The organism is Proteiniborus sp. DW1, from assembly GCF_900095305.1.
Lineage (GTDB): Bacteria > Bacillota > Clostridia > Tissierellales > Proteiniboraceae > Proteiniborus.
In genome coordinates this window covers 1-57,671 of record NZ_FMDO01000017.1, presented here as the reverse complement: position 1 = coordinate 57,671, position 57,671 = coordinate 1, and the positions used below count along the sequence as shown (strand labels likewise).

The window sequence follows — 57,671 nt, the reverse complement described above, 5'->3', positions numbered from 1 at the left end:
ATGAATTCTAATATAACAGCTTCTGAGTATCTCATATCATCAGTTGTAAGTAAAAGATCTATAAAATCTTTAGCTGTATCAAAGCTCATGATGTTGTCAGACTTCTTATGAGTTATGTAACAGTACTTACATCTTAAGTTACAGTCATCTGTTACTACAAAAGTAACTGTCTGGGCTCTGTCTGCATGCCAACTGCCAACTTGCTTTCCAAAGGTATAGTTGTTTTTGATCATTTTGCTCCCCCTTGTTTATTTCGTTATATAAATAAATCGTATGCATTTATTACTATATTTCATATATTTAACTCTGTTTCATCTATGAAATTATTTGTTCAGCATTGTTTGTTTGTGATATACAGTATGCAAATATTTTATAGTTCTCTATTATTGCATACTATGCATTCTTCTTAAATATTAATTGAGAATAATCTATCTAGATTTTCGTATGAACACGTAAAGTGAATTAGTAGGCTAGCTCAACTTTAAAAACACATAAAAAACTAATTGGACAAGTGTAGCCCATAGTTGTTATACACTTTACATTCTTATTGAGAATTTTATCAATATCTTCATTTAAAATATTGAATAAATTATTCTCTACTTTGCTACTATACATATTGATCTAATTCAACTTGCTGTAACCCAAAAATATCATGTCTAAATTTCTTAAACAACCTCTTTGGCATAAACGGTCATTTAAAAGGCATAAACGACATGAAATAATCAAAACTAAACCTGAGCTGCTTAACTTATCTCTAAAAAAAACATAGATATGCTTCATTTTCTATTCTTAAGATTGGCGTTGTTCAATTAAGACTTACTATTAGTGAACATATGGAGTCTTTTAAAAAGTGATTGTATGTTCTAAAAATCTAGGGGAATCAAGTACATTATGATCATATGATTGAAATTATTAGGAGCAGGTATTCTCTTGATTTTTCTGAGATTTAAATCAAAACTTAATTTACATAAGAATTAATGCAGATAAAATTGTTGAAATAATATCAAGTCATATCTAATAGGATTTCAATATCCGAAATTCTTAAGTTTGTATAATAATAGAAGCAGTTTTTTTGATTTCATAAATCAAAAAAACTGCCCAAGACCACTGAAAAACTATAGTTTTTTGAATGCTATTTTGAAACGAAGTTGAAATATCTTATTTATCAAAGGATAGCTAACTCATGAAATAAGAGCCATGCTACTTTTATTTATTTGCTCTTTTTGTAGCTCATTGACTAAATCTATAGCAGGATCAAGTTCCTCATAGAAAAATGTTATGAAATCTCCATTCTTTGCTTCAGAAATTGCAGTTCTTAGTGCATCTACCTCTGATAAAATAATCTTAATGTTATCAGGGTTATAGTTGGCACTTACTAGTCCATTATACAGTATATTGGCTACTTCTCCTGGTGCTCTTCCTCTCAAATCACTATCTTCCTTTATATATACCTTTGAAAAAATTTCAGCACACTTTACTCCAATATTATAAATCTGTTCATCAGTCCTATCACCAGGTACTCCTATGACGCCCACCGCTCTTAGAACACTTAGTTTACTTATAAACTTACCAACCTCTTCATATCCTCCAATATTATGCCCATAGTCTATCATTACTTTTATATTTTCTAAGTCAAAAATATTAAATCTACCTGGATTCATACTTAAATCAGACTTAAATGTATTCAATCCTTTTCTAATAGCAGAGAGAGACTCACCTAAACCATATAGTACACTTGAAGCTGCTAACACATTCTCAATATTACACTCTAGTATACCATTGAATGTTATTGGAATACTATTTAAATCAATAAGCTTCGTTTTTTCAAAGTTATCAAATATATATATATTGCCATTTTCTATAAATAGTCCTATCTTGCCTTCATTTATATGTTTAACAAGAATTGCATTCTCATGTGTTTTAGAAAATAGAATTATATTACCACTTGCCCTATCAATTAAATACTCAGCCATTTTATCATCAGCATTTATTATAGAATATCCATCAGACTTTACTGCTTCTAGAACCAGAGACTTTGCAAAGGCCAAATCCTCAATACTTTCTATGCCATCAAGTCCAATATGATCATCCCCAATATTAGTAACGAGTCCAACATCCGCTAAATCATAACCTAATCCTTTTCTAACTATCCCTCCTCTTGCTACCTCAAGTACTGCAACATCTATCTCTTTAGAGCTTAAAATATTTCTTGTGCTTAATGGTCCTGTATTATCTCCTTCTAATATACATTTATTATTGATATAAATTCCACTTGAAGTTGTCATTCCAACTTTGTTTCCAGATAGTGAAAGAGAATGACTAATTAATCTTGTAGTTGTAGTCTTGCCATTAGTTCCTGTGATAGCAACAATAGGTACAGAATAAGGAGTTCCCTTCGGATAAAAAAAATCTAATATATCAGAAGCAACATTTATACTATTACCTATTGTTGGATATAAGTGCATACGTAGTCCTGGAACAGCATTAACTTCTATTATCGCACCGCCACACTGGGTGATAGGCTTTGATATGTCTTCAGTGGCCATGTCAATTCCTGCAATATCTAGTCCAATCACTTTTGCAGCAGCTACAGCAAGCTTTGCATTATCGGGATGTATAAGCTTAGTACATTCTATGGCACTTCCACCTGTGCTTATATTTCCATTTTCCCTTAGCCTGACTACTTGCCCTGCTTGAGGAATTGAAAACTCTGTTAGATTATTTTTTCCCAAATAATTTAAAGCTACATTGTCAAGCTTTATTTTAGTTTGAGGCTTCTCATGACCATAACCTCTTAAATCACTTTTATTTTCTATATCAACTAGTTCTCTAATAGTATGTATCCCATCTCCAACAACCTCTGGGGCTCTCCTTTCTGCAACCGCACATACCTTATCATTAACTACTAATACTCTATAGTCTCTGCCCTTTATATATCTTTCTACTAGTACACTTCTACTATGTTTTGCAGATATATGATAGTTATCTTCTAGCTCTTCTGGTGAATTGATATTCAGAACAACACCTTTACCCTGATTCCCATCTAGAGGCTTTAATACAACTGGATATCCAATAAACCTAGCTATATCTAGTGCTTCATCTACTGTATTAGCCACATCTCCATGAGGTATTGGAATATTATTTTCCATGAGAAGCTGTTTAGTTATCTGTTTATTACATGCAATATCTATAGATATTCCACTTGTAGAGTCAGTTAGAGCAGCTTGAACTAGCCTTGAATATTTTCCGTATCCAAGTTCTAAAATGCTATCATTTCCTAATCTTCTTACTGGTATTCCTCTTTTTCTAGCTTCTAAAAAAATAGCTTTTGAGCTTGGACCTAGCTCAAATCGGTCTTTAATTCTATTTATATGATCAATTATTTTATCCAGTTCAACATTCTCATCATTTATGATACTCTCAACAATATTAACCGCTTGTTTAGAACATTCAATAGCTACCTGTTCATTTTCATATTCAGCTACTATATTATATATATAAGGAGCTTCTTTAACCCTTGTCTTACCGAAAAACACCTCATATCCTGCTATGACTTGGAGTTCTAATATTAAGTGCTCAACAACATGACCAAAATATGTTCCTTCTTTAATCCTTTCAACAAATCCGCCAAATTTTCCTATTCCACAATGATGTTCTATTAAATTAGGAAAAAGACTTAACAGTCTATTATTAAAGTCAATAAAATCTAATGTAGTTTTACCGCTTAACTCCTCAAGATCTAGTAACATGTGAATTACAGGCTTGTGACTATATATGTTTCTTCCATTAAATGTTTTTATGCTTATGATTTTCAATTGCTCTGCCTCCTAACTTTAACTTGATGAACATAAGATTAGCCTATCTAAAAACTTCTCTATTTTTCAAATCATAGCTATAGCCATCTGGCAGCACATGTAATCTTATATTTGTAATTGCCAGTATTTCATCTGGTTTTGATTCAGATACATTTGACTCCTCTATAGACCTGCCATCAACTATAGTTACTGCATTTGTTCCATATACTTCAAAGGTATCATCGGGATATACAATTATTGAGGTATCTTCATCTATCCCAATACCTAAAATATCTGGGTTCTCTGCCACACCACAAAGTAATCGACCAATTCTACCTCTCTGAGCAAAATGCTGGTCTATTATGGAATTGCTTAGTAGGTTTAGACCAGGAGCAACTTTTAGAGTACACTTTCGTGCTGGCTCATTGCCATCTCCCTCAATTATCATAACACTACTCATAGCAGAAGCCCCGGCACTTGTTCCTGCTATGATTCCACCATTTTGATAACATTCAAATAGTGCCTCACATGCTTTTGTTCCACCAATTATGCTGGTAATTCTTAATTGGTCTCCACCTGTGAAAAAAATTCCCTCCGAACTTCTTATTTTCTCGACATAATCTTCATCATTAGCATCTTCTCTGCTATCTATATTCAATATATCTATATTAGTCATGCCTAGCTTTTCGAATACTCTTCGATAATTGTCTCCAACTATATCTGGCTCTTTTGTAGCTGTAGTCAATACTAAAAGCGATGAATCATCGTGTTCCATAAGTCTAACGAATTTCTTAAGTATCTCCATTTTATCTTCCTTATCCTCTGCTCCCCCTATTATTAGGAGAACACCTCTTTTGCCTTCTTTCATACATATCCTCCGTAATCAAAGTTAGTTAATATATCTTTTTAAAACTTTTTTATCAGATACAAATATGGTATTTTATTTATACTCTTGAAATAAACTTACTCAATCAAGACGAGGTGACGAGATAAATATATAAATTTCTAGTTTTTTGTTAAACACTTATTAGTATTAGCAATAATGATTAAAAAATTAGCAAATTAAAATTTTTTGTTTTAAAATGTAGCACTTCCTAATACTAAATCGTCTAAATATATGAAAATAAAAAAAGAATAAGGGGGAATTTTTTATGAGCTTACTTAAATGTAAGTGGGTTTTTAAAAACTTTTCTTTAATTCTTATTACAATCATATTATTAAGCTTTTCGTCAGCTTCAGTGTTAGCAGATAGGGGTTTAGTCATTAGTACATCCTATCCTGGTATTGAAGGAAAAGCAGGAGAAACAATTGACTTCCCTTTAAAAATTGAAAATAATACTTCAGACACACAAGAAGTAGAATTAAAAATCAGTTCTATACCTGATAAATGGGAGTGGAATTTACAAGGAAATGGACGAACTGTTAATAAGGTCATTGTTGACAATGATTCATCTGTAAATGTATCACTAGGTGTTTCCATACCTTCGGATGCTAAAGAAGGGAATTATAAAATAATCGTACAAGCTAAAGGAGCAAGTATATCTGACAGCTTGACACTTGATATAAGCCTTAAGGAGCTTACAAAGCAAGACAGTAAACTTACAGCTGAGTATCCTGATTTAGAAGGAACACCTTCAACCAATTTTAAGTATAGAGTGAATCTAACGAACAATAGTAGTACTACTCAGTCTTATAGTTTGGAAGCAAATCTACCAAGAGGATGGCAGGCTACATTTTCTCCAGCATCTTCAAGTGAAAAAATAGCAAGTATTAGTGTAGACCCTAATAGAAATCAAGGAATTGATATAAATATTGATCCACCTGATCAAGTAACCGCAGGAGAATATACTGTACCTATAGTAGCAAAGTCTGCAGAAGAAACTTTAAAATTAGATTTAAAAGTAATTATCAAAGGCACTTATGATATAGAGTTAAGTACTCCTACAGGAAAGCTAAGTGATACTGTTTATGCTGGTAAGGAAAAAGGAATAAAACTTGCTATAAGCAATACTGGTAGTACAGATTTAGAAAATGTCACTCTTAGCTCCTGGGAACCTAATAATTGGGAGGTTACATTTGAACCTAAGGAAATCGATGTATTAAAAGCTGGCGAAACTAAGGAAGTAATTGCAAAGATAAAGTCAGACAGTAAGGCCTTAGTTGGTGACTATGTAGTTAGATTAACAGCACGGACTCCTGAAGACAGTAGTACCCAAGAATTTCGAATTACAGTAAAAACCTCAACTACTTGGGGTATCATAGGAATCTTAATAATAGTTGGGTTAGTCGTAGGCCTTTACTATATATTCAAAAAGTACGGGAGACGATAGCCATGACTGTTAAGTACATTATTGAGACTGAAAATTTAACTAAAAAATATGGTGACTTGACTGCAGTAGACAGCTTAAATCTTAAAATTAAAGAAGGAGAAATATATGGACTGTTGGGCCCAAATGGAGCTGGCAAAACAACTACGATTTTAATGATGCTAGGTTTATCCGAGCCTACTAGTGGTAGGGTTTTAATAGATGGGTACAATTCAACTACTGACCCAATAAAGGTTAAGAAAATAGTAGGTTATCTACCTGATAATATGGGTTTTTATGAAGATTTGACTGGAAAAGAAAACATACGGTTTATTGCAGAGTTAAATAAGGTAGATATAAAGAATTTAAGTAATAAAATTGACTCAATATTAGAAAGAGTAGGCCTATCAAATGCAGGAGATAAGAAAGTAGGCACTTATTCTAAGGGTATGCGTCAAAGACTAGGCATTGCAGATATTCTCATTAGAGACCCAAAGGTAGTAATATTAGATGAACCTACGCTAGGGTTAGACCCTGAGGGAATTGAATACATGCTAAATCTAATATATGAGCTATCCAGAAAAGATAAAAGGACAGTTTTGATTTCTTCTCATCTTCTACATCAAATACAAAAAATATGTGATAGAGTAGGTATTTTTGTAAAAGGCAAACTTCTTGCCTCTGGACCTATCGATTCACTTAGTGAACAAGTATTTGGAAATGAGTATTTTAATCTAGAAATTAAGTCTGATAATGCAGATGAAAAGCTTTTTGATCTAATTAAAAATATTGCTGAAGTTGAAGAGGTCCATAATGAAAACAATAAGATTATTATTAAGTCGAAAGCAGACATAAGAAAAAAAATGGTTAAGATATTGTATGAAAATAATTATAGCCTCCTACACCTAAAACTACTGGAAAGAGATCTTGATGATATCTATAAGAAATATTTTGAGAAAAAGGAGGTATTAGATGCTAGCAATTAGGTTTGATGGATTAGGTCCCTTATATAGAAAGGAAATCTCTGACCATTTAAGGAGCAAGAGATTTACTTTAATTCTTATACTTGTATTTATAATAGGTTTGTCTAGTATTTACAGTGCAGGCCTTGGAATTAGAGAAGCAATAAATAAAGAGACTGATGATTTTGCTTTCCTAAAACTATATACCAGCAGCGGAGATTATATCCCATCTTTTGTCTCTTTTATCTCTTTTTTAGGACCATTAATAGGTCTAGCCTTAGGATTTGACTCTATAAATGGAGAAAGAGCAAGAGGAACATTAAATAGGTTATTATCTCAACCTATTAACAGAGATACGGTTATAATTGGCAAATTTCTTGCTGGTATGAGCATTTTATCTATAACGGTACTAACTCTTGGAATAGGAATTGCAGGATTAGGGATTTTGCTAATAGGTATACCTCCTACTCTTGAAGAATTCGCAAGACTTATAGTATATTTATTTATAACAATACTATATATAGGAATATGGTATGCAATTTCTTTAATGTTTTCTTTGGTATTTAAACAAACTGCTACATCGGCTTTAGCTGGAATAGCGTTGTGGATTTTTATGTCAATTTTCATAAGTCTTTTTGCTGGTTTAATTGCAAATGGGCTTTATCCAGTAGATAACCAAGCTACTGTTGATACAATGCTTAAGCACGAATCCCTTAAGCAAAATATAAATAGAGTATCTCCATCAACCCTTTATAATGAAGCCATGACTACAATCTTAAATCCTGGTGTAAGGTCTATTGGATTAGTTTTAATCACTCAGCTAGAAGGTGCTATAGCTAGCCCACTTCCTTTTGGTCAAAGCCTGATGCTAATATGGGCACATATAGTCACAATGGTAGCCATACCTCTCATTTGCTTTGCCATTTCCTATATAATGTTTATGAAACAAGAAATTAGAGCTATATAGGACTAGGCATATTAGTCTGTATTAGACTAATATGCCTAAATGATATAATTTTGATGTATTTGTCAAAAGTTTTGATAGTATTACTGGAGTTGGTATTATGTTATCAGAACCCCAAAAAATAAATAGCAAGAAAGAAACCCTAGAATATTTGATGAAAAGATTTGGACATAAGGTTTTAAAATTAGCCTATTATTATGTCAGGGATAGATACCAGGCAGAAGACATAGCCCAAGAGGTATTTTGCAAAGTATATGAAGGACTTGATAACTTTAGAGGCGAAAGCTCTTATTATACATGGATTTACAGAATTACAGTTAATAAGTGTAGGGACTACTTGACTTCTTCATCATTTAAACGATTATTCTTCTGGGACAATATCAAAAAACTAGACTCTATTAAAAGACAAAACTATACCACTAGACTTTTTGAAGAAATAGAAGGTGGAGAAATTTTTAAAAAAGTAATGGACTTGCCTACAAAATATAGAATAGTCATTGTTCTATACTACCTAGAAGGCTTAAATACTAAGGAAATCGCTCAAGTATTAAATCTAAAAGAAAGCACAGTTAGAACCAGACTTTGTAGAGCAAGAGATAAACTAAAAGAAATTCTGGCTGAGGAGGTCTTAGAATGAACGACAAAGATTTAGATAAAAAACTACATATAGCTCGGCATCAGTCAGAGAAGTTTTTTGAACAGTTTAATTTCGACCAAAGTAGAAAAATAGTACTCAAAAAAATATTAGATAAAGAAAATATTAAATCTAAAACATCAGAGAAATTTTTATCAATATTTAGTGCTAAGGTGTTTATAAAATATATGGCAGCTGCCTTTAGCGTAATTTTCATTGCCCTTTTTGTAAAGCAAGCTGGTAATAGAAAACTTGAAAATGTAGGTTCTCCAGTATTACAACAGACTATTGAATTAGACGATGTAGAAAACAATCATTTAATCAATTATTTTCGATTAGATAATCCTAACAAAAACAATAATTTATTAGCAGTACTGTGGCAAAAAGATCTTAAGGGCGATTATGAAATTATATATAGTAGTATTATGGAAAATACTGACATTCCCAATCCAGTAACAGTTATGAATATTCCATTCAGTGACAGTAAATTTGCTCTTGTATCCTCTAGTAATAATGATAAAAACTTCATTCATTATAGACTTATTAAATATAACAATAATTCTACAGAAACATATTTGGAGAGAAACTACGTACCTGAAGGAAAGGTAAGCTTTTATAATGGAATGTTAATAGAAGAAAGAACTGTTTCTAATGATTATCATATAAAGGACGATAAAATTCCTGTATTAAAATCAAGAAAAATTTATAGGTATTTTTTACCTCTAGAGTTAAACAATAATGGAAGGTTTTCCATATCCGCTAATGAAATTAAGCTCAAAAAGGGTGCCATACTCACATTTTTATTAGATAAGGATGCTTTACCTCTAGAATTTGAATATAATGATAGAATTATAAATGAATCAAATAAAAATCTGGACAATAACGAATTTAGTAATACTTCTATAAATTTTGAAGCTGTTGAGAAAGGTTTTGTAAACCTGATTATCAAACAAAAGGAATATACAAACCAAGTAAACGAAATTTTAATAGAAGTAGTAGATTAAAATCAGCATAAGCATAGCACAAACTGCATAAAAACTGTCACCCTGAGCGTAGCGAATTTCTCTCTGCCTTTTTAAAGGCAGGTTCTTCACTACGTTCAGAATGACGAAAATCACCATGAGAATGATTTTTTACACAGCCTGAAAATCTCTTTACGGCATTACTTTAGTCTCTTTAGAAGCTCAGTTAAGTACTCATAAACCCTCTTAGTAGATGAAATGCTAAGTCTCTCTTTTGGTGTATGAACATCATACATATTGGGTCCAATGGATATTATATCTAATTTTGGATACTTCTTTGCAAATACTCCACATTCTAAGCCTGCATGAATAACTGTAGATACCATTTCTTTTCCATACATATCCTTATAAAGCTCTAATGCTATATCTCTTAATTCTGATTTAGGATTGTATTCCCATTCTGGATAACTTCCGCTAATACTGTACTCTGCTTTAGCCTGTCTGATTTTATCAACAATCTTATTACGTAGCTCTAATAACATATCTTCAGATGAGCTTCTTATAGACACTTGGATAACAATCTTATCTTTTTCTGTTCTTACTATAGCTAAGTTACTAGAGCTTTCTACTATTTCCTTGCTTTGAGGCATCCAGGTAAATACTCCTGTTGGAATAGTATCTAAAAGTAGGACTACAGAATCAAAGGTTCTCTTATCAAAGGTTTTTGATGCTATATCCCCTTCTGCAACAACTATATCTATATCTGGTTCCTCTGACTTATATATATTTATAGTCTTATTCTTTATTTCCTCAATCAAGCTTTTAAACCTAAATATGTCCTCTGTTTTCACTGCAATTTTAGCTGTTGTCTGTCTAGGAATTGCATTATCCTTAGTTCCACCTGTTATAGACACTAGCCTTATATCTATAGTTTCTAATATTTCTTTTAATATACCATTTAAAATCTTATTGGAATTACCCCTAGGCTTGTGAATTTCTCCGCCAGAATGTCCACCCATTAATCCTCTTACCGTTAAATCCACTTCCACATAATCATTCACTTCTTCATAATCTACTGGAACTCTTGCTTCTATCAACTCTCCGCCAGCAGAACCAGCTATAAGCACACCTTCTTCCTCAGTGTCTATATTAAGCAGTCTAGTTCCCTTCAAGACATTTTCAGATAGTCCAAGGGCCCCATCCATTTCAGTCTCCTCGGATGATGTAATCAGAAGTTCAATACTAGGGTGCTCTAGAGTATTATCCTCAAGTATGGCTAACCCCATAGCCAACGCTATTCCATTATCTGCTCCTAGAGTTGTCTTATCTGCATGAATATAGTCACCATCAACTATTAATTTTATGGGGTCTTTGCTAAAGTCATGATTACAGTCATCTTCCTTTTCACAAACCATGTCCATATGACCTTGTATGATAACTCCTTCTGAATTTTCATATCCTGGTGTAGCAGGCTTTCTGATGATAACATTTAATACTTCGTCTTGAATTGTCTCAAGCCCCAATTTTTCTCCTATATTTTTAATGTAATCACTTATTTGTTGCTCATTATAGGAACACCTTGGAATTTTAGATAATTCTTCAAAATAATAAAAGACTCTCTTTGGTTCTAATCCTTCTAGCTTATTCACTGTATTCCTCCCCTCTTGAATTCAATTGCTAATACCAATTATACCTTATTGCAAGCAATTCTTGAATCCTATTTTCTCTAGATGTGGCTAAAGAAACTTATTTGTCAGCATGAGCATAGGCCCTGTGATAATTCACATTCTATACAGGTCCATTTATATCACTAAGAATGACAACTTCACACAGTCTAACTCAGATAAAGATTTTCTCTACACCAATGTTTGCAGGATTAGCATTATGATTGAGAAAACTCCTATTACCCCCATCAACGGAAGTATAAATCTTAACCACTTATTATATGTTACATCTACCATCTCAAGTGTTGCTAAGATTAGTCCTGTTGGAGTAATAAAGGACATCCATCCTTGTCCCCAGTTATATGCAGTAACCACAACAGCTCTTGATATACCAACTGTATCAGCCAAAGGTGCCATTATGGGCATAGACAGTGTAGCAAGCCCAGATGATGATGGAACGAAAAAACCTAGGAAACTAAACAGTATCATTTGAACTGCTGCAAAAATACCTCTATTCATATTTCCAACTACTGACGATGTATAATTAAGTAAAGTATCAGAAATCATTCCATTATCCATTACTATATTAATAGCTCTTGCCACTCCAATTATAAGCACAACTCCTATTAAATCTGCTGCACCTTCTAAAAATGTATTAACAGCTTCTTTTTCTGAAAAACCTGTCAGGAAAATAATTATTATTGCTACTGCTAAAAACAAACCTGACATTTCTGGAAACCACCAAATACCTGTAGATACTCCCCATATCAATATAGGAAATGCACCTAAGAATACGAGTAGCATCAGAATTCGTCTCCAGTTAAATGGCGCTACATTTTCCGGGTCATAGTATTCTAGGAATCTCTTTTCTATTCTTTCCTTGTCTTCGTAAATCAGAGAATTCTTCGGGTTCTCTTGCACTCTTTTTGCATAACGATAAATATAAATAAGTGTAATAACCATAGCCAATACTAAGCTTATTGCACGAAATACAAGCCCTTCGCTAAAGGAAATTCCTGCTGCATCTGAAGCAATAACTACTGAAAATGGATTTACAGTTGAAAACATACTTCCAATAGAAGAACCCATATATATGGCTGCAATACAAACTATTGCATCATATCCACTTGCTAGGAATATCGGCATTAGAATAGGATATAGTGCGATGGTCTCTTCAGCTAAGCCAAATGTAGTCCCACCGAGGGCTATTAGTAATGAAACAAATACTACTAATAAGAATTCCTTTCCTTTAGTTCTCTTAGATAACGCTGCAATTCCTGCATCAAAGGCTCCTGATTTATTAACCAGTCCAATAATCCCTCCAAGTATCAACACGAAAACCATAATATCCACTGTATCCATAATTCCTTGGATAGGTGACATGATAACTGATAATAATCCTTGAGGTGATTGTTCTATTCTCTCATAAGTACCTGGAATAGCAATAGGTTTTTTAATACTTCCATCTAAAAACTTATTGATATTCATTCTAATGTTTAAGCTTTCTAAAGTTTCTTGTGTCGCTGGATAGCTACTGACTTCTCCTTCATGGTTTTCTACTAAAAATAAATTTTTATCTGGGTCATATGATAGTTTTGAGTATAGTCCTGCTGGCACTATATAGGTTAATATAGCTGCTAGTATTAGTATGATAAATAGCACCGTAAAGGCTGTAGGAAATTGAAATTTTTTCTTCTTTTTCTCTTGCTCTTTCATGTTTTCATCTCCCAATAATTAGTTATTAAAATAATGTTAGTTATCATTAGCAATTTATAAATCTAGTTTCAATTATTATATGTAAAAGCGGTTTAGTTATTATAAATATATATGGAAGAAATAATAAATGCCGCAAAATTTGCTAGAAATCAATATAGTATTACGGGGATTTTTTGCCAACATAATGCCAGTGTGGAAAAACTTGAAATATATCTAACTAGTGACAAAACAAAAAAATTGCAATCACAATGCCTATTTTGAAAAAATCATCAATTATTATTCTAGATGAAGCTATAGAGCTTCGATAGATTCGGAAAAATGCAGATATGATTCTATCACTAGAGGAAGCTATAATTGTTCAAAGAGATATTCATAAGGAATTAATGGACCAAAAATATTTACATAAATGCTTTAATTTAGCTCAGAACAAGCAGGATTAAAATAACAACCACCTATTACTTACCTAAAGGTAAATAATAGGTGGTTTCTCATTACTTATTGTAAAACCTCAACCTTATATCCTTTTTCAATTAGTTGGTCTAGTACTGTGCCATCTTGTGTTAAATGTCCTGCTCCTACTACAACAAAATATGTACCCTTGTTCTCTGATTCTAACATAGTGATTATTTTCTCTGCCATGTCCTTATCTCTTTTACCAAATAGCATATTAGTAAATTCATATTCTTCAGCTTCCTTAGTGCTATGACCATAGCTAGCGGTAAATCCTTCTATATCTCCATTTATCCATAGAGCAAGCCATTCTTCTAATAGCTTAGCCGAATCAACAGTCTCATCAGTTTTTGGTTCTAAGACACTATCTATTATACTTCTTAAATACTCTTCTTGAGTTTCAGCTGATAATCCATCAAATAAGTCAGCCTGATATCTTATTCCTTCTAATTCAATAATTGGCTTTTGAAATAATAATGCATTTGAAAGAAAATACATATCTATTCCGAGATTAGCTGACTGAGCTCCCTGTTGAAGATTGTCCGAATTTGTCATAGAAATAACAGTTAAGTCATTAGCTATACTCCAAGGTTTAAATTGATTATAAACATCTTCTGGTAATCCATATTTTTTAAACACTTCTACTAGCTTTTCATAAGTTTCTTCGCTTATATGATCCTTAAGTGTAGTACCATCTTGATATGTAGCTTTTCCTAGGAAATACTCCATCCCACCTTGTTGGTCGAATAAATTGGCTTCTACAATAAGGGCATCAGATTCATTAAAAGCTTGCTTTAATCTTTGATTCAAAGGATAGACTTCACTACTGCCTACATGAATTGATCCTAAGAAATAAACGGTATTACCGTTATGTTCTACTTTCCAAGCTAATCCTTTTGAACCTGCTTGTAACTGATTATATGTATCTAGAACTAATCTAGTTGCTAATATAACTGCCTGTTCTGTAGTACATGGCTTATCTAAGTCAAGTCCATTATGTGTACCTACAAGTATGCCTCTTTCTTGCATATATTCTACTGATGACTCACCTACTGGTAATTCATATTGAGCTAAAATATTATATAGCCTCTTTACAACCTCGCCTCTTGTACTAGTTGCTTCATGAGAAACTGCCTCAAAATCTGTCTTCTTAGTTAAGTCCAAAGCTTCTATTTTACTGGCTGTATTTGCTAATAGTTCTTCTAGTCTTTCCTGTGAGATTTCAGTTCTGAAACCGTCATAATACCATTCAATAGGATATATTCCATATCTTTCTCCTTCATTTAACTCACCTATAGCCCATTGACTAATATCAGGAGTTGGAATTTCCTCAGCCCAAACAGGTACAATTGTAGTTAGTATCATTACTAGTACCAATAATAATGAAACTATACCCTTTCTTGATGATTGCTTCAATTTTTTGTCCATATTATCTCTCCTTATACAAAAGTTAATAACTCTAACTTAGAGCCTTTTACCAGGGGACTAATAGGAAGAAATTTAATCGATAAAAAAATATCAATACCTAAGTCCATAGTTCTATTATTCTACTATTCAGTTCAAAAGTCAAACCTATATTTTCCAGATATGTTAACTTAACTTAGTTTGCAGAAAAAATAACAGGCTAGCAGTAAAGAAAGCTCCTATCACCTTGATTAGAGCTTATTTAAAGTAAGCTATAACTTTATTTATTGTCTCTGGCTCTAATTCAACAACTACAGGACCATTTAAAAACACCTGATTGTTTGTATTAGTATCTTTCAGTAGAATAAAATGATTACAATAAATTTTATTATCTAACTTTATCATGTTCATTGGATCATAGCCAACTATTTGAAATTTGCCCTCTACATGCTCCCTATTTTCTTTGAAAAAAACATCAAATTTATTCCTCTTTCTATCAATATACTGAATAGCCATTTCCTCTATAATTTTATAATCCTCTATTTCTATAGTACCATCTATCTTTAAATAAGAACTTATAATTTCAAATACAGGAATATCACAGTTACCTATTTCATGAAAAAATGGTATACCTGCCTCTATAGAAGCAACTAGAAAAACTGCCCCACTAAAGTACGATATTCTCCTTGTGTCAAAGAGTAGTTCGCTTGGTGTTGATAGATAGCCTATGTATTTCTTCATACGAGTATTATACTTATTAATAGATATTTGCTTTAGTGCCATTATACCTACGTATTCTGCCATTCCCTCTGCTGTTTCTGATAGATATTCACATCTAATAATATCTCCTATATTTTTCTCTCTCATATTACGAATAGATGCAAATTGAGATATGAGCCTTTTCTTTTTTTCTATATTTTTTTCTAGATATGCAGCAGCGAGAATTTTATTTTCAGCATATTTAAATTTAAAATTCTCAATATCTGATGGATAGTCAAGTGTTCGTAAATCCTGTGGCCATCTGCTTTCTTTCATTTCATATTGGTAAGCATGAAACATCTCATGTACAAGGTTAGCTGCCAAGACTTCGATATCTTCTAGGTCTGGATTTTCTACATTCCATATGGCTATATACTGTCCTTCATAATTAATCGCAGTATTGCCCATGAAACGATTATCATAAGGAATCACAGAGTCTTTTAAATACACCTCTCTATCATTATATAGCGCAAAATCATAGAAATGGAAGCCTTCCCATAGCTCATTAAAATTAATTGCATTAAGTAAATTACTAAGCTGTGTATATAATTTTCTCACTTATTCCTTCCCCCTTTCGCTAATTCTACTATCACTTGATTTTATTAAGTAATTCAATTACCTTCTCAGGTATACCAATTACAATAAATCTTGCCTTTCCTTCCTCTTTTAAATATTGATAGGAAAATTTAATCTCATCCTTATTTTTATAAGAGTTAACTTGCTCAATCATCTCTTGACAAATGTTTTCTACTACTTTCCTGTCTCTACATGGGTAATCAACTATAGAGCAAATGGAAACTTTGGACTGTTCTTTTGCTTCAAGAAAATCAATTACCATTTTATTTTTTGATACAGTTACTTCATTCTCAAAGCTCTTATCTGTAAATAAAGCACTAATATCTTCTTCTGTAAATCTCCATTGTGCTCCAATTTTTTTTCCTTTTAGCTTTCCATCCTTTAAATAATTTCGAATTGTTCTACTAGTAAGCCCTGTCATCATAGCAATATCATCTACAGTGTATAGCTTTTGAAATTTCAATCTACCTCTCTCCTTTACTCGACATTTATTTAATTTCATTTGATGGTACTTTTATTTTATATCTTTTTACGCATTTTCATATATTTTCATATTTTTTCACATATTTCATTATATTTCATATATTTTCACATGTCAACTGTTCAAAAAAATTTTAATTTTATAAAATTCATGTTGCAATTGTAAAATATATATTGTATTATTGTATTAAGTACTTAATACAATAATACAATATAAGTAGTAAGGAGTGGTGAAATGCAATGGAATATTGACTCTGAACGACCGGTTTATATTCAGCTAATTGAACAGATTCAGGCAGGAATTATTTCAGGTTACTATAATCTTGGAGATAAGCTTCCCTCAGTACGAGAGTTAGCTGCTGAAGCTGGGGTCAATCCTAACACCATGCAGAGAGCATTAGCTGAACTGGAGCAAACTGGATTAGTTTACACTAACCGAACCAGTGGCAGATATATAACTTCAGATATAGAAATCATCAAAAAACTAAAGAAACAGTCTGCTAAGAATATTATTATAGAGTTTATAGAAAAAATGAAACAACTTGGGTACGAAGAAGATGAAATCTTAGAATGTGTTACTAAAATATTAGAGGAGATGAGAAAATGAATCCTATTCTAGAGTGCAAATCATTAACGAAAATATATTCAGGCTTTACTGCACTTTCTGATGTAAATTTAACATTAGAAAGAGGTCGCATAATAGGACTATTAGGGTCAAATGGCAGTGGTAAAACTACTTTACTAAAATTGATAAATGGACTATTACTACCTGATAGTGGAAACATACAAATTGCAGGTAAGACACCAGGAATAGAAACTAAGAAAATAGTATCATATTTACCTGAAAAAACTTATTTGGCTGATTGGATGAAAATTTCTCAAGTTGTTAAATTTTTTCAGGACTTTTATGAAAATTTTAACCCCAAAAAAGCCTATGATATGTTGGCAGATTTAAAAATTGACCCAGAAAGACAATTAAAGACTTTGTCAAAGGGAACTAAAGAAAAGGTTCAATTAATATTAGTTATGAGCCGTGAAGCAGACTTATACTGTCTTGATGAACCAATAGGCGGAGTAGATCCAGCAGCAAGGGATTATATCCTAAATACTATTATCAATAATTATAGAAAAAACTCAACTATATTGATATCTACACATCTTATTGCGGATATAGAAAAAGTATTAGATGAAGTCATATTTCTAAAAGAGGGTTCTATTATCCTCCACTCGTCTGTAGATGATGTAAGAGCAGCAGAAAATAAATCAATAGACTCATTATTCAGGGAGGTGTTCAAATGCTAGGTAAATTGATGAAACATGAATTAATGGCAACATCAAGATTACTAGTGCCTTTATATATAGCTCTGTTATTTATATCTTTAGTAAATCGTTTCGTATTCCGATTAGATATTGGAGAAGGAATATTAATGTTTTTTATTGGATTTCTGATATTTACTCAAGTTATTCTTATCTTAGCCATTTTAGTGACTACAGTATTACTAATGATAGTTCGGTTTTATAAAAACCTTTTAAGCGATGAAGGATATTTAATGTTTACATTGCCAGTAAATTCTCATCAGTTAATTATATCAAAATTAACAGTTACACTATTCTGGTTACTTATTAGCACAATATTCGTAGTATCATCATTTTCTGCAGCCTTCATTACGTCAACCGATGCAAGCTCTATAATAAATGAAATAAGAAAAATTCCAGAAGAATTAAGCGCAACCTTCGGTGGTAATTCTGTGATTTTAGTTATTGAATTGATTCTTATGATATTTGTAAGTGCTGTAACGAACATTCTAGTAGTTTATGCTTCTATTGCTATAGGCCAGTTGTTTAGTAAGCATAAGATTATAGCATCCCTTATATCTTATGTTGTTATTTATAATGGCTTGCAGCTAATCATGCTATTAGTTCTAGTTCTTGCGAGTTTTATCACAACTAATAGCTTAAACTTCACAAACATGTTCCCGAGAACGATTTTCCCTATTAGCATTATAATGATTTCATTAATAGGTGCAGTATTCTATATAATAACTAATCGTATTTTTGAAAAGAAATTAAACTTAGACTAATAATAGGTGTTCCCTCTGTCATATTTTGTGGCAGAGGTTATTTTATGTCCCCACCTAAATTTTTGATAATAATTTTTTATTTTCTAATCTTTGTTGTATAATAAACTTGGGAGGGATATGAATGGAATTCTTTAAAACAATAAAAACAAGAAAATCAACTAGAAGCTATAAGCCTGAGCAAATTACTAATGAAGAACTAAATAAAGTGTTACTTGCAGCTAATGCTGCACCTGTTGGGAATGGATTATATGAAGATGTTCATCTTACTGTTGTACAAAACACTGAACTATTAAGCAAAATGGTAAAATCCACAGCTGAGATTTCTAATAAACCTGATGCTAATCCATTCTATGGTGCACCAACAGTTGTTATAGTATCTTGTAGATTAAGGGACCCTGCTAAAGTAAGCAGTACATATGCAAATGCAGCTTGTATAATAGAAAATATGCACCTAGCTGCTACTGATATTGGACTTGGTAGTGTATATTTACTTGGATTTATAAGAGCAGGTGCTATTAATGAGAGCTTAAAGAAAGAATTAGAAATACCTGAAGATTTTAATCCAGTCTCTGCCATAACGCTTGGCTATCCAACAGAAGAGCTTGTAGAGAGAGAAATTCCTGCAGATAGAATTTCAATAAATTACATTAAATAACATTAACTCCTTCCTAATAGGAGACTTTTAATCCTTATGTGGAAGGAGTTCTTTCTTTTAAGTTCCTAGATGTACGAAAGGAGAACATTATAAACATGGAGTTTGTTAATGATTTTCTATCAAATTACGGATTAGATGATAATATATCTAAAACACTTTCAATTGTGATTCTAGTACTATCAATTATATTAATATGTATAGTTGTAAATTTTATAGTTAAAAAAATTATACTTAAAATTCTTTCAAAATATATAGAAAAAAATAAATTTAAATGGGACGACTATCTATTACAAAGAAAAGTGTTTGAGAAGCTATCCATGATTATTCCTGGTATCATTGTATATTCATTTGCTCATTTTTTTGGAAGCTTTTCAGAAATAATTCAAAGATTTTCTAGGGTATATATTTTAATAATTACTATGACTGTTGTAAATTCAGTAGTTGATGCTCTACACGACATTTACAAAACCCACCCAGTTTCTAAACAAAGACCTATAAAAGGCATTATACAAGTATTTAAAATTGGTTTTTATATAATAATGGGTATTGTAATCATTGCTTCTCTAATAGGAGAAAGCCCAATAATCCTGCTAAGCGGTATTGGAGCTCTTACAGCAGTTTTCACATTAGTATTTAAGGATTCAATTCTTGGTTTGGTAGCAGGTATACAATTATCTGCAAATGATATGTTGCAAATTGGAGATTGGATTGAAATGCCAAAGTATGGAGCAGATGGAGATGTTATTGATATATCCTTAAATACTGTTAAAGTCCAAAATTTCGATAAAACCATAGTTACTATTCCATCATATGCCCTTATTTCAGATTCTTTTAGAAACTGGAGAGGAATGAGAGAGGCTGGAGGACGTCGTGTAAAACGGTCTATCTATATAGATGTGAATACTATTAAGTTTTGTTCTAAAGAAATGATAGAAAAGTTTAAAAAAGTACATTTCTTAACTGAATATATTCTTAACAAGGAAAAAGAAATTGAACAATATAATAAAGCAAATAATATTAATGATGAGCTTTTAATAAACGGAAGACATCTCACAAATATAGGTACATTTAGAATATATATAGAAAATTACTTAAAAAATCACCCCATGGTTCATAAACACATGATACACATGGTAAGGCATTTGCCTCCTGGCGAGCACGGGTTGCCCTTAGAGCTTTACCTGTTCATAAATGATACTAATTGGGTCAATTATGAAAAGGCACAGGCTGATATTTTTGATCATATTTTAGCAGTGACAGATTTATTTGAACTTAAGCTATTTCAAAGCCCATCTGGCCATGATCTTAAAAATATTAGAGAACAGGCTTAAACCATTTGCCTGTTCTCTTTCTTTTTAACTATAGATTATAAAGTTGGCACATAATCATGATCAACAGTTATGGATGTATGATAATTTGGATTCAGCTCATAAATTCTATCAGAAATAAGCTTAACTAGCTCATCATCACTCCATTTAAAATCATAAGGAACTACCACATCAAATATTAGATTAGAATGACTTTTACTCCATACAACACGAAAATCATGCATACCTATTTCTGGAGATAAATTTTCAAGTATATATTCTATTTCTGCTCTAAGCTTATTAGTTCTAGCATCGTTAGTAACAACAGGATCAAGGTGAATAACTAAATTGATGCCTTCTTCTTTTAGAAAGTCCCGCTCAATATTATCTATAACATCGTGGCTTGCCATAATATCATTTTCAGCTGACATCTCGCAATGCACAGATGCAAAGCATTTCCCTTCCCCATAGCTATGTACTGTCAGATCATGAAGCCCAATAATACCATCATAGCTTAAAATTTTTTCATAGATACTATCTACTAGCTCTTTTGTAGGTGCGGTTCCTAGCAGTGGATTTATGGTTTCTTTAATAAGTCCAACTCCAGAAAATATAATGAACAATGCAACTGCAACACCTATATAGCCATCTAAATTAAAGCCAGTTACTTGAGTAATAAAAACACCAGTTAAGACAGCAGTTGTTGAAAGGATATCATTTCGGCTATCTATTGATGTTGCAATAAGGGTTGTTGAATTTATCTTTTTTCCAATTTTTCTATAGAACAAGCTTTGCCAAAGCTTTATCAATATTGAAATCACCAGTATAACTACTGAGACCATACTAAATATAGTGACCTCAGGTTTGATTATTTTGCCTAAAGAACTGAAAACAAGCTGTACTCCTAAAACCAAAATAATTATAGATACAATTAGACCCGATACATATTCCATCCGCTTATGCCCATATGGGTGATTCTTATCAGCAGGCATTCCAGAAATTTTAAATCCTATTAAAGTAATAATTGAGGAACCTGAATCTGATAAATTGTTTATAGCATCAGCTATGATTGATATACTATTAAAAACCAATCCTGCAACTATCTTAATTAAGAAAAGCAAAAAATTCGAAATAATGCCTGTAATACTAGCAAACTTACCGTAGCGCTCCCGCACTCTATAATTAGAAGTATTTTGATAATCTTTAACGAATAATCTAATTAATAAATTTGTCAAAACTACACCCCAATTCAGAAAATATGATAAAAACAAATGCTCCTTTTTTAGTATAACATTATTATATTACCCATTTTCAATTTTATCTACCTAAAAAGAAAAGCTTCTATCAAAGTAAAAAAATCATCCCTGTTGAAGATAATTTTAGAGATGATTTAAGAGAATGGTATTTTTTGCTTCTAGAAGTTTAATGTTTCATGCTTACCTGTAATTATATATATTACCCATTCTGCAAGGTTTGTAGCATGGTCACTGATTCTTTCTATATATTTGGCTACTTGAATAAGTATTATCCCTTGTTCTATGTTATCAGGATTCTTTTTCATAAGATTTTTCAAATCCATTAAAATTGTTTCATAATATTCATCAACTATTTCATCTTTCTTACATACCTTTTTAGCCAATTCAACATCCTTGTTAACATAAGCATCTATAGCTTCTTTAACCATTTCACGTGCTACCTCTGCTGCCTTAGGGACGTCTATTAAAGGCTTTATATAGTCCTCTTCTCTTATATTTAACATAAGCTCGCTAATATCTGCTGATTGATCTGCTATTCTTTCTAAGTCTGTAATCATTTTTAGTATTGAAGTAATCAGCCTCAAATCCTTTGCTAGTGGCTGCTGTGTTGCTATTAGCCTGATACATTTTGCTTCTATTTCAGCATTCATGTCATCTATAATATCATCTTCTTCAACAACCTTTTTAGCTAATTCTATATCCTTATTTTTTAAAGCTAGTATAGATTGATCAATTGATTTTTCTACTGCACTTGCCATTCTTACAAGATCTAAGTTTAAATTTTCTAAGCTAACATCAAAAGCATGTCTAACCATACTATCCCTCCTATTAACCGAATCTGCCTGTAATATAATCCTCAGTGCGTTTATCGTCTGGATTACTGAAAATCTTTATAGTAGATGAATACTCAATTACCTCACCATGTAAAAAGAATGCAGTATTATCTGATATACGTCCTGCTTGCTGCATATTATGAGTTACTATAACAATAGTATATTTTTCTTTTAGCTGTGTAGCTAAGTCTTCTATTTTCAATGTAGAAATCGGGTCTAATGCTGACGTAGGCTCATCCATAAGCAACACTTCTGGCTCTACTGCCAATGCTCTTGCAATACAAAGTCTTTGCTGTTGCCCACCAGATAATCCTAGAGCGTTTTTCTTTAGTCTATCCTTTAGCTCATCCCATATAGCAGCAGCTCGTAAACTCATCTCCACAATCTCATCCAATTTAGCCTTATTACGGATTCCATGAGTTCTTGGCCCATAGGCTACATTATCATAAATACTCATTGGAAAAGGGTTAGGCTTTTGGAATACCATCCCAACCTTTTTTCTTAATTCTATGACATCAACGTTCTTATATATATCTTGTCCATCTAGCATAATTTCACCAGTTATTTTGCAGTTTTCTACTAGATCATTCATACGATTTAATGTTTTCAAAAATGTGGATTTGCCACATCCTGAAGGTCCTATTAATGCAGTAATTTGCTTTTCAGGTATTTGCATATTAACGGATTTAAGCGCTTGCATATCTCCGTAAAACAGGTTTAGATCTTTTACTGAAAACTTATCTTTGCTCATATCCTCAACTCCTCTATCTATCTTTGACTAAAATACATCTAGTTTATACCCTCTTCATTCTAGCTCCTATTTTATTAGCTATAAAATTTATTAATGCCACAACTATAATCAATACTAGTGCAGTAGCATCAGCTTGTTCAAAGGATATACCTTCTTTAGCTAAAATATATAAATGAACCGATAATGTCCTTCCTGAATCCATAATGCTTGTTGGCAGTCTAGGAACCATTCCTGCTGTTAAATATACAGCTGCTGTTTCACCTACAACTCTACCAATGCTCAATATTATAGCTGTAATAATTCCTGGTGCTGCACTTGGCAATATTACTTTAAAAATAGTTCTAAGCTTTGATGCTCCTAAGGCTAAGCTTCCTTCTCTAAAGCTTCTAGGTACTGCTTTAAGTGCTTCTTCTGTAGTTCTAATGATTGTAGGTAGTACCATCATACTTAGTGTAATTGCACCTGATATTAGTGAGAACTTTAGTCCAAGTACAATAACGAAAAAAATCATCCCAAACAAACCATATATAATGGATGGAATTCCTGCCAAGCTTTCAGTTGCAAATCTTATTATTCTGACTACCTTACCTGGTTTTGCATATTCGACTAAGTATATTGCAGAGCATACGCCGATAGGCGTAGAAATAGCAATAGACAATAATACAATATAAAGAGTACTTATAATCATAGGAAATATTCCCGCTTCATCATCAGAAGGGTTGTTTGTTAAAAAGCTCCAATTTATTTCTGATAATCCGTTTGAAATTACATGTATTAAAATCCACGCAAGAGCTCCAACTGTAATTAAGGCAGATAGCCAAATTAGTATCTTAGCAGTATTATCTATCAGTTTTCTTCTACTCACCTTAATCACCCACCTTACTTGTCAATTTACTGAATATAATATTTAAAAACATTATAAAAGCAAATAAAACTACTCCCGTTGCAAATAGTGCATCCTGATGTAGTCCAAAGGCATATGACATCTCCATAGCAATATTTGCTGTTAAAGTACGAATAGGTGCTAAAATTGAGTCTGGAACAGCAGGAGTATTCCCTGCTACTAAAATAACTGCCATTGTTTCACCTATTGCCCTGCCTATTCCTAGTACTATTCCTGTTAAAATACCTGAACGAGCAGCCGGCAGTACTACTTTAAAAATCGTCTGTATATGCGATGCTCCCATACCTAGTGATGCTTCCTTATATTCAGAGGGCACAGCACGTATTGATGTTAGAGATATGTTAACAATAGTCGGCAGAATCATTATACCAAGTATTATGTTAACAGCTAAAAGGCTATTCCCTGGACCGCCTAAATAATTACTTATCATCGGGACAATAACTACTAATCCAAAAAATCCATATACTACAGACGGAATACCTGCTAATAACTCAACTGCTGGCTGAACTATCCTAGCAACTCTTTTTGGAGCAATTTCAGCTAAAAATACTGCTGTTAATACTCCTATAGGAACTCCAATTATAATAGCACCTATTGTAGCTAAAACTGAACCTATTATCATAGGAAATATCCCGAAAATATCCTGCATTGGCTTCCACACTTTCCCTAGGACAAAATCACCTAATCCTATCGTAACTATTGCAGGTATTCCTTTAGCAAAAATGTATATAGTAATTATTGCAACAGATAATACTGCAAATAAGGCACATATGAAGAAAAAGATTTCAATTAGCCTTTCACTTATATCTCTTGATTTATTTAGTGTTATAAGACCACTGGCTTGTGGTAAAGTCTGACCTTTTTTTCTGTTAATTATGTTTGAATTACCATTCAAATTCATCTAATCACCTCGTAATTTTTCAAGTAAAAACAGAAGACAGACTCCATGTATACTACTATGGAGTCTAGTCAGCAACAATAAGGGGGGAATTTGACAACTTGTTATATTCTTTTGGCTATTTTACAGGTATATATCCTTCCCCAACTATTTTCTGTCCTTCACTACTCATAATGAAATCTATAAAAGCTTTGACTTCTGGACTAAGTTCACCTTTTGTTAACATTAAAAATGGTCTTGCAACTGGATACTCATTTGCTTGTATAGTTTCAACTGTTGGTTCTACACCATCAATTTTAAGTGCTTTTATAGAATCATCTATATATCCAAGTGAAACATATCCTATAGCAGCTTGTTTAGTAGCTATGTTTTGCTTTACAGCACCATTTCCTTCTGCCACTAAAGCCTTTTCACTAAGTGTTTCTTTAATACCTAATATCTCATCAAAAGCTCCTCTAGTACCTGAACCAGCTTCACGACTTATTACAATAATTTCTCTGTCTTCTCCTCCGACTTCCTTCCAATTTGTGATTTCACCCTTAAATATTTTAGCAGCTTGCTCTGTAGTCAAATCAGATACAGAATTACTTGGATTCACTGCAATTGCAATACCATCTCTTGCTATAACATGTTCAGTTAATCCCCATTCTTTTTCTTCTGATTTAAGCTCACGAGAAGCAGTTCCTATATCTGCTGTTCCATCATTAGCAGCTTTTACACCTGCAGTTGAGCCCACACCTTGTATATCAATTTGAATTCCCGGTTCAACACTTGCAAAGACATCAGCTAATTTTTGAGTTAAAGGTTGCACAGAAGTAGATCCAATAATATTTATAGTTCCCTTTAATAAACTCTTACTTTCATTTTGATTCTCCTCTTGAACATTACTTGGAGTATCATTAGCATCAGAACTTGTGCATCCTACAAATGCTAATGAAGCCAGTACAGCAACTAAAATTAGGCTAAGTAATTTAACTTTCTTCACAATAAACACGCTCCTATATTTCAAATTTTTATCTTACAGTTATAATTTACAACTAGTATGTTAAATCCATATGATATGTATGTAAAATCTAAGTAAAATGTTCTTTGGATTTATTTGATTACCAGCTTAAATGCTAAAAGCAAAAAAGAGCTCTTTCTTCTGAGTCATTTAATTGACACAGAGGAAAGACCTCTTAGATTTAGTATTGATAATTAGATATCATCTATGTGAGAGTTCTTATCCACCTATTATTTTAATAAATTTTCTAATCTATAGTAATTAGTAGCCTTTATTAAATTCGACTACATTAAGCAATTTTTCTCCTGACTTAAATCTCCTAAGATTCTCATAAATTATATTGAATCTTCTAACATTCCCCATCTCAGACATCCATGAATTATGTGGTGTCACTATAACATTTTCCATTTCCCAAAGTGGGTTATCTTCATCCATCGGTTCCTTTTCAAATACATCTAGTGCGGCACCTTTAACCTTACCATTTTTTAGGTTTTCTATCATTGACTTTTCGTCTATGATACTCCCCCTTGCTATATTGACTAGAAAAACTCCGTCCTTCATTTCTTGGAACACTTCATGATTTATTAAGTGATGCGTTTTCTTTGTATATGGTATAGACACAACTATAGCATCACAGCTCTTAATCATCTCTTTTAAATTGTCTACACTATAGCATTTGTCAAAGTGTTCAGTATCTGTACCATTAGTATTAACTCCTAAAATATTCACTTCAAATCCTTTTAACCTCTTAGCAGCTTCTGTTGCAATGCTCCCTGTTCCGATAAAACCAATTGTCTTTCCATATAACTCGAGTAATGATGTGTCTACTTTCCACCTCTTTTCTAATTGTTTTTGATAAAATGACTTGCTGTTCTTAAGCATTTCTAACAATTTAAGTACAATCCATTCGCCAATAGGTATACTGTAACCTCCCTTATTATTTGTTAATTTAATATTTTTTTCTCTTAGGATTTCCATAGGCACTTGGTCAATTCCAACACTTGATAGCTGTATGAGTTTTAAATTTGAAAGTTTAGATATATCTAATGTTTTAAATGGGTTATAACATATTAATACATCAATATCAGCTAATTCTTCAGAAAAACAAAGCTCTTTTTCTCCTATTAGTATAACTTCATAGCCAAGTTCCTTTATTCTATTTATATTTTCTATACCAAAATCAAATGTCATTAATACCTTCACTAAAACCTCCCCTTTCCTCATCTATACTTTCTTATTTTCATTATATAATTAACTCAATTTGAATCTCGACTTCTCCTCAAATAACTAGCCATTATCTAGCAAACTTTTCTCCTAAATTCTAATCAACAAAGTAATTTATATAAAAAATTGATGTTTTGCTGGTGCTTGCCAATATGCCCAGCTACAGTTTCCAACTACAAAACACAATAGATAAATAAACAACCTTTTATTAAATCCTTCGTTTAAATACAAATGTCTTTCATATCCTCTGAAAAAAGCTTTCTTATAATCTTCATTTTCTAAGAAGTATCTAAAATAAAGCCCACTAAAATTTGTTTCTGAATTTCCTGGATAACTTCCTTCAAAATCTATAACACCATTTATCAGGTACAATATCGAAATCATTTCTATGTAAAATAGTTACTAAAATCTCTTTTATTTGTTCATCAGAATAATTTAGCAATATACCCCTCCCGACATTAAATCTTTGTCCGCACCTATTAATATTAATATCAAAACTTTATGCCATTACTATTTCAGCATAACATTTTACACAACTAATTCCTATAATTTCTTGTTAACATAACATAAAGGGATGCTTCTTATGTTTCATCTTGCAAAATATAGAATCATCCCTTTGTGTGTAGCTTTTTATTTACAAATATTTCTCAAACCATTCAATAGCCGCTTCAAGCATACCAGTACTTATATAATGATCCATTCTCGGAATTTCTATAAGCTTTAGTTTTTCTGGATTCTCACTATATAGTGGAAACATCTCTTTAAAGAATTCTCTCTGGCAATCTATAGGTACACTTGAATCCCTATCTCCATGAAGCATAAGTATAGGTCTATTTTTTATTTTTTCTTTATTATATATTGGGTCATATTGGGAAAGCAGCTTTACTCTTTCATCAGTAATAGGAGACATATTACCTATTCTTCTAAATATTTCTTCTGCCTTTACCCAAGAACATGAGCCATTTAAGTTTACCATGCATCTTAAATGAGTATTCTTTACGAATACTCCAGAAGCACTAAAGCCTCCCATTGAGTGTCCCATAACTCCTATCCTGTTTGGATCTGCTTGGTAATTTTCTATTATATTTTCAATTATAAGTTGTGATTCTTCAGTGTTTTGAAAAACCACATCCCAAAAATACTTTTCAAATACATTTGGTTCATTATGATCAATTGGATTTCTCTCACCATGGTACATTGCATCAGGAATGATAACTTGATATCCATAGGCAGCTAGCACAGTACCCTTAAATCTCTGATATTCCTTACTAGAATGCCAACCATGATAGTAAATCACAGTAGGTAATAATCCCTTGCTCCCCTTAGGTCTATACCTTAAACAAGGAATATCTCCTATTACTATTCTCTCTAATGACACTAACTGACTTTCGGGTTCAAAAGTTTTCCAAACCATAAGTATTTCTCCTTTTTATTGTTTTAATGGGTCCATAAAGGTTAAATGAAATTATCATGGACAAGAATGATAAATCTCTTTATATCAATTATATTATTCTGTAATATACTATAAATTATCTTTTTGTCAATTTTCAGGTATTCATGAGACAATATATTTCTAAGACCAACCATTTTTTTATAATTTTTTGCTTCATCAGCCGTGAAATATTTATGTTTATATAAAAGCTCAAATGCTTCTCCAAAAGTTTCCGGATTACCTATGTTATTATCTACTACAATATGTGTAGCAATGTCTATCATCATGTTTATAGCAATGAATAAATTATATTCTACTACATCTTGTATGATATCATCTTCTAAAAAATCTTCTAAGGATAATTCCTTATATCTTTCAATCTTTTTAAGAGAATTTGATAATTGGTTTAATCTCTGTTTAATTACTTCAATATTAACCATTGGTTTTCACCTCTTTTCTTAGTCTTTCAATAGTTTGAGCATAAGATAAATCTAGGTACCGCTTAAAATCACTATATTCAAATAAAGTTTTCACTTTGTATCTAGTCTCTTTAGACTTATCCCTACAAAACAAAGATAAATTGTTTTTATAAATTTCATATTTTAGAAGAGGTTTAGCATCGTTTAGTATGATTAAATCTACCTCTCTTTTACAAGCTTCCGTTAAACGTATCTTTATTTCTAGATAGGTGTCTATATCTAAATTTTCTTCTAAATATATGGCAATATCTATGTCACTATCTGCCCTGTCCTTCCCTTGTACATAAGACCCAAAGATATAGGCAAAGATTATACTTTTATATCCAATCAAAATATCTCTACATTTTTCTATAATGCTCATTTTATTCATCTCCTAAATGGTAACATCTTGCTATGAACCATCTTAACTTACTCATCTTCTCCAAGTAAATAATCTTGTTTTTCCTCTTCTGCTACCCTATCATACTGGATATCTTGTGTGCTCATATTACCGCACATTTTCTCTGCTTGTCTCATGACTACCATAAGAGCATTCTTAGCTTGTTCTGGTGGGTAGTCATATTTTTTGAGTAGTCTTTTTATGATTCTTCTCATACCTGCTTGAGCACTTTTTCTTACACTCCAGTCAATAGTAATGTTATTCTTAATAGCAAGGGTCAATTCTTGAGCAATTTTCTTTAAGGTTTCATCAGTCATGAATTCTCTTACAATTCCATCTGCTGTTAATGCATCATAAAATGCAATTTCATCTTCATTAAGTCCTAAATCCTTCTCTTCTTCCTTTGCTTTTTTCATATCATGTGCCATTTTAATGAGTTCTTCTATAACCTCTGCATTGGTAATAGCTTGATTTCTATACTTAATTAGAGCTTTTTTCAGCTTCTCTGAGAATCTTTCAGATTTTACTAGATTTCTCTTTTCCATTGCTTTTATATTGCCTTCTAATAGCTTCTTCAACATTTCTACCGCTAAATTCTTATGCTTCATTTCTCTAACTTCATTCAAAAAATCTTCTGATAAAATAGATACATCCGGTCTTTGAAGCCCCATTACATCGAAGACATCAATAACATCTTCAGAAATGATGGAACGCTCAAGCATTTGATTTAGTCTTGCTTCAATTTCCTTTTTTGAATATTTGACAGGTTCCTTTTCTCTTAGCTTAACTAAGCTCGCTTTTACAGCTTTAAAGTAGCCTACTTCTAATGCTTTTGCTTTCCCTTCTTCTGTAGCTGCACATAATGAATGTGCCTTAGCTAATTCTACTGAAATCTGCTTAAATTCTTTTTGCTCTTTCTCTGACTTCCCTAAAATGAAATCCATTCCACCAGTAATCGCTCTAATTCTCTCTACTTGAGATGTACTCATATAGTTAGAATAATCAAAGCCATGCATCATTCCTTGTAGTATTTCTAACTTTTCTAGCATAATAGAAACAGCTACAGAGGTATCAATTGCAGTATTTTTCTTATCTACATCTGTATACTCCTTTAAAGCATGTTTTAAGCTTTCAAGGATTCCAAGATAATCAACTACTACACCACCAGACTTATCCTTAAATACTCTATTAACTCTAGCAATTGCCTGCATTAGAGTATGTCCCTTCATAGGTTTGTCGATGTACATAGTATGCATAGATGGTACATCAAATCCTGTGAGCCACATATCTCTTACTATTACAATCTTTAATTCATCATCATTGTCCTTCATTCTTTTAGCTAATATATCTCTTCGTTGCTTACCTCCAACATGTTTTTGTAATCTTTCACTATCTGCTGCACTCCCTGTCATAACTACTTTTATCTTGCCTTTATTTACATCATCACTATGCCAATCAGGTCTTAGCTTAATTATTTCATCATATAGGTCTACGCAGATTCTCCTGCTCATGCAAACTATCATTGCTTTACCTTCTATGGTTTTAGACTTTTCTTCATAGTGATTAACTATATCCTCAGCTAGCTTTTTAACTCTATTAGGTGATCCTACTACAGCTTCTAATCTTGACCACTTTGATTTGTTCTTTTCTTTTTCTAGCTCTTCCTGTCCCTCAGTTACTTCATCAAACTCTTCGTCTATTTTCTTTAACTCTTCATCATCTGTTTCTAATTTAATAATCCTGTTTTCATAATATATCTTAACTGTAGCTTCATCCTCTACTGCTCTTGTCATATCATAGGTATCTATACAATGACCAAATACAGCAGTTGTAGAGCGATCATCTAAATCAATCGGTGTCCCTGTAAAGCCTATAAATGATGCATTAGGAAGGGCATCTCTCAGATACTTAGCATAACCGTATTTTACTTCACCTTTTTTAGAATCCATTTTAGCCTCTAGTCCGTATTGACTCCTATGTGCTTCATCAGCTATGATAATAACATTTCTACGATCTGTAAGAACAGGCATTTCATCTTCATCAGGCATGAACTTCTGAATAGTTGTAAATATAATTCCCCCGGATTGTCTGTCGTTTAGTAAATCAAAAAGCCCATTTAACTCTTTTGAATTTTCTTTTGCTTGTTGCTTCTTTTGCTCCTCAGTTAACTTACGAACATCTGCTTGCTTTGGAGTTTGCCTTAATATATCTTCTGACTTTAAGAAGGTATTAAATAATTGGTCATCTAAATCGTTTCTATCAGTAATAACTACAATAGTTGGGTTATTTAATTCTCTTACTAATCCTGATGTATAGAATACCATAGTAAAGCTTTTACCAGAGCCTTGGGTATGCCATATAACTCCTATTTTTCTATCCCCATCTTCCTTTGTAGCTTCCTTTGTTTTCTCAATAGCCTTCTTTACTGCAAAATATTGATGATAGGCTGCAAGTATTTTAATTATTGTTTTCTTGTCCCCTAGTTTATTTCCATCTGAGTCTTTTTCTTCTTCCTTTGATTCTTGGAATAGTATGAAATTTTTAATTATATCTAATAGTCGCTCCTTTGCAAGCATACCATAAAATAAAACTTCATATTGTGGTTTAGATAATGGTTCAACAGTTATTCCATCTATACTTCTCCAATTCATGAAGCGTTCTTCATTAGATGAAATGGTTCCTGCCTTTGCATTAATACCATCTGATAAGATACAGAATGCATTATAATTAAATAATGAAGGGATATCCCTTTTATAGGTTTGAATTTGGTTATATGCATTTTCTATTCCTACATTTTCATCGCTGGCTGATTTAAGCTCAACTACTACTAATGGGATTCCATTGACAAATATAATTAAATCCGGTCTTCTCTCTTCGTTTTCAATTATTGTGAATTGATTCGCTACTAAAAAATCGTTATTCTTAATATTGTCAAAATCAACAATATAAGCTTTCTTAGTTCTAATATTGTTCTTGTCCTTAAAGGTAACTTCTATGCCTTCTACTAATAACCTATGAAAGTATCTGTTGTTTTCCTCTAACATGGGACTATTGAAGGTAATTATTTGTCTGTAAGCATCCTCAATAGCTATAGCAGGTAAATCCTTGTTTATTCTATATAAGGCATCTCTTACTCTTTGCTCCAATATAACCTCATGATAATCCTTTCTCTCAGGATAATCTCCATCACAGGATATATCTGGGCCAAATACATAGTCATATCCCAAGTCTTGTAAAATCTCTATACAAGCTTGCTCTAAAAGCTCTTCAGTAAAATTCATTAAATCACCCCTTTTGGAGATAATGGTTTACTTTTATAATTCTTGAACAGCAAGAATATCCGATTATTTTTAAACTAATACTTTCATTAATAATTCTTAATTTTTATTCCTTAATTCTTAATTATCAACAGGTACTCTTATTTCTCCTGACATTAGTTTTGGTAGGAGAGTATCACGTAATGAAACTAAAATTCTATTTTCTTTAACATTATATAAATATTTTTGATCTAAATCATTTACTAGTTTTTCGTACATCTCTATTATAGAACTATGTGGTTTAATTATAGGCAAGCTTTTTAGCGTTTCTTTATTAATTGACCCGAACACAGTCCCTTCGCTATTATATATCTCTAATGTCTCTCTAATACTCATCATTAAATAATACATATAAGAACTATGACCTTCTCTATTTCTTATTAAACATAACCCTCTACCTATGCAACAATCTTCATAAGCAATATTTATATCTCCAACAGGTGCTCTGACACTCATTAAAATGTCTCCTGCTTTCGCCATTTTCTTGGGTTCAGTGGTATATAATCTTTTAGTTGGGAATCTGTTTCCAAAGTCAGTTCTCCCTTGGTAAAAAACTTCACCAATACCAGATTCATTATAGCTAGTTCCCTTAGGAGACTGTCCCATTTCAATATCTGCAACTGTATTTAAGTTTGATACTTCCCACCCCTTAGGTATCATCCCAAGTTCGCTTTCAACCATCTCTTCACCACTAGATTTATATGGTTCTCCATTTTCATTTGGAAATTCGAAGTCTATAAACCAATGTTTAAAAATAGCTTGTGCCATTTCTTCTAATTTTTTGTTGATTTGCTTATTGATTTCAATTTTTTCGTCTAACTTTGAAAGAATTTCAACTAAAAAATCTTGTTGTTTCCTAGGTGGTAATTTTATTTTCATGCTTCCATATGTTTGAGCATTAATGTTTCCACGAGTACTTCCAGTAGAAAATGAAGACACCCAATTCCTATAATCTGTTGAAATTGTATAATATCTCATAAACTTAGGATTAACCTTTTCTGGATCCAAACTAAACTTTATTAAAAAGCCAGCATATACAAACTTCCCATCTCTACCATCATAAAAATAACTTCTACCAGTACTATTACCTGTTCTTGCAAAGACAATATCATTAGGCTCTAATAAATACTTTTCAGCATTTTTATCATCAACAGACATCAAGCTATCTTTTATAATAATTCCATCATCACTTATATCTGTTATTCTTAAATAAGTGAATAAGCCCTCTGAGTATTCTACTGCAGAAGCAGATATACCATAACTACCTTTACCTCCAATCGAAATATCTGCTAATGTTACTTCTTTCCACTCACTACAACTCATACCCAATCCCCCCTAGATTCTTCCTAATTTCCTCCTCTAGTTGATGGGACTTCTTAAACAGCTCTGCTAACTCACTTGTCAGGTTTTCCATCTTTTCTTCGAATGGTATACCATCATCTTCTACTTCCTCTATGCCAACATACCTACCTGGGGTTAGGACATAGTCATTTTCTCTTATTTCTTCTATAGTGGCTGATTTGCAGAAACCTTGTATGTCTTCATAAACATTTAATTTATATTCTTCACTTTCTTCAGCTACAAGTGGAAGTTTAGGTTCATCATTAGTTCTAAATTGAGATCCTTCACTTCGCTCAGGATGACTGGTTGCGTTTCTCCATCTATGATAAGTATCTGCTATCAATCTGATATCTTCATCTGTTAACTCTCTGTGTCTTCTATCTATCATTACACCTAATTTTCTTGCATCTATAAACAGAACTTCGTGCTCTCTACTTCTATACTTTGGATTGTCTTTTTTGTTTCTGTTTAGTATCCATAGTGAAACAGGTATTCCTGTAGAATAAAATAATTTATCTGGAAGTGCTACAATAGCATCTACTAAGTCATCTTCTAATATATTTTTTCTTATTTCTCCTTCGTTAGAAGTATTAGAGCTCAATGCCCCATTAGCAAGTACAACCCCTGCTACTCCATTTGGTGATAGATGATATATCATGTGCTGGAGCCATGCATAGTTTGCATTTCCCTCTGGTGGTACTCCATACTTCCACCTCACATCATCTGTCAATTTGTCTCCGCCCCAGTCACTGACATTAAAAGGTGGATTGGCTAAAATATAATCTGCTTTAAGAGTTTTGTGTAGGTCATTATGGAAGGTGTCATCATGATGAGGACCTAGGTTACAATCTAATCCTCTTATAGCAAGATTCATTTTACATAGCTTCCAAGTTGTAGAATTTAGCTCTTGACCGTATATTGAAAGATCTTCTATCCTTCCTTGATGCTCCTCAATAAATTTTTCACTTTGAACAAACATACCTCCACTGCCACAACAAGGGTCATAGATTCTACCTTTGTATGGCTCTATCATCTCAACTAGCGTCTTAACTACACTTGTAGGCGTATAGAATTCTCCTCCGCCTTTGCCTTCTGCACTAGCAAATTTTCCTAGGAAATATTCATAAACTCTACCAAGCAAATCCTTTTCTCCATTGTCATGAAGTTTGATTGTAGATATTAAATCTATAAGTTCTCCAAGTCTTCTTTTGTCAAGCTCTGGTCTTGCATATCTTTTATCTAAAACACCTTTTAAGGTTGGATTCTCCTTTTCAATAAGAATCATAGCATCATCTATTAGCTGACCTATTTTTGGGTCTTTAGCATTGTCTTTAATGTAGCCCCATCTAGCTTCCTTGGGAACCCAGAAAATATTTTCATATGTATATTCGTCCCTATCCTCTTCAAAGCCTTCTCCTTCTTCTAAAAGCTGGTTGTACTTAGTCTCAAATTTATCAGAGATATATTTGAGAAATATTAATCCTAGCACAACGTGCTTATATTCACTTGCATCCATACTACCTCTTAATTTGTCTGCTGACTTCCATAAGGTTTCTTCAAATCCAATGTTAGCTGTTGACATATATGTTACCTCCTAAATTCCTGTTAAAATACTATGAGATTCTTCACTGTCGTTCAGAATGACAAGTTAAATACTTTAGATGCTTCACTGCGTTCAGAATGACTGGGATCATAATTTAATAGTTATAGTCATCAAATACTTCAAATATTTCTCCTTCAAACTCTTCTTGTTCTGGCTCACTTTCTACCCAATCAGGTAAAAGCTCATAATAATGGGCTAGTGCTTCTATGGTTTTACGAAAAACTGGTTCATGTTGGACTTTTTCTAATAGCTCAATTATTAGCTTATATGTATCTATATAAGGGTTGTTATCTACGACATTTAATGCTTCTTTAAATCTAGATACTAGCTTTGCCTTTTCAATATTTCGCTCTATAGTATTTATTTCTTCTTTGTCATAGATAGGTACTTCTACAAAATTACTATTTTCTCCTGCCATAAATTGTTGTTCATGACTTTTAATAACTGGTTTTAATTCCTGCTTTAGTTTTTCTTTCTGAATCTCTAGTTTTTCTATCTCTGTTAACTCTTTTGTAAAATACTCCTTTTTTATTCCAAACAACTCTTCTAGCAGAGGGAGATATTTTTTGGGGATATTTTGCTTTCTTTTAATCCAAAGGTTTATATTCTGCTTTTTTATTCCCAGGTTTTCTGCTAAATCTGTGTGCTGCATATTATATAGATTTAAGATGTATTCTAGTCCTATCAATTGTCCACCTCCCTAAATATTGTCTAAGACAATATAGTTATATTATATTAGAAAATATTGTCTGAGTCAATAAAGACAAAGAAAATCCAGCTTTTATAAATACAAAAATCACCCTTAGTTATGTCTAAAGGTGATTGTCTATACGTTCTTTATACTATTTCATTTATAAATCTATTCATTTTATCAACTAATCCTTCCCAGGAGAATGACTTAATTTTGTCTTCCATTTCTTTAGGGAATGTTCTCTTCTCTCTTACTTTTTCAATTTGACATAGTATAGCCTTCTTTAGCTTTCCTTTAAATTCTGGTAGATCTTCCTTAACTGGTTTGTCAGTGCCGTATATTCTAGGAAGTGGTACATATTTTATTATACCAGATTCTTTTATATCTTCTCCTAAAAGTGTCATTAGTGCCTCTATTTCTGTAGTTACTACATAGAGCCCACAAGCTAAACTCTCTATGGCCATAAGTCCTAGACCTTCATAGTAGGAAGGCATAAGGAATATATCTTTTTCTCTTAATTCATCTCCTAAAGCTACTTGGTCTCTTACATTATATACTCTTATGCTATTATCGCCTTGAATATATTCTTCGAGTTTCTTTTTACTTTCTTCATTAGGGCTTCCTATAATATCTAAAGTCACATCATCTAGCCCTAGTGACTTGTAAACCTCTATAAGTTCATAGATTCCTTTAGAAGGATCTATTTTTGCACAGAATACAAGTCTGATTTTGTCTGAATAAGTCTTTTCTTTAGGAGGATAGAAAATATTTTGATTATATCCTCCTCCTACTGCAATTATCTTGTTTCTATCCATTCCATATATTTCTACTATTTCATCTTTTTGCTGCTCAGAAATTGAGAACACATAGTCTAGCTCATGTATTTTATCTACATGTTTCTCTTTTATATGGGGATTCATTCTAGCCTGCCTCAAGTCTGTATTGTGACACAGTCCAATAATTTTTGTATCTGGAAAGACTTCTCTAACTAAGCTAGTCAAAATCCATAGATGATGAGCAAATATAATATCTGGATTAAACTCTCTCTTTGCTTGTTCTAGTCTCTTTCTAAAGGCTTCCTTCCAAATATCCATCATTTCCTCAGTCATTGATGAATACAGAGTGTTTTCATAAGGCATTACATCACTCATACCTACTATAGGAAATGGTAATTCTTCAGTCTTAAAAACTACAGGGTATTGGTCTTCATCAGGTAAAATGTCCCAAACATGGTCATCTTGATATCCAAAAATAGCTTTTTGTTCATGTTTATATTTTTTAAAGCCTTCTATCATATTGGAGTAATACACTCCTGAACCTGTTTTTGATGGTAATTGTGCTAAAACATGTAATATCTTCATATTTCCCTCATTTCCATTTCTATATATATTTTGTTACCTATCTCAAGTTCTTCTTCATTATTAAGTCTAAGCATTCTATACTTTTTGTTTTTATATTCTATAATATATTCAATATAAGAACCTTTAAAGGTCTTTCCTATAACTGTGGCTTCTTCTCCATTTGGAGATATCTTAATAGCTTCTGGTCTTACAAAAAAACCATTATCTATATTAGCTGACCCTATAAACTTAAGAGCATACTCAGATTTTGGATTTGCATAAATATTTCTTGCTGTATCTATTTGTTCTATTTTTCCTTTATTCATTAAGATTATTCTATCAGCTATTGAAAAAGCATCTTCTTGGTCATGGGTTACAAATAACATAGTAATATTAAAATGATCTCTTATTCTAAGAAGCTCGTCCCGCATGGTAACCCTTAGTCTTGTATCTAGGTTTGAAAAGGGTTCGTCTAATAATAATAATTTGGGTTTTACTATTAAAGCACGACCTAAGGCAACTCTTTGCTGCTCTCCACCTGATAATTCTGTTACTTTCTTGTTTTCATAACCCTTCAGGTTTAGAACTTCCAGCATCTTCTTGCCTTCTATTAGAGCATCTCTTTTCTTATAATTTCTAAATTTAAGACCGTATGTTATATTCTCAATTACAGTCTTATGAGGAAATAATCCATAGGATTGAAATACTGTAGCTATTGATCTTTCTTCTGGCTCTAAGTTTCCTATGTTTTTACCGTCTAATATGATTTCTCCACCATCTGTTTTAATAAATCCACCTATAGATTGAAGTATTGTAGTTTTTCCACAGCCTGAAGGTCCGAGAATACAGATTATTTCCTTTTCCTTGGCAGAAAAAGAAATATCTTTTATAGCTTCTATATTATTGTATTTTTTAGTTAAGTTCTTTATTTGTAAAAACATTTTTATTGCTCCTATCAAATAATCTATAAGATAATAAGCTAACAGATAAGCATACTATAATTATAATACAAGAAAGTACAGAAGCTATTTTATATTTTCCACTAGATACTAAATCAAATAATACGAAGGTAGCAAGTTTTCTACTTGGATATACTAAAAATACTATGGATCCTATGGTGGTCATTGAGGATATAAATGCATTTGTAAAAGAAAGAAACAATCCTGAAAAACTCATGGGAAATACCATATCCTTCAAAATATATAAATTGTGAGCTCCTAAATCCTTTGCTGAGTTTAAAGTTGACTTTTCTATCTGAGTCATACTATTTTGAATTGTCCTAATGGACATAGGTAATTGCCTAAAAATCAAATTCAATATAACTATAGCAACAGTTCCTGTTAGTTTTAATGGGCTTTTATTAAAGGCAAAAACATAGCCTAGTCCAAAAAAAGTTCCTGGAACTATATAGGGCATATTTGAAATGAAGTCGATTATCTTCATGAATTTACTTTTCATAATATAAGAATAAAAAGATAATATTAGCCCTATTAAACTTGCAAACACTCCTGCAATTATGGAGTATATTATACTTCTTACAAAACTATCTTTAATATGAGGAATACTATCTATAATATTGTCTAGAGTAAAATAAATCTCTCCCTTATATTTGTCTGTAACAGCTGATGTAAAAATGGCTGCATATTGAATTGCTAACCACAATACAAAAAATATTGCCAGGATTTTTATTAAATGATATAAGCCTGTCCTTTTCATCCTCACTGTTGTTTCTCTTAAGTTTTTAGAAGCACTTTGCTGTTGCTTTAAAAAATGGCTATATACGACAAATACTATTATTGATGGGATAAAAAGCATTATAGATAATGCAGAAGCCCTTGGTGAATTTCCTTTAGCAATAATAGATAAGTAGGATTCTGTTGCTAAGGTATTAAAAGCCCCTCCTATTATCATAGGAGTTGAAAAATCCGCCATAGATCTAATAAAGCTCAATAAGAAGCAAACAGCTATGGCTGGTTTCATAAGAGGAATTATAATATCTAACAAAATACTAGTAGTATTAGCCTTTAAAGATTTTGCAGACTCTATCATAGTATTATCGAAGGAGTTTAAATATCCTATTAATAGTACTGCATTTAAAGATGTATATCCTAAAGTTTGAACAGATACTATTCCCCATATCCCATAAGGATTTATGGATAAATTCAATATCTCTTTAGTTATGAATCCATTCCTACCAAATAACTCTATATAGGTTAAAGACCCTATAAATGGCGGTGAAACCATAGTAAGAAGCAAAATGAACATAATGAGCTTCTTCTGTCTTTCTGTAACAAAAAATGTCATAAGTCCTAAAGCCAATGCAAATATAGTTGAAAACAAAGCGGTTATAGTTGCAGATAATATAGAGTTTTTTACTAAATAAGATTCACTCTTTAAAAATGCAAATTCTGAAAAGTTAATTTTCCCATCACTATATAGTGCTTTGCCAAATACCGATAAAAATGGGTACAAGACAAAGACTAAAATCAATAAAATCATAAACATTTTAAGTAGTGAATTCATTATATCTAGAGTCTTTTTATTTTTGCTCATTGTTAGTACTGAATCCATTATATCTAAAGTCTTCATCTTTATACCCATTTATTATCACCTATTATTTACCTTTAGTTAGTTCTTCCCATCTTGATAATATGCTTTCTCTCATAGTACCAAAAGTAGAAATATCTTGATCTATTAGTTTATCTTCTGGTAAACCTAAGTCATATCCTTCTATTCCCTCTTTTATCATTTGAGCACTATCTTTTCCATCTAACTCTGAAAGTTTCTTTTGATTTTCATCTCTTAACATAAAATCTATGAATGCTTTCGCTATGTCTACTCCATCTCCGCCTTTGAAAATAGCTACTCCCTCTGGTACCCATGGAATTCCATCTTCTGGATAGACTACTGTTAAGTTGTTTTTCTCTGCTACATCAAATGATGCCTTGTCTGCTGGAACGATGCCAATGGCAAATTCTCCTGCTACTACTTTTTCTTCAGGATCCTTTCCTCTCTTACCATAGAAAGGAATATTTTCATTTAGCTTTTCAAGGTACTCCCAGCCTTTTTCTTCACCCATCATATCTAGTATACCTTTTACTGCACCATAGTTGGTTCCTGATATCGCTGGGTTTGACATTATTATTTCATCCTTATATTTAGGGTCTGCAAGGTCAGTCCAAGTTGTAGGAACTTCTAGATTCTTTTCTTGTAAATATTCTTCATTTACTAAAAATCCAACAACTGTTAGACCTTTTGATATCCAGTAATTTTCGCTGTCTACAAATCGGCTATCAATTTTATCTACTTCTTTTGGAACATATTGCTCAAGTAAGCCTGAATCCTTAGCTGCCATAAAAGCGTCTAGTCCACCACCAAACCATAGGTCAGCCATTGGTTTTCCACCTTCTGCCTCTACTCTAGCAATTACCTCACCGCTACTCATAGATAAGAATTCAACTTTAGCATTTACTTCTTCTGCAAATGCATCAAATAACTCTGAATATTTTTCAGATGTAGTAACAACATTCATTGTCCTGCCTTGAAAATCAAGTTTATCTTCTTGTTCTTGTCCTTGTTCTTCTACTATGTTTTCTTGTGGTTTAGAATCTTCATCTACCTTTGGGTTATCACTTGTACAACCAGCTATAACCATGGTCAAAATCAGTAACATGATTAACAAAATGTTTTTTTTCACAATCATTCTCCTCTTCTTTTTTTAATGTTTTGTTTTTTTATTATACTTAATCATTGGCACTAAAACTAAACCTAAATGATAAGTAATGATTAGGTTAAGGGTGTTTTATTTAGTTTTATAAATTGGAAGTTTATAGTATTTGATTAAGCCCTTGATATATCGGCATATATTGTTATCTTTAACAAAAACCATTACTTCTTATACCTAGGGACTTAATATGTATAGTGAGACTAGATATTCAAGTAGCTTTGTGAAATGATAACAAATTTATATTTTTTCCTCATGCCATGAAGGATTATCACCTTGTCATGTTGACAAAACGAACATGGGGTTCAGAAATGACACGCTATTAATAGTATTCGGATGTTTTACTAAGAATCTCTTCATAATCTATCACTCCTTCCGCTGCAATTCTACCATAGTAAAAATAGTTTTTCAACTAAATTACCCACCTAGGTCTTATTCATTATCATGAATTATATAAAATATGCTACTATTCATTTGAACTATTATTCTTAAACTCAGTATAATTTACATCATCCAAATCCAATTCTTTTATAGTTTCTTCTACTGTTTCCTCGTTTTGTATACTACCAGATGTTAGTTCATCTACTCTAGTCTGAAGCTTATCTCTTTCTTCTATAATGCTCTCTATTTCTTTATTTAGCTGCTTAATTTTCATATTTTGCTTTATTTGCTTTATAAGACCAAGTAAAAGCACAATTAAAGCTCCTACTATTGCAGAAGCCAATATAACTATTGCCTGAGAAATGGTGAATTTAGCAAATAAAAAATTAATCTCAACGTTTCCTGCATTCTGAATAGCAAAAACAGCAACTATAATAGAAAATAATAAAGATATTATGAATCTAATTTCCATGTTTATTTTTAGCTTCACAAACTTCTCCCCCTCAAATATGTTTCCTTTTCAATTAATTATACCCAAATACTTTTTATTAAACTAGATTGATAAAAAATTTAACCTTTTATTCATCTCCTAAAAAGTTACTCATTTTTAAGGCAATCATTTCATATTGTAATATATTGCATATAATTTGACAAGTAGAGTAGTAAATGTTTTGTTCTTATATGTTATATAGATATTGACTAGCTTCCCACTTATAAGTAACTTACTTTATTAGTAAGTATAGAGTGATTAAATTACTCAGTCACCTACCACATACATTTATTGTCTATATCAGTTGCTGAATTGCTTTTTGAACAAATAATAACTATAATAAAATCATCTCGGTATTCCCATAATGAGATGATTTTATCAGAAAAAAATTTTAAAGGAGGACTTTTTATGTATTGTTTTAAAAAGGAAAAAACATATCTTGAGCTATTTAATGAAACTACTAAACGAAGTTATGATAAAATTGGAAGCAAAAAATATATTTTTTGGTTCATTATCTATCTAATAGCAGTTGCAGTTCAAATTATACCAACTTTTATAATTACATTTATTACAGGAATTGTTTTTGCTATAATTGCACTTGCTACAGGTGCCATAAGTAATATTCTAACTATTGAAAGCAGCCCATTTTTTCAGTGGATTTCATTAATAATTTCTACAGGTGCTGTAATATTTAGTTTTTTTATCTACATAAAGTTTATTGAAAAAAGGCCTTTTGCATCTATAGGACTTAGAAGTAATAAAAAATTGAAAAAATATCTAATCGGTTCATTAGTTGCTATTGCAATGCAATTATTCTACTTTATAGTTGTTTTACTATTTGGTTTGGCTGAGATTGTATCCGAGCCTATTCATGCTACTGCTGGTTTTGGGACTTCTGCTATAAGTCTAGTTTTTCTATTTTTAATAGGTTTTATGATTCAAGGTGCAAGTGAAGAAGTAGTTGTTCGAGGATGGATGATGCCTGTACTATCGAAACATTATAAAGTATCTACTGCAATTATTCTATCTTCCGCTTTCTTTGGTTTTTTACATATTTTAAATCCTAATATTAGCTTATTATCAATTGTTAATCTAATACTGTATGGAGTATTTGCAGCCTTGTATGCCTTAAATGATCAATGTTTATGGGGAATATTTGCACAGCACTCTATTTGGAATTGGTTTATGGGAAATGTTCTGGGATTACCAGTAAGTGGTATGATTATGGGAAAAGCAAGTATTATCGAGACTAGACTAACAGGACCAGCTTGGATAACAGGTGGCGCATTTGGCCCTGAAGGAGGAATTATTGTAACTTTTATATTATCTGTTTCTATTTTTATTCTTATAAGACTATTAATTAAAAAGGGGATTTTATCTAAGCAAAATCATCATCTAGAAATAGGGCAATAAACTGTACAAGGGCTAATATGCTAAAGGGAAGTTTTGTTTGTCAGATACGTCTATATGGCAAACAAAACTTTCCTCGGCTCTTATTTTAGGTTCTATAGTATGTAATTTCATCGGCTTTATCTTTGGCTAATCATATCCAATATTTCTTCTTTGATATCCATATATTTTTCATCAATTTTAACACGTCCGTATTTGCTTTCCTTTGCTTTATAAGTAAAATCGAGCTTGAATTCTTTTAGTATTTTGCCTGGAGATTTTGACATGACTAAAACCCTCGTTCCTAGTGACAGTGCTTCATCTATATCATGGGTAATCATAAAAATAGTGTTCTTATTTTCCATCCAGATATCTCGAATTAATTTCTGCATATTTACTCTTGTAAGTGCATCTAAAGCACCAAAGGGTTCATCCATTAATATAACCTCAGGTTCGTTAGCTAGAACTCTAGCTAAAGCTACTCTTTGCTTCATACCTCCTGAAAGCTCAAATGTAGCTTTGTCACTAAAATCTATTAAATCAACTTGTTCTAGGTAGTGTCTTCCTATACGTTCAATATCTTCTTCTGATAAGTTCTTCATTCTAGGTCCAAATTCTACATTTTTTCTGACACTCATCCAAGGATATAAGGTAGGTGATTGGAAAACAACTCCCCTATGCCAATCAGGACCAGTGATGGGTTCGCCTTGCATATGGCAGGTTCCCGAAGTGGGTTTCAAATAACCAGCTATAATTCTTAACAAAGTGCTTTTGCCACATCCAGAGGGCCCTAATACACATAAAAAATCACCTTTTTTAATCTGTAGGCTTATATCTTTAATGGCTATAATTGGCTTTTTCTTGGTTTCATAAGTTAAGCTTACATTTTGAATATCTATGATTATATTATCTTTTCTTACATTCTCCATGCTTTTCTCCTCCACTACAAGTTAATAACTCGAATCCCTATGAAATTTATATATAATAGCTTAGCATATATTTTCTCTATAATTGCCTCTTTTCCTTTATTTTTCTCAGAGAAAGCAAAAATCACCTCTAGCCTAATAATAGCTAGAGGTAATTTTGATTTAGTATTTATGCTATTTTTTATGCAAAAGATCTTGAAATTTAATTGCCACATCCTTCGTCTGTAGAAGGCGCTCCTTGAGTGTCCTCTCCAACATATCCAGTAATTTCTCCTTCTGCATTAAAGAAGATAGGACTATTGAGATAGTATGCATTTTTATATCCTAAATCATACGCAATTTTATCGATAGCACTTGATGCTCTTCCACCTTTAGCACAATGTATTAATATAAGAGTATTCTTATCTTCAGGAAGCAGTTTTGAAGCAGCTTCTAAATCTTCATTAATTAATTCATTTGGTACATGGATAGAATCCTTATATTTCCCCATTTTCTCTAGTTCATCTGCTCTTCTTATGTCTACTACAACAACATCTTCTTTTAATTTCACTTCAAATTGTTCTGGGGTTAGAGCTCTCTGAACATAATCTTTAATATTCCCCTCTTCATCAAAAATTATAGGACTAGCTAGGTAGTATGCATTTTTATATCCAAGTTTGTCTATAACAACATCTATTGCCTTAGATGCTCTTCCTCCTACAGCACAGTGGATTAGTAGTGTAGTATTTTTATCTTCAGGTAATAGTTTCGCTGCTTCGTCCTGATTTTCCTGAATTATCTCATTTGGCACATGAATAGAATCCTTATACTTGCCCTTTTCTTCTAGTTCTTCAGCTCTTCTTATATCTACTACTATTGCACCTCCTTCTGCAAGCTTAGCTTCAAATTGCTCAGGTGTTAAAGCTCTATCTATATATTTAGGACCTTCTTGTACTGTAGTTTCAGATTGACAACCAATTAGAGAAAATGTTAATGAAATAACAATTAATACCAACAGTAAAGCTTGCTTATATACTCTTGACTCCTTTAACATTTAATTTTATCCCCCTTAAATAATTTTTTAATACTAAATTGTCTTTACAGCTTGTAGCGATAAGGAAGTCAGACTTTTAGTTAAATCTTAGCTATTCATCTCCTTTCACAAATAACGAATTTTAACTTGCCTACCATACAAGCTTTTCGCCTGTTATGAATAACAGAATTAAAATCTATAGAAGCACAAAATACATTTTATATATATCTTGTAGCTATAGCATTAAAGTGCTTACCATAAGTGTTAAATCTTTAGATAGCTGACTCTAAAATCTCTATAGCTCTTTCAATATAGCTAGGATTTATAAATTTATCAAATTCTTCTTGTGTCGGAACTTTACTGATGAATTTTTGTTGTGCTAAGAAATCTGCTGTATCCTTCATAATTTTTGAAAACTTGCCTGTTGAACTGCTTGTCCCTAAGTATTCACTCTCTAGTTGCTCTTTTAGAGAAAGCCATATGGCCCCCTCCATCTGTTTTAAAGCATCTTCAGGCTTTATTTGAAGCTCCTCTGATACAATTTCTGCACCTTCCTGAGGGTCTTCTCCATATATCATTGCACCTTCTGCCAAACATGCTATTAGAGAAGCGACTAGGTCAGGATATTTTTTTGCAAATTCTTTCCTTACTAGCTTTACATTTGCTGTTATATAGCCTTCTTTTGCCATGTCCTCACTTGATACTATGATCTTTCCACCCTTTTCTAGTAGCTTTCCAAGAGAAGGCTGCCAAGTATATGCTGCGTCAATATCCCCTCTTTCCCATGCTGCTACTATATCTGCTGTCTGCATATCTAAAAGTTGTACCTTATCTTCAATACCTGCTTTCCTAAGAGCATTAAGCAGAGTATAATGTGATGTGGAAGCAAAGGTTGTTGCTATTTTCATACCTTCAAGTTCTTCCACTTGATTAATATTTAGCTCCTCTCTAACTGCTAAAGCTTCTATTTCGCCAAGTACCTCATGAATCCATATCAGCTCTACATCAAGTCCAGTAGACAATGCCACTATTCCATTTGTGTTTCCCATGGTTGCAAAGTCAATACTCTTTGAAGCAAATGCCTTATTGGCATCTACTCCTGAATCAAAAACTATAAAGTTGCATTTTATACCCTTATCTGTGAAGTACTTGTCATATATTTTTTGAGAAATTGCGATGGTTTCATCATTAGGCACTCTCAAAATTCCAATATTTATTTCTTTTGGCATTGATGTATCAGATTTATGTTCTTGTGTAGAGATACCTAAGTTTTTACTACATCCCATTAGTAAAAATAATAAAGATATTATCAGTAAAATTACAATATTAGTTTTAATATATTTTTGCATATAGTGCCCCCCTCTTCCCTTATACTTAGACATAACTTTTCCAGTATACTAGCTTCTCTTCTAAGAACTTCAATACCAAATCAATCAATATACCTGTTATTCCCATAATTATGATGCCTACAAACATTACATCGCTTTTTAAATATCTGGATGCATCTATGACCATCCATCCAATACCTGATGTTGCTGCTACCATTTCTGAAGCGACTAAAGTAGTATATGCCACCCCTATTGCTGTTCTAATGCCTGTAAAAATTTCTGGTAAGCATGCAGGCAAAACTATATGAAGAAATATCCTTTTTTGACTTGCTCCTAAGGACTCTGCACTAAGGATGTAGTCCTGATTGATTTTAGTAACAGCTGATACACATGATATATATACTGGTGCAAAGGCTGCCAAAAATAATAAGGCTATTTTGGATTCATCATCTATTCCAAGCCACAGTATAAGCAAGGTATAATAGGCAAGAGGTGGAAGTGGACGATAGAACTGGATTATGGAATCTACTATGGCCCTAACCTTGCTAAAATATCCACTTAGTAATCCAAGGGGAATTGAGGTAATAATAGCTACTAATGATGCTATAAATAACCTTTTAAAACTAATCCCTAAGTGAGAAATTAGTGAAATGCCATTATAGCCTCCTTTTAATATATCCAAAAATGTAGTCCACACCTCATATGGCGACGGTACTAGTACAGATTCGACTATATTAGACTTAGTAATTAAATACCAAGCAAGTATAATAAAAATCCAAGTTCCAATAGTCAACTTTTTTATAGTTTTCATTATTTTTCTCCTGCTCTATTTAATATATGATAGACTTTCTTTTAGTTAAAATTATACTCAGTCAATATCTTTTCTCTTCCTGTTACCTTGTCATTGTAGTATTCATAGTAACTAATACCTAGGTATGAACCTGATATATTGTATAGATTATCATATCCCATATGTTGTAGTGCCATTATTGCATTGTAGCTTCTTTGACTTGAACGACAGTGTAAATATACTGGTAGGTCTTTTGGTATTTCTGATGCTCTTTGTCTTATCTCGCTTAATGGTATATTTATTGCATTCTTTAAGTGTCCTGATTCATATTCATGCTTTTCTCTTACGTCTATTATGAATGCATTATTTTCTACGAGTTCTCTTACTTTGTATACTGGTACTTGTTTAAATACTCCGTTTAGTATGTTTAGTGCTACTAAGCTTGCGTGATTTACTGGATCTTTAGCCGTACTAAATGCTGGTGCATAGCATAGCTCTAGTTCTTTTAGATCTTCTAGTGTTCCATTCATCATTATCATGGCAGCTATTACATCTATTCTCTTTGATGCATTTCCTTTTCCTATTGCTTGTGCTCCTAGTATCTTTCCTGTTGGCACTTCATATATTAGCTTTAAATGGAATGGGCTATTTCCAGGCATTAGTCCTACTATGTCTCCTGGTATGATGTAAACAAAATCATACTGTATCCCTGCATTTCTTGCTGCTTTTTCTGTTAAGCCTGTTGATGCTGCATTCATGTCAAATATTTTTATACATGATGAGCCTATTACTCCTGTATTTCTATGTGGTATTCCATACATATGGTCTGCCGCTGCTCTTGCCTGTCTTTGTGCTGGTCCTGCTAGTGCTAGTCTTGTCTTTTTATGTGTTAGCTTGTGATATACTTCTATGGCGTCTCCTACTGCATATATATCTTTGTCACTTGTTAAGTAGTTATGGTCTACTTTTATAGCTCCTGTTTCCCCTATTTCTAAGCCTGCTTCTCTTGCTAGTGTTGTTTCTGGCCTTACTCCTATTGCCATAACTACTGCTTGAGCCGGTAATCGCTTTCCTGATGATAATTCTATATAGTCATCTTCTACCTTTGCTATTCCGTTTCCTACTATTAGGTTTATGCCTTTGTCTATCATTTCTTTGTGTAATATCTGTACCATATCATAGTCAAATGGTGCCATGATTTGGTCTGCTGCTTCTACTAATGTTACATTATAGCCTTGATTTGCTAGTTGTAGGTTTTCTGCTACTTCTACTCCTATGAATCCCCCACCTATTACTGCTATGTCTTTTACTTTTTCATTTCTTATATATCTATTTAATTTGTCTATGTCCACTACATTTCTTACTGTAAATACATGGTCTTTATCATGTCCTTCTATTCTTGGCACTATTGGATTAGCTCCTGGTGATAGTACTAACTTGTCATAGCCTTCTTCGTATTCTTCTCCTGTCTCTAGATTTCTTACTGTGATGGTTTTATTGTCTCTGTTGATTTTCAAAACTTCGTTATTTACTCTCGCTTCTATGTTATATTGTTTTTTGAATTGCTCTGGATTCATTAGAACTAGGTCATCGCTGTTTTCTACCATTCCACTTAAATGATTCGGTAAACAGCAGTTTGAAAATGATACATGAGGTCCTTTTTCAAACATTATGACTTCTGCAAATTCATCTAACCTTCTTACCCTTGCTGCTACTGATGCTCCTCCTGCTACTCCTCCTACTATTAAGATTCTTTTACTCATAATTACACCTGCTCCTTTCCATATTGTTCTAAATTTAAGTTATTTCTTAAATCTAGCTGGTATAGTATTTACTTTACCTTCAAATAATCTTAATGCAACTATACCACCTAACCCAGCTGATACAAGATAAACCCATCCTGATAATGAAAAATTTGAAATAGCTGAGTATAATGCTCCTATATTACAACCACCAGCAAACATTGCCCCAAATCCTAGTAAAAGTCCACCTATTGCGTAGAACACAACATCTTTTATACTAAATTTGTAGTCTAATTTAAATCTACCTGCTAAAAGGAATGCCACTGCTGAACCAGCTATCATTCCAAGATTTCTTAAAGTTACACCATGATTTAATAAGCCATTTTGTATAGCCTTTACATTTCCAGCAAGTGCTGGTGAAGTGAATTCAATTCCAAACTTATCTAATAGTGCCATAACCCATAGAGGGTACCCACCAGAAACTCCCCAACTATTGCCAGTTGTATTTATGATAAATATGAACATAACAGATGTTAGAATAGCTCCTTTTGTAAAGCTCCATCTTTCTACAAAGAACTTATGATAAGTATTGTAGCTGAAAAACTTGAATTGTCCCTTTTCCTTAAGTGGGAGTTCATCTGCTTCATAAATATTCTCCTGATATGTACCTTTTTTCTTTCTAATATCTTCGTATTTTCTTGTGATACAATATAAAACTAATAGGAATCCAAATGTTACTAAAACTGCACCTATGTAACCAAATATATTTGGCAAATATACTCTTGCACCAATTTTACCTAATGCAGTTTCACTGAATCCATGCTTTGCTATAAGACCAATAATTCCTCCAAATCCAAAGAATAGCATTACGATAAGAGCTCTTACTGAGCCTTCTCCCGCATCAGTAAGTGTACCTGAAGCACAACCTCCTGCAATCATCATGCCTATACCAAAAAGAAAGGCTCCCACTATAAGTGATATATTTATCATCCCTACACTACCTGTACCTGGAATAACCGCTTGTCCTACTCCTGCCATAAATGCTGGCACTGCGCCTTTCGCTGCTGCTCCCCAGTGTATTCCTGCTGCTGCAATAGCTGATATTGCAAACATAATTAATAGTGCTTTTGTAAGACTACCCTCTCCTGTAATATAAAGTCTCTTAATTCCACCTGCAAATCCATAACGTGAACGTGTAAAAATATAACCTAAAATTGCTCCAGTGATAAGATTAAGGGTCATAGTTCCACCATTTTTAAAAACATGATTTCCTAGAAGAATAATTAGAACTAGAAGGATAAGACCAATGATTGGTTGTATTTTGCTGATTTTTGTCTCTTGATTTCTTGACTCTTGTTTAATCATTTTACTACCTCCTTGTTATTTATTTAACATTTTTACGAGATAAGTATATTGGCTTATCTCTAAGTATAGTATATAATAGAATTAGGACTTGGGATTATAAGGTATTCTTATACAGTATAATACTTATTTATGATTAGGACTTGGGAGTTATAAAGGGGGAGGATTTTATGAATATAGACTATTTGAAATCCTTTTATTGGGTTGCAAAGTATAATAGTATTTCAAAAGCTAGTCAAAAGCTTCACATATCCCAACCAGGTTTAAGCATGCAACTTAAAAACTTAGAGGATGAATTAGGGCATACTTTGTTAATTAGGTCTAATAAAGGAGTTTTATTAACTTCTGTTGGTGAAGTTGTCTTTGAGTATGCAAAATCCATCTTTACTTTAGAGGAAAACATGTATTGTAGTATTGAAGATTTGGCTATGAAAGAAAATAAACTTTCTATTGCTTGCTGTAAAAATTTCGGTTCCTACCACCTTGTGTCAAAGCTTTATCAGTTTAAGGAAGTATATTCAGATGCTGATATACGAATTGATATATATAGTACTCCCGAGGTTATAGAAAGTGTATTAAACTATGATTCTAATATTGGAATTATAATAGCTCCATCAGGGGTAGATGTTTTAGAGGAAAAAAAATTCTGTGATGATGAGCTTGTATTTTTTACTCACTCGTCCTATCCCAAAGATTCTATGTGCAAGGACGAATTTCTAAAAGCACCTCTTGTTATAAGAGATAAGTGTTGTACTGACTATAGACTTATTAAGGAATTTACAAAAGCCAATGGCTATGATCTAAAAGAACTTAATGTACTACTATATAGCAATTGTATAGACATTATTAAATCATTTATTTTTAACAATAGAAGTTTTAGTTTTCTCCCTAGAAGCTGCATACAATTTGAGATAGAAAGAAATCTATTTAAGGAAATTAGGCTAGATGACTTTGATGCTAAATCAAGTCTTAAATACAGCTATGCATTTATTAAAAGAAAGCAACACGAGTTAAACCCTTTTGAAAAGAGTTTTAAAGATTTTCTATTATCTGTTTCAGAAGAAAAGGTATTCGCTATTTAGCAAATACCTTTTTTAGTCTCTCTAATCCTTCCATCATGACCTGAGTCGGACAAGCGATATTCCACCTTTCAAATCCACTACCTTCTTCCCCAAATACATATCCTTCGTCAAAATATAATTCTGCTTTTTTGTGCATCAATTCTTCTAGCTGTTCGTTACTTAATCCAAAAGCATTAAAATCTAACCATTGAAGATAGGTGCCTTCCAAGTCATAAACTTTAATCTGTGGAATATTCTCTTGGATATATTTTTTTAGCTCTAAGTGATTGTGATATATTAATTCTATTAACTGTTCCAGCCAGTCTTCACATTGAGTATAAGCTATTTCACAGGCTTTCAAACCAATCATATTTACTAGTCCTATGGCATTTGACTCAAGAACCTTATTATATCTTTCTCTAATATTTTGATTTGGTATAATAATATTTGAATTCTGTAAGCCAGCTATGTTAAAGGTCTTGCTTGGTGCTGTACATACTATCATATTATTTTTCACTTCTTCAGAAATAGTAGCAAATACTGTATGTTTATGACCCGGCATAATGAGATCATTATGTATCTCATCTGAAATGATAAACACATTGTTTCTTAGACATATATCTGCTACTTTTTCTAGCTCCTCTTTTGTCCAAACTCTACCAGTTGGATTATGAGGACTACAGAACAATAATACCTTATTCTTCGGGTCTTTAGCTTTCTCTTCTAAGTCTTCATAATTTATTTTATATGATGTTCCTGTACTTATTAACGGATTTTTCACTATATTTCTGTCATTTCTCTCTATTGCATGATAAAATGGATAATATACTGGTGACATTACAATAATGCCATCCCCAGGCTCTGTGAGAGTCTTAATTCCTGCAAAAAAAGCTGTAACAACTCCAGGTGTATTAACAATCCATTCTGGCCTTATATCCCAGTTATGTCTTTTTTTCATCCAGCCACATACTGCATTATAATAACTTTCAGTAGGAATAGTATATCCTAAGATAGCTGAATCTAAATATTCTTGGAGCCCCTTCACTATTTCAGGGGGATTCTTTAATTCCATGTCAGCCACTGAAAATGGAACTACTCCTTTTGATGCATTTGGATTCCATTCCTTTATTAGTTCCCACTTTGCTGAGCCTGTATCTGTTCTATCCACAAGTGTTTCAAAGTCATACCTCACATGTGCTCTATTATTCATGAAAATAACACTCCTTATCATAAAATCTTCTTTAATAATATTAATTACTATTTTGATTTCTATCCTCCTGCTTTTTTAGCGAAAAATATCCTAATATAGTAATAACTAAAGCCCCTAAAGTGTCTACTATAAGGTCATCCATTGTGTCTGCAAGTGCTTCTCTACCTATCAGTTTTGTACCATCAGCTAATGCATATTTTTGCATATTAAGAGATAGTAATCCGTCAGCTAAGTATTCGTAAATCTCCCATACAACACCTATTGTCAATGCAAAGCAAAATGAGAACAAAGCAATATAAAGTGGGCTTAAATAGTATTTCAATCGTTCTGTCTTTTTGAATATAGCTACTAAGACAAATCCTAGTGAAGCAAGCATTCCTGCACTAAAGGCATGAAGTATTTTATCCCAATAAGGTATAACATAATAAAAATCCCTTACTTCGCCTAAAACTATGGCTGAGAATAAAAAAGTAAAATAGAGTATTTCCATACTGTCAGGTATGTCAATGGATATTTTCTTTTCTATAATTGATGGAATAAACATAACAATAAGTCCTAGAGCACATTGTAAAAGGGAGAGCACATAGTCACTTTTTACCCTAACATACTCAGCATCACTTTCTGCTTCTGTTGGCGAAATAATAATCATAGCTGCTACATAGATAATACAGATAATTAAGATTAAAAAAAGTAATAGTCCTATTTTTTCCTTAAGATTCCTTTTCTTTTTTACAGCATAATTCCCCATAATCCCCCTCCTGTTCCGATAATATTTATAGATATTAACTCTCTTGTTATTATTTAATTATAGCATTTCAAACTATTTATTCCTATAATTTTACTATAATGTAACTTGAAAGGGAGTATTTATTCTTTTAATTTTCTTAATATCTTTCTAAACTGCATTGTAAACATTATTCCAGTAACTGTCACTGCTATAAAGTCTGCTACTGGCTCTGCAAGAAAAACTGCTGTAACTTTATCCTCAATTAATAATGGCAGAATAAGTATTAGAGGTATTAAAAGAATTACCTTTATCTAGTTCATCTGTAATATTTCTATATATTTTGCTCAAAACAGTTTCAAACACATCATATTCTTCATCTGTAACATTGCGTAGAAGGAGAGTAAAGTAGTCCTTTTGAATTTCATGCAGCTTTTCAACTATAGGAATAGCTGTAGGTTTGATTTTTAAATGGACACTCCTTCTATCGACTTTATCCACCTCTGAAGATAGGTAACCTTTCTTAATCAATAAATCTACTGATTTAGATATCAAAGATTTTGAAATAGCCCTATATTCTACAATATCCTTTGCTGTATCAAGCGGCTTGTTATTAAACAAAAAAAGAAGAACATCGGCTTCATTTTGTGATAAACCAAATTCTTTCAATATGGGGTAAAACAATTTTTCATACAGTTTTTTTGATTTCCAGTTAAATGTTAAAAAAATGTTATTTCTGTTGATTTCAATCTTTTTATTCATATTTCCTCCTATATAAATAGTTCATTATTGAACTATTTTATCATACTTCTCTTTAATTATCAAAAAAAGTGTCCTAATAATCCCTCCTGTTCATTATCTCTAAAATGTCAAAATATCCATTTTGATAGGATTTACATGAAAGAATAGTTGTCAGAATATTCTTTGTATTTACATTAGTATTGACAGGTGTATATACACTTGTTATTCTTATATTAAATAAAATAAAAAAATAGGAGGGGTTCAAATGAACACAAAAAAATTAGCAATAGCAGCACTATTAACAGCACTTGCTATTGTCATTCCTTTTGCAGTTTTTTTTAAAGTAATAATTCCACCATTTTCAGCTACTCTCGGTTCTCATGTACCTATGTTCATATCTATGTTATTAGGTCCAAAGGTAGCTATAATGACAGGTTTAGGATCTGCACTTGGTTTTTTTCTAAATCTTGGGCCACTTGTTGGAGCTAGGGCATTCATGCATGTCTTTGTTGGACTTGCTGGTTCAATGCTCATAAATAAAGGGGTATCCTATGGAAAGGTTTCTGCCATTACAGCTCCATTACATGGGTTGCTCGAAGTCCTTGTAGTAATGCCTTTTATAGATTTTGATGTATATAATCTGCTTATTATTACAGGGGTTGGAACTGTGCTTCATCACTTTGCAGATGCAATTATATCTTATGTAATAATTAATATCCTACAGAAGTCATCAATTGTCAATTTTATGACACCAACTAGTCATAATAGTAGCCATAACAGCTAATTAAAACGCCTCAAATATCAGATAAGATCTGTTTTTGAGGCGCTATTTATTAATTCAATTGGTAGTTAATTGCCTGAGATTGAAATAGTTTATAATACAGGCTATCTTTTTTCTCCATGAGATTTTCATGGCTGTCAAAGTCGGAGATTTTTCCTTCATCAATGATTAGTATTTTATCGCAAAAAACACTACTTGACATTCTATGAGAAATATAGATTGCTGTCTTACCTCCTACAAGATTATTGAAATTCTCGTAAATATCTGCTTCAGCTATTGGGTCAAGAGCAGATGTAGGCTCATCTAATATGACCAGGGACGCATCTTTATATAGGGCCCTTGCTATAGCAATCTTTTGACTCTCTCATCCGGACATTTCTATTCCCTTTTCGTCATATGCCTTTCCAAACATAGACTTAATTCCGTCTGGTAAGTTGCTTATTTTTTCTTTTAGCCCAACCTCTTCTATTAGCTCCATAGTTCTATGAGCATCTTTATTTAACTCTTGGCATGTTATATTCTCCTCTACACTAAAGGCAAAAAGCTTATAGTCCTGGAATACAGCTGCGATTTTTTTCATATAGCTTTCATGCTCGTATTCAAAAATATCTTGACCGTTTATAAATATTTGACCTGAGGTAGGGCGATAGAGTCTACATATAAGCTTAATTAGAGTAGTTTTGCCTGCACCATTAAGCCCTACTATAGATATCTTCTCTCCTCTTTTTATTTCAAATGAAATATCCTGTAGCACTAGCTTATCGCTTCCCGGGTATTTGAAGGAAACATTTTTAAACTCAATGTTCTCTATTTCACCTGCAAATTCAAGGCTTCCTCCTACCTTGCCTTCGTCTGGCAGAGACATAAATTCCATAAAAGGCTCTAAATATCCGAGGACTTGAGCTATAGTCATTATATTCTTACCAAATTCTGCTGTTGCAGTTGTAAAATTAATAGCTGCTGAAACGTACATAGTAAAGGAGCCTAAACCTATCCTGGGTCCAAATGCATCTGTTATTACTCTTATACCCACATAACCATAAGCAATTGCCGCCTGCAAATCATTAATAACTCCATATAATCCTAGATATTTACCCTGTTTCTGATAAAATCCACTGAGCCATTCATTTATTTCATTATTATATTCAGTTACTCGGTCTGTTAACATTTTGCTCATACCATAAAGTCTTATGTCTTTTTGAAGCTTGTCATTGTAACATTGACTTACATAGTAGCCATATCTGCGGTTAACAGGAATTATTTCCTGGAAAAAGTTCATTTGATATTTCATAAAAAATCTATATATCAGTAGAGATATACCAATTGTTATGGCTAGGAAAATTACTAACAAGGGGCTAAGCATAAACATTAAAGCCACAAGACCTATTATTGTTACAAGATTTTTCAGCATTGCTGCTACACTATTTATCATTCTTTCCATTGCAGATTGATTATTAGATGCAAAAACTGCTCTCTCTTTTAAAGCTAAATAATAGGGATTCTCAAGATAAGAAAACTCAACATTCATAATCTTCTCTGCCATCACCTGACTCATTTTTTCACGCATATATATGTTTTTTACATCCATAACACGCTTCATGGTATTTGATAAAAGTGCAAAGAATACATTTGAAAAAACAATCAGTGAACCTATAAAAATTAGCTTCTCTATCTCTCCACTTCCTGTTAACTCATCTATTAAATATTTTGGAAGAATAACATTTATGAAAACCTGACCACTGCTTATAAGTGTACTAAGAATAAGGAGGATTATATAAGAAGGTGATATTTTCCATGAAAGTGAAAAAAACATTTTAAATTTCTTAAAGTTATTCATAGGCTAAT

At 32.3% G+C, this 57,671-nt stretch carries 51 protein-coding genes (1 of these 51 running past the window's edge); 13 read left to right on the top strand and 38 right to left on the bottom strand.

All coding sequences use genetic code 11. The features are described 5' to 3' along the window. From DW1_RS04860 to DW1_RS04850, 3 genes are all read right to left on the bottom strand, one after another. On the bottom strand, positions 1 to 233 hold the 5' portion of the coding sequence (locus DW1_RS04860; RefSeq protein ID WP_074349515.1) for a 4Fe-4S cluster-binding domain-containing protein. 160 nt of this gene lie to the left of the window's left edge; the window shows 233 of its 393 coding nt (coding positions 1-233); its start codon is at positions 231 to 233; its stop codon lies off the left edge, out of view. Between the two features lie 948 nt (positions 234 to 1,181). Further along, positions 1,182 to 3,815: a cyanophycin synthetase gene (cphA, locus tag DW1_RS04855; RefSeq protein ID WP_074349514.1), complete on the bottom strand. Its 2,634-nt coding sequence runs from the start codon at positions 3,813 to 3,815 to the stop codon at positions 1,182 to 1,184. A gap of 43 nt (positions 3,816 to 3,858) precedes the next feature. Continuing rightward, positions 3,859 to 4,662, bottom strand: coding sequence for a cyanophycinase (locus DW1_RS04850; protein ID WP_074349513.1), 804 nt, complete (start codon positions 4,660 to 4,662; stop codon positions 3,859 to 3,861). Positions 4,663 to 4,945: 283 nt separating this feature from the next. On the opposite strand from DW1_RS04850, the gene DW1_RS04845 reads away from it, so the two are divergent. From DW1_RS04845 to DW1_RS04825, 5 genes are all read left to right on the top strand, one after another. Further along, positions 4,946 to 6,124 carry a COG1470 family protein gene (locus DW1_RS04845; RefSeq protein ID WP_074349512.1) on the top strand — a complete coding sequence of 393 codons (1,179 nt, stop codon included), beginning with the start codon at positions 4,946 to 4,948 and terminating at the stop codon, positions 6,122 to 6,124. A 2-nt stretch (positions 6,125 to 6,126) separates the two neighbouring features. Further along, complete coding sequence (locus DW1_RS04840) at positions 6,127 to 7,086, top strand: ABC transporter ATP-binding protein (RefSeq protein ID WP_074349511.1); 960 nt, start codon at positions 6,127 to 6,129, stop codon at positions 7,084 to 7,086. Beyond that, positions 7,073 to 8,029, top strand: a complete 957-nt coding sequence (locus tag DW1_RS04835; RefSeq protein WP_074349510.1) for an ABC transporter permease — start codon at positions 7,073 to 7,075, stop codon at positions 8,027 to 8,029. The genes DW1_RS04840 and DW1_RS04835 overlap by 14 nt, the downstream gene beginning before the upstream one ends. A 97-nt stretch (positions 8,030 to 8,126) precedes the next feature. Continuing rightward, the gene (locus tag DW1_RS04830) at positions 8,127 to 8,663 is read left to right on the top strand and encodes a sigma-70 family RNA polymerase sigma factor (RefSeq protein WP_074349509.1); all 537 of its coding nucleotides are present in this window, start codon (positions 8,127 to 8,129) and stop codon (positions 8,661 to 8,663) included. After that, positions 8,660 to 9,664, top strand: coding sequence for a hypothetical protein (locus tag DW1_RS04825; RefSeq protein WP_074349508.1), 1,005 nt, complete (start codon positions 8,660 to 8,662; stop codon positions 9,662 to 9,664). Before DW1_RS04830 ends, DW1_RS04825 begins: the two co-directional genes overlap by 4 nt. Before the next feature lie 158 nt (positions 9,665 to 9,822). Here the strand turns inward: DW1_RS04825 and DW1_RS04820 are convergent, their stop codons facing one another. From DW1_RS04820 to DW1_RS04800, 5 genes are all read right to left on the bottom strand, one after another. Then, positions 9,823 to 11,271, bottom strand: coding sequence for an aminoacyl-histidine dipeptidase (locus tag DW1_RS04820; RefSeq protein WP_074349507.1), 1,449 nt, complete (start codon positions 11,269 to 11,271; stop codon positions 9,823 to 9,825). A gap of 207 nt (positions 11,272 to 11,478) precedes the next feature. After that, positions 11,479 to 13,002, bottom strand: a complete 1,524-nt coding sequence (locus tag DW1_RS04815) for a YfcC family protein (RefSeq protein ID WP_074349506.1) — start codon at positions 13,000 to 13,002, stop codon at positions 11,479 to 11,481. 495 nt (positions 13,003 to 13,497) lie between these two features. Next, a complete protein-coding gene (locus tag DW1_RS04810; RefSeq protein WP_074349505.1) occupies positions 13,498 to 14,880 on the bottom strand; it encodes a TraB/GumN family protein in 1,383 nt (460 codons plus the stop codon). A 234-nt stretch (positions 14,881 to 15,114) separates the two neighbouring features. Continuing rightward, positions 15,115 to 16,173, bottom strand: a complete 1,059-nt coding sequence (locus tag DW1_RS04805; protein WP_074349504.1) for a hypothetical protein — start codon at positions 16,171 to 16,173, stop codon at positions 15,115 to 15,117. Positions 16,174 to 16,204: 31 nt separating this feature from the next. Continuing rightward, complete coding sequence (locus tag DW1_RS04800; protein ID WP_074349503.1) at positions 16,205 to 16,693, bottom strand: helix-turn-helix domain-containing protein; 489 nt, start codon at positions 16,691 to 16,693, stop codon at positions 16,205 to 16,207. A gap of 213 nt (positions 16,694 to 16,906) precedes the next feature. Between DW1_RS04800 and DW1_RS04795 the strand changes: the two genes are divergently transcribed. From DW1_RS04795 to DW1_RS04775, 5 genes are all read left to right on the top strand, one after another. After that, complete coding sequence (locus tag DW1_RS04795) at positions 16,907 to 17,278, top strand: GntR family transcriptional regulator (RefSeq protein ID WP_074349502.1); 372 nt, start codon at positions 16,907 to 16,909, stop codon at positions 17,276 to 17,278. Beyond that, complete coding sequence (locus tag DW1_RS04790; protein ID WP_074349501.1) at positions 17,275 to 17,973, top strand: ABC transporter ATP-binding protein; 699 nt, start codon at positions 17,275 to 17,277, stop codon at positions 17,971 to 17,973. Before DW1_RS04795 ends, DW1_RS04790 begins: the two co-directional genes overlap by 4 nt. Then, positions 17,967 to 18,752: a hypothetical protein gene (locus tag DW1_RS04785; RefSeq protein WP_074349500.1), complete on the top strand. Its 786-nt coding sequence runs from the start codon at positions 17,967 to 17,969 to the stop codon at positions 18,750 to 18,752. Before DW1_RS04790 ends, DW1_RS04785 begins: the two co-directional genes overlap by 7 nt. Positions 18,753 to 18,873: 121 nt before the next feature. Then, positions 18,874 to 19,407, top strand: coding sequence for a nitroreductase family protein (locus DW1_RS04780; protein WP_074349499.1), 534 nt, complete (start codon positions 18,874 to 18,876; stop codon positions 19,405 to 19,407). 95 nt (positions 19,408 to 19,502) lie between these two features. After that, entirely contained in the window at positions 19,503 to 20,738 is a 1,236-nt protein-coding gene (locus DW1_RS04775; RefSeq protein WP_074349545.1) for a mechanosensitive ion channel family protein, read from the top strand. A gap of 35 nt (positions 20,739 to 20,773) precedes the next feature. Here the strand turns inward: DW1_RS04775 and DW1_RS04770 are convergent, their stop codons facing one another. From DW1_RS04770 to DW1_RS04675, 20 genes are all read right to left on the bottom strand, one after another. Next, positions 20,774 to 21,949 (bottom strand): cation diffusion facilitator family transporter, encoded by a 1,176-nt coding sequence (locus tag DW1_RS04770; RefSeq protein ID WP_074349498.1) that lies wholly within the window; start codon positions 21,947 to 21,949, stop codon positions 20,774 to 20,776. A 179-nt stretch (positions 21,950 to 22,128) separates the two neighbouring features. Then, positions 22,129 to 22,785: a phosphate signaling complex protein PhoU gene (gene phoU, locus DW1_RS04765; RefSeq protein WP_074349497.1), complete on the bottom strand. Its 657-nt coding sequence runs from the start codon at positions 22,783 to 22,785 to the stop codon at positions 22,129 to 22,131. A gap of 13 nt (positions 22,786 to 22,798) precedes the next feature. After that, positions 22,799 to 23,554, bottom strand: coding sequence for a phosphate ABC transporter ATP-binding protein PstB (gene pstB / locus DW1_RS04760; RefSeq protein ID WP_074349496.1), 756 nt, complete (start codon positions 23,552 to 23,554; stop codon positions 22,799 to 22,801). Between the two features lie 43 nt (positions 23,555 to 23,597). After that, positions 23,598 to 24,425, bottom strand: a complete 828-nt coding sequence (gene pstA, locus DW1_RS04755) for a phosphate ABC transporter permease PstA (RefSeq protein ID WP_200800469.1) — start codon at positions 24,423 to 24,425, stop codon at positions 23,598 to 23,600. After that, a complete protein-coding gene (pstC, locus tag DW1_RS04750) occupies positions 24,421 to 25,359 on the bottom strand; it encodes a phosphate ABC transporter permease subunit PstC (protein ID WP_083605538.1) in 939 nt (312 codons plus the stop codon). Before pstC ends, pstA begins: the two co-directional genes overlap by 5 nt. Positions 25,360 to 25,474: 115 nt before the next feature. Continuing rightward, positions 25,475 to 26,341 carry a phosphate ABC transporter substrate-binding protein gene (locus DW1_RS04745; RefSeq protein ID WP_347499703.1) on the bottom strand — a complete coding sequence of 289 codons (867 nt, stop codon included), beginning with the start codon at positions 26,339 to 26,341 and terminating at the stop codon, positions 25,475 to 25,477. A 279-nt stretch (positions 26,342 to 26,620) separates the two neighbouring features. Then, positions 26,621 to 27,583, bottom strand: a complete 963-nt coding sequence (locus DW1_RS04740; RefSeq protein ID WP_074349494.1) for a phosphoglycerate dehydrogenase — start codon at positions 27,581 to 27,583, stop codon at positions 26,621 to 26,623. A 114-nt stretch (positions 27,584 to 27,697) separates the two neighbouring features. Beyond that, entirely contained in the window at positions 27,698 to 27,967 is a 270-nt protein-coding gene (locus DW1_RS04735) for a hypothetical protein (protein WP_143474356.1), read from the bottom strand. Between the two features lie 250 nt (positions 27,968 to 28,217). Then, positions 28,218 to 28,997 carry an alpha/beta hydrolase family protein gene (locus tag DW1_RS04730; RefSeq protein WP_074349492.1) on the bottom strand — a complete coding sequence of 260 codons (780 nt, stop codon included), beginning with the start codon at positions 28,995 to 28,997 and terminating at the stop codon, positions 28,218 to 28,220. A 41-nt stretch (positions 28,998 to 29,038) separates the two neighbouring features. Beyond that, positions 29,039 to 29,455: a type VII toxin-antitoxin system HepT family RNase toxin gene (locus DW1_RS04725; RefSeq protein WP_074349491.1), complete on the bottom strand. Its 417-nt coding sequence runs from the start codon at positions 29,453 to 29,455 to the stop codon at positions 29,039 to 29,041. After that, the gene (locus tag DW1_RS04720; protein ID WP_074349490.1) at positions 29,448 to 29,855 is read right to left on the bottom strand and encodes a type VII toxin-antitoxin system MntA family adenylyltransferase antitoxin; all 408 of its coding nucleotides are present in this window, start codon (positions 29,853 to 29,855) and stop codon (positions 29,448 to 29,450) included. The genes DW1_RS04725 and DW1_RS04720 overlap by 8 nt, the downstream gene beginning before the upstream one ends. A 47-nt stretch (positions 29,856 to 29,902) precedes the next feature. Next, positions 29,903 to 33,154 carry a type I restriction endonuclease subunit R gene (locus DW1_RS04715; protein ID WP_074349489.1) on the bottom strand — a complete coding sequence of 1,084 codons (3,252 nt, stop codon included), beginning with the start codon at positions 33,152 to 33,154 and terminating at the stop codon, positions 29,903 to 29,905. A 117-nt stretch (positions 33,155 to 33,271) separates the two neighbouring features. After that, on the bottom strand, positions 33,272 to 34,513 hold the full coding sequence (locus DW1_RS15780) for a restriction endonuclease subunit S (RefSeq protein ID WP_074349488.1): 1,242 nt from the start codon (positions 34,511 to 34,513) through the stop codon (positions 33,272 to 33,274). Next, positions 34,503 to 36,113: a class I SAM-dependent DNA methyltransferase gene (locus DW1_RS04705; protein ID WP_074349487.1), complete on the bottom strand. Its 1,611-nt coding sequence runs from the start codon at positions 36,111 to 36,113 to the stop codon at positions 34,503 to 34,505. Before DW1_RS04705 ends, DW1_RS15780 begins: the two co-directional genes overlap by 11 nt. Before the next feature lie 115 nt (positions 36,114 to 36,228). Further along, the gene (locus DW1_RS04700; RefSeq protein WP_074349486.1) at positions 36,229 to 36,822 is read right to left on the bottom strand and encodes a helix-turn-helix domain-containing protein; all 594 of its coding nucleotides are present in this window, start codon (positions 36,820 to 36,822) and stop codon (positions 36,229 to 36,231) included. 149 nt (positions 36,823 to 36,971) lie between these two features. Then, positions 36,972 to 38,186: a glycosyltransferase family 4 protein gene (locus DW1_RS04695; RefSeq protein WP_074349485.1), complete on the bottom strand. Its 1,215-nt coding sequence runs from the start codon at positions 38,184 to 38,186 to the stop codon at positions 36,972 to 36,974. After that, the gene (locus tag DW1_RS04690; protein ID WP_074349484.1) at positions 38,183 to 39,106 is read right to left on the bottom strand and encodes an ABC transporter ATP-binding protein; all 924 of its coding nucleotides are present in this window, start codon (positions 39,104 to 39,106) and stop codon (positions 38,183 to 38,185) included. The genes DW1_RS04695 and DW1_RS04690 overlap by 4 nt, the downstream gene beginning before the upstream one ends. Then, positions 39,078 to 40,766, bottom strand: coding sequence for an ABC transporter permease (locus tag DW1_RS04685; protein WP_083605536.1), 1,689 nt, complete (start codon positions 40,764 to 40,766; stop codon positions 39,078 to 39,080). Before DW1_RS04685 ends, DW1_RS04690 begins: the two co-directional genes overlap by 29 nt. Before the next feature lie 13 nt (positions 40,767 to 40,779). Next, positions 40,780 to 41,862 carry an ABC transporter substrate-binding protein gene (locus DW1_RS04680; protein WP_242942437.1) on the bottom strand — a complete coding sequence of 361 codons (1,083 nt, stop codon included), beginning with the start codon at positions 41,860 to 41,862 and terminating at the stop codon, positions 40,780 to 40,782. 493 nt (positions 41,863 to 42,355) lie between these two features. Further along, positions 42,356 to 42,760: a LapA family protein gene (locus DW1_RS04675; protein WP_200800467.1), complete on the bottom strand. Its 405-nt coding sequence runs from the start codon at positions 42,758 to 42,760 to the stop codon at positions 42,356 to 42,358. Positions 42,761 to 43,168: 408 nt separating this feature from the next. Here DW1_RS04675 and DW1_RS04670 point away from each other — a divergent pair, with 408 nt between their 5' ends. Then, entirely contained in the window at positions 43,169 to 44,173 is a 1,005-nt protein-coding gene (locus DW1_RS04670; protein WP_074349482.1) for a CPBP family intramembrane glutamic endopeptidase, read from the top strand. A gap of 116 nt (positions 44,174 to 44,289) precedes the next feature. On the opposite strand, the gene DW1_RS04665 is transcribed toward DW1_RS04670, so the two are convergent. From DW1_RS04665 to DW1_RS04635, 6 genes are all read right to left on the bottom strand, one after another. Further along, positions 44,290 to 45,078: an ABC transporter ATP-binding protein gene (locus tag DW1_RS04665; protein WP_074349481.1), complete on the bottom strand. Its 789-nt coding sequence runs from the start codon at positions 45,076 to 45,078 to the stop codon at positions 44,290 to 44,292. A 199-nt stretch (positions 45,079 to 45,277) separates the two neighbouring features. Beyond that, entirely contained in the window at positions 45,278 to 46,108 is an 831-nt protein-coding gene (locus DW1_RS04655) for a rhodanese-like domain-containing protein (RefSeq protein WP_074349479.1), read from the bottom strand. 251 nt (positions 46,109 to 46,359) lie between these two features. After that, complete coding sequence (locus tag DW1_RS04650; protein WP_074349478.1) at positions 46,360 to 47,436, bottom strand: taurine ABC transporter substrate-binding protein; 1,077 nt, start codon at positions 47,434 to 47,436, stop codon at positions 46,360 to 46,362. A 25-nt stretch (positions 47,437 to 47,461) separates the two neighbouring features. After that, complete coding sequence (locus tag DW1_RS04645) at positions 47,462 to 48,226, bottom strand: ABC transporter permease (protein WP_074349477.1); 765 nt, start codon at positions 48,224 to 48,226, stop codon at positions 47,462 to 47,464. A gap of 41 nt (positions 48,227 to 48,267) precedes the next feature. Continuing rightward, on the bottom strand, positions 48,268 to 49,968 hold the full coding sequence (locus DW1_RS04640; RefSeq protein ID WP_074349476.1) for an FAD-dependent oxidoreductase: 1,701 nt from the start codon (positions 49,966 to 49,968) through the stop codon (positions 48,268 to 48,270). A 39-nt stretch (positions 49,969 to 50,007) separates the two neighbouring features. After that, positions 50,008 to 51,312, bottom strand: a complete 1,305-nt coding sequence (locus DW1_RS04635; RefSeq protein WP_074349475.1) for a YeeE/YedE family protein — start codon at positions 51,310 to 51,312, stop codon at positions 50,008 to 50,010. Positions 51,313 to 51,479: 167 nt separating this feature from the next. Here DW1_RS04635 and DW1_RS04630 point away from each other — a divergent pair, with 167 nt between their 5' ends. After that, positions 51,480 to 52,391, top strand: a complete 912-nt coding sequence (locus DW1_RS04630; protein WP_074349474.1) for a LysR family transcriptional regulator — start codon at positions 51,480 to 51,482, stop codon at positions 52,389 to 52,391. On the opposite strand, the gene DW1_RS04625 is transcribed toward DW1_RS04630, so the two are convergent. The 3 genes from DW1_RS04625 to DW1_RS04615 all read right to left on the bottom strand — a co-directional run bounded on the left by DW1_RS04625 (position 52,384) and on the right by DW1_RS04615 (position 55,066). After that, complete coding sequence (locus DW1_RS04625; RefSeq protein ID WP_347499702.1) at positions 52,384 to 53,580, bottom strand: MalY/PatB family protein; 1,197 nt, start codon at positions 53,578 to 53,580, stop codon at positions 52,384 to 52,386. The two genes, DW1_RS04630 and DW1_RS04625, sit on opposite strands and share 8 nt — an antisense overlap. Before the next feature lie 40 nt (positions 53,581 to 53,620). After that, complete coding sequence (locus DW1_RS04620) at positions 53,621 to 54,328, bottom strand: DUF2238 domain-containing protein (RefSeq protein ID WP_074349473.1); 708 nt, start codon at positions 54,326 to 54,328, stop codon at positions 53,621 to 53,623. 237 nt (positions 54,329 to 54,565) lie between these two features. Then, positions 54,566 to 55,066, bottom strand: a complete 501-nt coding sequence (locus DW1_RS04615; protein ID WP_074349472.1) for a MarR family winged helix-turn-helix transcriptional regulator — start codon at positions 55,064 to 55,066, stop codon at positions 54,566 to 54,568. A 244-nt stretch (positions 55,067 to 55,310) separates the two neighbouring features. On the opposite strand from DW1_RS04615, the gene DW1_RS04610 reads away from it, so the two are divergent. Next, positions 55,311 to 55,829, top strand: coding sequence for an ECF transporter S component (locus DW1_RS04610; RefSeq protein WP_074349471.1), 519 nt, complete (start codon positions 55,311 to 55,313; stop codon positions 55,827 to 55,829). Between the two features lie 361 nt (positions 55,830 to 56,190). On the opposite strand, the gene DW1_RS04605 is transcribed toward DW1_RS04610, so the two are convergent. Continuing rightward, complete coding sequence (locus DW1_RS04605) at positions 56,191 to 57,639, bottom strand: ATP-binding cassette domain-containing protein (RefSeq protein ID WP_159433551.1); 1,449 nt, start codon at positions 57,637 to 57,639, stop codon at positions 56,191 to 56,193. Positions 57,640 to 57,671 lie beyond the last annotated feature (32 nt).

Bases quoted from the DNA above. Each gene is read 5' to 3' on its own strand.
- DW1_RS04850 (WP_074349513.1), bottom strand. From the start codon at position 4,662: ATGAAAGAAGGCAAAAGAGGTGTTCTCCTAATAATAGGGGGAGCAGAG.
- DW1_RS04845 (WP_074349512.1), top strand. From the start codon at position 4,946: ATGAGCTTACTTAAATGTAAGTGGGTTTTTAAAAACTTTTCTTTAATT.
- DW1_RS04840 (WP_074349511.1), top strand. From the start codon at position 6,127: ATGACTGTTAAGTACATTATTGAGACTGAAAATTTAACTAAAAAATAT.
- DW1_RS04835 (WP_074349510.1), top strand. From the start codon at position 7,073: ATGCTAGCAATTAGGTTTGATGGATTAGGTCCCTTATATAGAAAGGAA.
- DW1_RS04830 (WP_074349509.1), top strand. From the start codon at position 8,127: ATGTTATCAGAACCCCAAAAAATAAATAGCAAGAAAGAAACCCTAGAA.
- DW1_RS04825 (WP_074349508.1), top strand. From the start codon at position 8,660: ATGAACGACAAAGATTTAGATAAAAAACTACATATAGCTCGGCATCAG.
- DW1_RS04815 (WP_074349506.1), bottom strand. From the start codon at position 13,002: ATGAAAGAGCAAGAGAAAAAGAAGAAAAAATTTCAATTTCCTACAGCC.
- DW1_RS04810 (WP_074349505.1), bottom strand. From the start codon at position 14,880: ATGGACAAAAAATTGAAGCAATCATCAAGAAAGGGTATAGTTTCATTA.
- DW1_RS04800 (WP_074349503.1), bottom strand. From the start codon at position 16,693: ATGAAATTAAATAAATGTCGAGTAAAGGAGAGAGGTAGATTGAAATTT.
- DW1_RS04795 (WP_074349502.1), top strand. From the start codon at position 16,907: ATGCAATGGAATATTGACTCTGAACGACCGGTTTATATTCAGCTAATT.
- DW1_RS04790 (WP_074349501.1), top strand. From the start codon at position 17,275: ATGAATCCTATTCTAGAGTGCAAATCATTAACGAAAATATATTCAGGC.
- DW1_RS04785 (WP_074349500.1), top strand. From the start codon at position 17,967: ATGCTAGGTAAATTGATGAAACATGAATTAATGGCAACATCAAGATTA.
- DW1_RS04780 (WP_074349499.1), top strand. From the start codon at position 18,874: ATGGAATTCTTTAAAACAATAAAAACAAGAAAATCAACTAGAAGCTAT.
- DW1_RS04775 (WP_074349545.1), top strand. From the start codon at position 19,503: ATGGAGTTTGTTAATGATTTTCTATCAAATTACGGATTAGATGATAAT.
- phoU (WP_074349497.1), bottom strand. From the start codon at position 22,785: ATGGTTAGACATGCTTTTGATGTTAGCTTAGAAAATTTAAACTTAGAT.
- pstB (WP_074349496.1), bottom strand. From the start codon at position 23,554: ATGAGCAAAGATAAGTTTTCAGTAAAAGATCTAAACCTGTTTTACGGA.
- pstC (WP_083605538.1), bottom strand. From the start codon at position 25,359: ATGAATTTGAATGGTAATTCAAACATAATTAACAGAAAAAAAGGTCAG.
- DW1_RS04740 (WP_074349494.1), bottom strand. From the start codon at position 27,583: ATGAGGAAAGGGGAGGTTTTAGTGAAGGTATTAATGACATTTGATTTT.
- DW1_RS04735 (WP_143474356.1), bottom strand. From the start codon at position 27,967: ATGATTTCGATATTGTACCTGATAAATGGTGTTATAGATTTTGAAGGA.
- DW1_RS04730 (WP_074349492.1), bottom strand. From the start codon at position 28,997: ATGGTTTGGAAAACTTTTGAACCCGAAAGTCAGTTAGTGTCATTAGAG.
- DW1_RS04725 (WP_074349491.1), bottom strand. From the start codon at position 29,455: ATGGTTAATATTGAAGTAATTAAACAGAGATTAAACCAATTATCAAAT.
- DW1_RS04720 (WP_074349490.1), bottom strand. From the start codon at position 29,855: ATGAGCATTATAGAAAAATGTAGAGATATTTTGATTGGATATAAAAGT.
- DW1_RS04715 (WP_074349489.1), bottom strand. From the start codon at position 33,154: ATGAATTTTACTGAAGAGCTTTTAGAGCAAGCTTGTATAGAGATTTTA.
- DW1_RS15780 (WP_074349488.1), bottom strand. From the start codon at position 34,513: ATGAGTTGTAGTGAGTGGAAAGAAGTAACATTAGCAGATATTTCGATT.
- DW1_RS04705 (WP_074349487.1), bottom strand. From the start codon at position 36,113: ATGTCAACAGCTAACATTGGATTTGAAGAAACCTTATGGAAGTCAGCA.
- DW1_RS04695 (WP_074349485.1), bottom strand. From the start codon at position 38,186: ATGAAGATATTACATGTTTTAGCACAATTACCATCAAAAACAGGTTCA.
- DW1_RS04690 (WP_074349484.1), bottom strand. From the start codon at position 39,106: ATGTTTTTACAAATAAAGAACTTAACTAAAAAATACAATAATATAGAA.
- DW1_RS04685 (WP_083605536.1), bottom strand. From the start codon at position 40,766: ATGGGTATAAAGATGAAGACTTTAGATATAATGGATTCAGTACTAACA.
- DW1_RS04670 (WP_074349482.1), top strand. From the start codon at position 43,169: ATGTATTGTTTTAAAAAGGAAAAAACATATCTTGAGCTATTTAATGAA.
- DW1_RS04665 (WP_074349481.1), bottom strand. From the start codon at position 45,078: ATGGAGAATGTAAGAAAAGATAATATAATCATAGATATTCAAAATGTA.
- DW1_RS04655 (WP_074349479.1), bottom strand. From the start codon at position 46,108: ATGTTAAAGGAGTCAAGAGTATATAAGCAAGCTTTACTGTTGGTATTA.
- DW1_RS04650 (WP_074349478.1), bottom strand. From the start codon at position 47,436: ATGCAAAAATATATTAAAACTAATATTGTAATTTTACTGATAATATCT.
- DW1_RS04645 (WP_074349477.1), bottom strand. From the start codon at position 48,226: ATGAAAACTATAAAAAAGTTGACTATTGGAACTTGGATTTTTATTATA.
- DW1_RS04640 (WP_074349476.1), bottom strand. From the start codon at position 49,968: ATGAGTAAAAGAATCTTAATAGTAGGAGGAGTAGCAGGAGGAGCATCA.
- DW1_RS04635 (WP_074349475.1), bottom strand. From the start codon at position 51,312: ATGATTAAACAAGAGTCAAGAAATCAAGAGACAAAAATCAGCAAAATA.
- DW1_RS04630 (WP_074349474.1), top strand. From the start codon at position 51,480: ATGAATATAGACTATTTGAAATCCTTTTATTGGGTTGCAAAGTATAAT.
- DW1_RS04625 (WP_347499702.1), bottom strand. From the start codon at position 53,580: ATGAATAATAGAGCACATGTGAGGTATGACTTTGAAACACTTGTGGAT.
- DW1_RS04620 (WP_074349473.1), bottom strand. From the start codon at position 54,328: ATGGGGAATTATGCTGTAAAAAAGAAAAGGAATCTTAAGGAAAAAATA.
- DW1_RS04615 (WP_074349472.1), bottom strand. From the start codon at position 55,066: ATGAATAAAAAGATTGAAATCAACAGAAATAACATTTTTTTAACATTT.
- DW1_RS04610 (WP_074349471.1), top strand. From the start codon at position 55,311: ATGAACACAAAAAAATTAGCAATAGCAGCACTATTAACAGCACTTGCT.
- DW1_RS04605 (WP_159433551.1), bottom strand. From the start codon at position 57,639: ATGTTTTTTTCACTTTCATGGAAAATATCACCTTCTTATATAATCCTC.